Raw genomic sequence first — 57,671 nt, forward strand, 5'->3', positions numbered from 1 at the left:
ACAGGCTAAGTGTGCCTGTTGCTGCCTAAAAGGCGGTCCGGATGCCTGATTAATCAGGTATCCAAGGGGGATTAAGGGGGTATTTGAGTAGAATCAGTGGGTATTTGAAACAAAAACAGCCGAAAACCTGTGTTTGGATTTCGGCTGTTGGAGGAAAGGCTTTTTTGCAAAGGTCTCAGGCTGTTAAAAAGGCCGTCTGAAACCCAAAATCAGGTTTCAGACGGCCTTTATTTATTTTCAGGTTTAGTTTTTCCGTGCGGTAACAAACTCGGCCAGTTGGCGCAGGCGCAGGGCTTTGTCGCCGAATGGCTCGATCAGGGCAACGGCTTCTGCAATCAGCGTTTCTGCGTAAGTACGCGCGGCCTGCAGGCCCATCAGTTTGACGTAGGTCGGTTTGTCGTTGTCCGAGTCTTTGCCGGCGGTTTTGCCCAAGGTGGCGGTATCGGCTTCACAGTCCAATACATCGTCGATCACTTGGAAAGCCAGGCCCAATTTGGCGGCGTAGTGGTCTAAGGTTTGGATTTGCGCCGGTGTTAAGTCCGGGCAGGACAGTGCGCCTAAGGCTACGGCCGCGCGGATGAGTGCGCCGGTCTTGAGGCTGTGCATCTGTTCCAATTCGGCCTGATTCATGGCTTTGCCGACGTTGGCAAGGTCGATGGCTTGTCCGCCCGCCATACCAAGGCTGCCGGATGCTTGGGCCAGCGTGGACAACATGGCAAGCTGGCGCTCGGCAGACAGGCCTGTCGGACGGCTCAGTACATCAAAGGCTTGGGTTTGCAGCGCATCGCCGACCAAAAGGGCGGTTGCTTCATCGTATTGCACATGGCAGGTCGGTTTGCCGCGGCGCAGGCTGTCGTTGTCCATCGCCGGCATATCGTCGTGAACCAACGAATAGACGTGCACCATTTCGATGGCCGCCATCGCCTGTTCGACGGCGTTTTGGTTTGCTTCGCCCAATTCGGACGCGGCAAGCACCAAGAGCGGGCGCAGCCGTTTGCCGCCGCCGAGGGTAACGTAACGCATGGCTTCATGCAGCGTGTGCGGCACTTGGCTTTCAGACGGCAAAAAATGCGCCAGTAGCAATTCGGTTTGCGCTTGGGCTTTTTGCTGCCATGTTTTGAGTTCATTCGCCGGGTTCAAGGTTCAACTCCTTCAGTTCGCCGGCATCCAAGACTTGCAGTTTCTGCTCGACTTCCGCCAATTTGGTTTGGCAGTATCTGACCAATTCGTTGCCTTCCTGATAGGCGGCCAAAGCATCTTCCAGCGGCATTTCGCTGCTTTGCATGGCTTGGGTCAGGGTTTCGAGGCGGGATAAGGCTTCTTCAAAGGATTTTGGGGCGTTTTTTTTCATGGTTTGAAATGATGGGCAGAAAAGGGGAATTGTAGCATTTTTAGATGATTAAGGCCGTCTGAACAGGGATGAAAACGAAATCAAAGATTTCTGTTTCTTCGTTCAGACGGCCTTTTTTTCAAACGAAATAACGTTATCAGCCCGGTAAAACGGCTTTTTGATGGTTGAGCGCGATAAACTGCTTCTCGGCATCCAATTCAGTGATTTTGAACAATGCCTGCGATTTGGGCAGCGCGTCAAACGGAATACCGGTCGCGCGCGTTACCAGCGGCAGGCCTTCAATGCGGACGAGGTCTTCTTTGAGGATGGTGGCCGTCAGCTCGCTGGTGCCTTGCTGTTGCAGATAGACGAGGCTCCAGTAGGCTTCCATCTGACGTTGGAAGTCGGCGTAGGCTGTATAGGCGGCATCAAAGTCGCGCAGCGCGGCGAAAAGCTCGGCATCGCTGTTTTGATACAGCGGCTCGGCAGAATTGTCGATCAGGCTGATCAGCTGCTTTTGGTTGATGTAGTCGGCGGCGCGGCGCAGCGGCGAGGTAAACCAGCCGTAATGCTGCACGCCCATGCCGATGTGCGGCTCGGATTTGGTGCTCATGCGCACTTTGCCTGCCGGTTGGACGCGGAAAAGGCCGGGCAGCTCGTTTTCGTCCAGCATTTGCGCCCAAGTGCTGTTGGCAAGAATCATCATTTCGCTGACCAGCGTATCGATGGGCGAACCGCGTTCGCGGCGGACGACGGATACGTTGCCTTCCTCATCCAATTCGATGCTGTAATCGTATTGCGGCGCACGGTCGGGTTCGTATTTGCCGCGTGCTTTTTGCAGGGCGATGGCAAATTGATAGAACCAAATCAGGTCTTGATGGTGGGCGAACATCATTTCGCCGGCTTCGTCCAAGCCGGTTTCGGCGTTGAAATGCGGCTCGATGGTTTGAATGCGCAGGTTTTCGGCGATGTTGACCGCTTCGATTTTGCAGGTTGGCGCGCCGACGTTGAACTCGTTGTCCACATCGAAATAAATGCTGATGGAAGGGCGGTATGCGCCTGCATCAAGGCTGAAAGCGGCAATCCAGTTTTCGGGCAGCATGGTAATTTTGCCGCCGGGGAAATAAACCGTGCTTAAGCGTTCCATGATGTTTTTTTCCATTTTGTCGCCTGGTTTAATGGCAAGCGACGGCGCGGCGATGTGGATACCGACGCGTTTCATGCCATTGCCCAAGTCGGTCAGGCTCAAGGCATCGTCCACTTCGGTGGTCGATTCGTCGTCAATGGAAAAGGCGGTAACGTCGGCCTTGGGCAAGTCGGGCATTTCAGGAAGCGGAAGGTCGGGGAAGCCTGTTCCTTTGGGGAAATATTTGATTTCAAACCCGTCTTGCAGGTATTGGGGAATGGACGTAATGCCGCCCGTTTTTTTCGCCAGTTCGTAGGCGGAGATTTTCAGCTCGTCGGCGGCTTTGGTAAAGGCTTTGTAGGTCAGCGACTGCTTGTCGGGCGCGTGTAAAATGGTTTTCAAATCCGCCGCGATTTCAGACGGCATCTCGCCGCGTTTCAAGGCTTCCGCCCAAGCGTCGATTTGCGCGTCTTGCTGTTTTTTGCGTTCGATGGCGGCAAGCGCTTGTTTTAAGGTTTCTTCGGGCGCGGCTTTGAACACGCCTTTGGATTTTTTGTAGAAATACATCGGCGCGGCGTAAAGCGCAATTAAAGTCGCCGCCAGCTCGGTTTTGGTCGGCGCATGACCGTAATATTCTTCGGCGATGGCCTCGGCGGAAAATTCTTCTTCGCCGCATACTTCCCACAATAAATCGGTGTCGATGTCCGCCGCCTGTGCCTGCGCGTTCTCCAAAAATACCGCCATATCGCCGTCAAACTCGGCAAAGACATTGTTTGCCTTCACTTTGGTGCGCTTGCCGTGTTGGGTATCGACTTGATAGGTGGCGTCGTTTTTTTGGACGATGGAGGCAACTTTGAATTGGCCGGACTCTTCGTAAAAGATATTCATTTTTTTAGGATTTTATGATTTGTAGGAAACGCGTGATTTTAGCAGATTTGCACAAGAAAGGCCGTCTGAAAAACATACTTTCAGACGGCCTGTTCAAACGGCGGATGATTAATACTGATATGCCGCCAGTTTGCGTTTGATTTCAGGCAGGGCGGCGCGTGCGGCCTGTTCGCCCAGTTGGATGGCGCGTTGTTTTTGGTCGAAACCGCCAACCGAACCCAGCTCCAAAACCTGTGGTTTGATGACCACATTGGCCTGTCCCAATTCTTGGCGCAACGCAGTTTGACTCATTACGTTGAAGGTTTGGTCAAGATAGGAGAACATGCCTTGGTTGACGTTTTTGGCTGGACGGGCGGAAATATCGACGGCAATGATGAAGTTTGCGCCCAGTTTTTTCGCCGCGCTGACCGGTACGGGTTGCGACAGGCCGCCATCTACATATTTGCGGTTGCCGATGACGACAGGTTGGAACACGTTCGGAATCGAAGCGGAAGCGCGGACGGCCTGTCCGGCATTGCCGACGTTGAACACCACCGGTTTGCCGCTTTCAAAATCGGTCGCAACGGCGGCAAATTTGATGGGGAACTGCTGCATCGGGCGGTTGCCGACTTTGCGGTTGATGTAGTTTTGCAGTTTTTCGCCTTTGATGAAGCCGCTGGTGGACAAGGTCAAATCCACCAAATCGGTTTTACCCAAAATTTCCGCTTCCAATTCGAGGCGGTCGGGCGACATTCCCGAAGCGTACATACTGCCGACAATCGAGCCGGCGGATGTACCGGTAACGATTTTGATCGGAATATTGTTTTCTTTCAAAACCTTAATAATTCCGATATGGGCAAAGCCTTTGGACGCGCCGCCACCCAAAGCCAGCGCAACTGTGGCTTTCGGTTTGGGTGCAGGACGCGAAACCGTATTTTGACCCTGCGCAGAAGGTTTGGATTGCGGCGCGTTGCCACTCGGACAGGCAGCCAATACCAAGACGGATGAAGTGGCTAAAAACGTTTTGAATGTGGAAAAAAGTTTATTCATGTTTAGACAGCCTTTAATATGTCGAAAGGGTTATTCTACTCTGAAATTAAGTCGAAAGGCCGTCTGAAATCAGGTTTCAGACGGCCTTTTAAATCAAGCTTAAGCCAATTCGAGCTGTTTTTCCAAGCTTTCGACCAGCTGGTCGTCCAAATTCAAAGCTTGGGACAAACGGCTCAGGAACACGATTTCCTTGCGCGACAAGTCCGCGCAGACCAATCTGGCCGCCAGATAAGTTTCGGCTGCCAAAGCCTCGTCGCTGCCGACCGCAGCCGCAATTTGCTCGATAGAGGCCGGTTGCGCATATTCAGCCTGCAGCCATGCCGCCGTTTCCGCATCGTTGCCGCTTTCACGCTCAATGGCCGCGCGTTCCGCATCGTCAATCAGGCCGTCTGAAGCCGCCGCCGCAATCATCGTTTGCAAAATCACACGGCTGTGGTTTTCGCCAATCAGACCGGCAGGTTGGAACGCACTTTGCGGCAATTCTTCCTGTTGGCGGTTTTGTTTCCAGTTTTGATAGCCTTTATAAGCCAGAAAACCCAAAGCAGCGACCGAGCCGGCCTTGACCAGCTTCTTCGTATTTTTCTTTTTCAACAGCATTGATGCCAAAGCACCCGTCAGTGCGCCGCCGCCGAAAGAATTGAGCGGGCTGTCCGCCACCGCTTTGCCGCCTTTTTGAGCCGCACCCAAAACCTGATTGAGCAACTGACTGAAATCCATAAAAAAATCTCCTGAAAACAAATACATTGCAAATATAGGGCAGAAACACCAAAAAACCAAGCCAAAGAAAGTTAAAAGGTGCAAACAAGTTTTCAGACGGCCATAGCCGACTTTCGGTACAATCACACCATTCCAAACAATAAACCCCATCATGACCGATACCGCCCAAATCATTACCAGCTATGGCCGCCGCTATATCGTCCGCACCCCCGACGGCCAAACATATGACGCCACCACCCGCAAAAAACGCGTCGATTTCGCCTGCGGCGACCAAGTCCGCATCAGCCCCATCAACGGCGAACAAGTCGTGATTGAAGACTACCTCCCGCGCGAAAGCCTGCTCTACCGCCAAGATGCGTGGAAAACCAAACTGATTGCCGCCAACGTTACCCAACTGCTCATCGTAACCGCCACCAGCCCCTCACCCAGCGAAGCCCTGTTGCAACGCGCCCTCCTCGCGGCAGAAGCGGCCGGCATCGACGCCGTCATTGTCCTCAACAAAGCCGACCTCCCCGAAACCGCCCAATGGCGCGAGAAACTCAAATTCTACGAAACCCTCGGCTACTCCGTGGTCGAAACCAACGCATTGGAAAACGCCGACATCCTGCGTCCCATTTTAGAAGGGCAAACCAACATCCTGCTCGGACAAAGCGGCATGGGCAAGTCCACCCTGACCAACGCCCTACTCGGCAACCAAGCCGCCCGAACCGGCGACATTTCCACTGCGCTCGACTCCGGCAAACACACCACCACCCACGCCCAACTGTACGATTTAAACGCAGAAACCCGACTCATCGACTCCCCCGGCCTGCAAGAATTCGGCCTGCACCATCTCCAAGCCGCCGATCTACTGCAATACTTCCCCGACCTGCGCCACCTTATCGGTCAATGCCGTTTCCACAACTGCACCCACCGTGCCGAACCCGGCTGCGCCGTCAAAGCCGCAGCCGAATCAGGCGAAGCCAAACCCGAGCGCATCGAATTTCTGCAACGCGTTACCGATGAATTGTTGAGATAAAGTTTTAACGGAAATAAGTGTTTGGATAAATAAAAAGGCCGTCTGAAAGTTTCAGACGGCCTTTTGTTGAAGCATAACCAAATTTACCTTTCAACCGGTATCGCTGCCTTAGCGGGAAAGAGAAGGTGCTTTTCGCGGCGGATTGATCATGAGAAGAACGGCTTCTTCAATTTTTTTGTCCTCCCGATCATGGAGCTCTACCGGAAACTTCAGACGCAACACTGCAACAATAGCGCCAACCGATAAGCCTGCATCATGAAGCAACTCAATTTCTTTAAGTACCGGTGCGGAAAGGTTTAACATGGTTTCTCCTTAAGATTTGATACTTAGCCCACTTTATCCCCGGGCTGTGCGCCTGCGTCAACGTCGAGGAGCTTCAGTTTGCCCTCTGCGGTGGCGGCGGAGAGGATCATGCCTTCGGATACGCCGAATTTTGCCATTTTGCGTGGGGCGAAGTTGGCGACGGCGATGACCATGCGGCCGTTCAATTCGGCAGGATTTGGGTAAGACGCGGCGATGCCGGAGAAGATGATGCGTTTTTCAAAACCGAAATCGAGGTCGAATTTCAAAAGTTTGGTGCTGCCTTCGACGGCTTCGCAGTTTAATACTTTGGCGACGCGCATATCGATTTTCATAAAATCGTCAAAGCTGGCCTGTTCGGCGACTTTTTCGTATTTGCTCTCTTCGGCGGCAGGCGCGGGGGTCGTCTGAATGCTTTGTTTGTTGGCTTCGATTAAATCGTCCACTTGTTTTTGCTCCACTCGTTGCATTAAATGTTCGTATTTGTTGATGGTGTGGCCTTCGGGCAGCACGGTTGCGGCATCGGCCCAGCGCAGGCCGTCGAGATTGAGGAAGGCGGCGGCGCGCTCGGCGACTTTGGGCAGCACGGGCGCGAGGTAGATGGTGAGGATTTTGAAGGCGTTGATCAGCTCGCTGCATACTTCGTGCAATGTACTATTCAATGACTTAGTGTTAATGAATAAGCTCACAATTAAATCTATTGTCTTATCAGACTTGATTTCTTCCTTTGAATATAATTTCAAATTATATTCTGAATTATCTACTGATGATTTTTTATGCTCATCAAAAATATGATCTATATTTTCTTCTATATATTTTTGAACATATAATCTGATATTTTCCTTATTTTTAGAATAATTTTCCTTCATTTTCTCAAAAATTATTTTTTGATTACTAGAAAGTGAATTCTTAGCTTTTTCAAAATCATTCTCTAAATAATTTTGTATTAATATAGATTTCAAAAAGATATCATCTTTAAGTTTTGGCAAATCATCATGAATATTTTCAAATCTCCATTCCAAATTTGGAGATTTAATAATTTTCTCTAATTCCCATGGTTTGTTGGCATCGACGTATTCGTTTACCGCATCCGCCAATGCCATGATGTCGCGCAGGGCGCGGGCGTATTCGCGGTTTTCGTATTGCTCGGCGATGGTGTCGCTTTCGGCGGCGAGTTTTGCCAGCAATGCGCTGCCTGAAACGTCTTTCAGACGACCTTCAAAGCGTTTGGCGATGAAACCTGACGCGCGGGCGGCGATGTTGACGTATTTGCCGACGAGGTCGCTGTTTACGCGGCTGATAAAGTCTTGCAGGTTCAAATCGATGTCTTCGATTTTGCTGTTGAGTTTGGCGGCGATGTAGTAGCGCATCCACTCAGGGTTCAGGCCTTGTTCCAGATAGGATTTGGCGGTAATGAAGGTGCCGCGCGATTTGGACATTTTTTGTCCGTCGACGGTCAGGAAACCGTGTGCGTACACGCCGGTCGGGGCGCGGAGGCCGGAAAAATGCAGCATGGCGGGCCAGAACAGGGCGTGGAAATAGAGGATGTCTTTGCCGATGAAGTGGTACATCTCGGTTTGGCTGTCGGCTTTGAAGTATTCGTCGAAATCGATGCCGATGCGGTCGCACAGGTTTTTAAACGACGCCATGTAGCCGACGGGTGCGTCCAGCCAGACGTAGAAGTATTTGCCCGGCGCGTCGGGGATTTCGAAACCGAAATACGGCGCGTCGCGGGAGATGTCCCAGTCGGACAGGGTGGTTTCTTCGCCTTCGCCCAGCCATTCTTTCATTTTGTTGAGGGCTTCTGGTTGCAGATGGGGCTTGCCGTCGTGCGGGTTGTTGCCGGAAGTCCATTCTTTCAGGTAGCCCGCGCATTCGCCCAGTTTGAAGAAGAAGTGTTCGGATTCGCGCAATTCGGGTTTGGCACCGGAAACGGCGGAATACGGGTTAATCAGTTCGGTCGGGGAATAGGTCGTGCCGCAGACTTCGCAGTTGTCGCCGTATTGGTCTTGGGCGTGGCATTTGGGGCATTCGCCTTTGACGAAGCGGTCGGGCAGGAACATTTGTTTTTCAGGGTCGAAAAGCTGCTCGATGACGCGGCTTTCGATTTTGCCGTTAGCTTTCAGCGCGCGGTAAATGTCTTGGGAAAATTGTTTGTTTTCAGGAGAATGGGTGCTGTAATAATTACTGTAGCCGATGTGGAAGCCGGTAAAGTCGGCGAGGTGCTCTTCGCGCACTTTGGCAATCATGTCTTCGGGCGCGATGCCTTGTTTTTGCGCGGCAAGCATCACGGGCGTGCCGTGGGTGTCGTCGGCGCAGCAGTAGTAGCACTCGTGGCCGCGCAGTTTTTGGAAGCGCACCCAAACGTCGGTTTGGATGTGTTCGACCATGTGGCCGAGGTGGATGCTGCCGTTGGCATAGGGCAGGGCGGAAGTGACAAGGATTTTGCGTGTCATGGTTTATGCTTTGGAAAACAATGGATAAAGATGTCGGGAATTATACCGCAAAACAATACGCAAAGGCCGTCTGAAAACTGATTGCCGGTGTTTCAGACGGCCTTTTATTTATCGGCTGCGTATGGAATCAACCGCGTACGCGTTCGATTTTTGCGCCTACGCCGCCGAGTTTTTTCTCGATGTATTCATAGCCGCGGTCGAGGTGGTAGATACGTTCGACGATGGTTTCACCATCTGCGACCAAGCCTGCCATAACGAGGCTGGCGGAGGCACGCAGGTCGGTTGCCATCACGACGGCGCCGGAGAGTTTTTCCACGCCTTTGATGTAGGCGGTGTTGCCTTCGGTGGTGATGTCCGCGCCCATGCGGTTGAGTTCGGGAACGTGCATGAAGCGGTTTTCAAAAATGGTTTCCACCACGCGGCTGCTGCCTTCGGCAATGGCGTTCATGGCCATAAACTGCGCCTGCATGTCGGTTGGGAAGCCTGGATGGACGACGGTGCGGATGTCCACGGCTTTGGGGCGTTGTTGCATGTCGATGGAAATCCAGTTGTCTCCGGCTTCGATGATGGCGCCGGCTTCGGTCAGTTTGTCCAATACGACTTCCATGGTTTTCGGTGCGGCATTGCGCAGGACGACTTTGCCGCCGGTCATGGCGACGGCGCAGAGGAAGGTACCGGCTTCGATACGGTCGGGAACGACGCTGTGTTCGCAGCCGTGCAGCTCTTTTACGCCTTCGATGGTCATGGTTGCTGTACCGATGCCGCTGATTTTCGCGCCCATTTTGACGAGGCATTCGGCCAAATCGACGACTTCGGGCTCGATGGCGCAGTTTTCGAGGATGGTGGTGCCTTCGGCGAGCGTGGCCGCCATCAGCAGGTTTTCAGTCCCGCCGACGGTCACGACATCCATGGTGACGCGCGTGCCTTTCAGACGGCCTTTGGCTTTGACGTAACCGTGTTCGATGGTGATCTCCGCACCCATGGTTTCGAGGCCTTTGAGGTGTTGGTCAACCGGGCGCGAACCGATGGCGCAACCGCCGGGCAGGCTGACTTGGGCTTCGCCGAAGCGGGCGAGGGTCGGGCCTAAAACCAAGATGGATGCGCGCATGGTTTTTACCAGCTCGTAAGGTGCGCAGGTGTTGTTGACGGTGCCGCCGTTGATTTCAAATTCGGAGATATTGTCGGTCAAAACGCGTGCGCCCATGCCTTGCAGCAGTTTTTGGGTGGTTTTGACGTCGGCGAGCATGGGTACGTTTTTCAAGCGTAAAGTGCCGGAAGTCAGCAGACCGGCACACATCAGCGGCAGGGCGGCGTTTTTTGCGCCGGATACGATGATTTCTCCGTTGAGGGGGCCGTTGGCAGAGATTTTGAGTTTGTCCACAGGATGTCTTTCGTTATTTGTCTGCACGGTTTATGCCGCACAAATGAAATGAGATGGATAATAAGCCATCAATTATAAGGGATTATGCCCTTGCTGTTAGATTTGGCAGTATTAAATTTTCACAAGGTTTGTTTAAGTTGCGAAAGGATAAGATTTCAGGCCGTCTGAATGGTTCAGACGGCCTGTTTGCCAAGGCTTATTTTTTGGCTTTGAAGCCTAAGAGGTGTTGCGTGGTGGCCAGCCATGCGCCGAATACGCCCAGTGCGATGACGAAGCCGAATACCAGCGACACTTCGCTAAATGTGAAGAAACGCCAGCCGATGTTCAGACCGTAGGGTTTGAAAATCGCGTCCACCAGCGGCCGTACTTCGGCCAGCAGCCAAGCCGACAAACCCAAGCTGACGGCGGCGGAGAAAATACTCTGCCACATTGCCTGATAAAGGAAAGGGCGGCGGATGAAGGAAGCGGGCGCACCCAACAGCTTGGTGATTTCCAACTCTTCCTTGCGGCTGAGGATTTGCAGGCGGATGGTGTTGTGTGCCACCAAGACAAAGGCCATGCCCAAAGTCAGCGAGAGGAACCACAAAATCTTGCGGATAAATTCGTTAATACGATAAAGGGTCTGTACCCATTCGGTATCCATGGTTGCTGATTCGACGCGCGGCAGTTTGGTAATGTCTTTATAGATGGCCTGCATCTGATCCGGAGAAGTGGCAGGGTCGGGTGTAACGATAAAGACGTCGGGCAATGGGTTGCCATCGAGCATGGAAACGAGGTTTTGGTCGAGATTGGTTTGCAATTCTTCCAAACCTTCCTGCTTGCTGATAAAGCGGACTTTATCGATACGGCTGTCGCGCTGGAGCAGGTTTTTCACCGTATCGGCATCAGAACTTGCTGCATCAGTGTCCATATAAACCGTAATCTGTGGCGATTCGTTGAGTTTACCCAATACGCTTTGCCCGCTTTGGATACCCAAATACATAAACAGCGGCAAGGTCATGGCAACGGCAAGCATGAGCAGGGTCAGCAGCGTGCCGATGGGTTGGCGCAGAAGCTCTTTGAGCGCGGCGCGCGCCGATTCGACGTGTAACGAGATGTAATGAATCATACTCATGCGAGGCGTCCTTTCTGCAGGCGCAAGACGCGGTGGCCGTAATCCGCCATCAGCGTTTCATCGTGCGCCGCAACAATCACAGTCGTGCCTGCTTCATGGAAGGTTTTGAACAATTCCATAATATCCAGCGCATAGGCGCGGTCGAGGCTGGCGGACGGCTCGTCGGCGATCAGCAGGCTGGGTTGGTGAACCACTGCGCGCGCGATGCACAAACGTTGTTGTTCGCCGCCGGACAAAGTGATGGGCATATCGTTTTCGCGGCCTTTCAAGCCGACTTTCTCAATCGCAATACGCGCGCGCTCTTCAGCTTTGCGCGGCTGGTAGCCGCTGATCCGCAAAGGCAGGATAACGTTTTGCAAGACATTGCGGTCGTAGAGGATTTTGTGGTCTTGGAAGACAATGCCGATATGTTGGCGCATAAAGCCGATCTGATTGTCGCTCAAGGTGCCGAGGTCTTGATTGTTGAACCAAACCTTGCCTTTGGTAGGCTTGGTAATGCCTGAAATCAGCTTCAAAATGGTGGATTTGCCCGAACCCGAATGGCCGGCGATAAAAATCATCTCACCTTTGTTAATCTGGAAACTGACATTTTTCAGGGCTTCGAAACCGCCGGGATAGGTTTTGGAAACTTGTTCGAAACGGATCATGGGTTTTCCTGAAAATAGGGAGTCAGACGGCCGGCGTCATCGATAGGGCAACATGCCGTCTGAAAAAATGGGGATATTCACAGATTATAAATATTTCGGCTGCTTTTTGATAGTGAAACCTCGGTTCTGCCTGTGGAGACACTGCCGGTTTGCAACACAAAGCAATATGGTTTGAAAAAGGGCCGTCTGAACGATTGGGTTTCAGACGGCCTCGGTATCAGCGTAGGTTAAGCACCTTATCCGCTGTTTTATTTACATTTGGTTTTGGCCAAATTCACGGCGGCGGTCAGGCTTTTTTCGTTGACTTCGCCGGTGATGGTTTGTTTGTAGCCGCATTTCGGCGCTTCGACGACAGTGAAGGGCAATACGCCGACGTTGTTGCCGTGGGCTTTCATGAAGTTGCGGCTGTTGGCGCCGGTGTAACGCCAAATCGGATAGCTGACCGGCGTTTGTTTCAGGAACTTGCCGATGTTGTCGGTCGTATCCAGCGCGATGCCGACCATATCGACGCTGCCTTTTTTCTGAGCTTTGTACCATGCCGACATGGCGGGCATTTCTTTACGGCAGGGGCCGCACCAGGTTGCCCAAAGGTTGACCACGCGCACGGGGGCTTTGAGTGACTCCAGGCTTTGCGGTTTGTTGTCCTGCCAACCTGCCGTTTCTTCGGCGGCAAAGGTCGGCGCAGCGGTAAAAACGGTGGCGGACAAGAGAAGGGCGGTTAAGGCTTTCATGGTTGTATCCTTGAGGTTGCCAATCGAAATTGGGTTTATTGTAAAACGGTTTGGTGGGTATGCCTACCGATTCGTATCAAGATATCAGGTAAAAAGTTTGAGTAAAAATCAGTTGCAGACGATAATAACCGCCATCATTGAATGATTTTGCAATAATACGGAGACTTTCATGCCGTCTGAATTCACACTTTATCACAACCCGCGTTGCAGCAAATCGCGTGCCGCGCTGGCTTTGCTCGAAGAAAAAGGCGTTGCCGCCGATGTAGTCAAATATCTGGATACCGCGCCTGATTTGGCGACTTTGCAGGATATGTTTGCCAAACTCAGCATCGAATCGGTGCGCGGCATGATGCGCACGAAAGACGATTTGTACAAAGAATTGGGTTTGGACAATCCCGATTTGGACAATGCCGCCCTGCTTCAGGCAATCGTCGAACACCCTGCCCTGCTCGAGCGTCCCGTTTTGGTAACGCCTACGCGCGCAGCCATCGGCCGTCCGTTGGAAAACATTGCCGCCCTACTCGGCTGACGGGGTTGGATAAGGCTGTCTGAAGATGATTTCCCTGCTTAAAAGCCGCAATGGCCTGCGATATTACCTGTTTCGCGGCCTTGCTTTGAGCGTTTTGCTGGTGTGCGGTATTTTTTTGACCGGCACATGGCAGATTTACCGGACAGGTTTGCAAACCTTGCCGAAGGACGCTCATGCCGATGCGGCGGTGGTGTTGGGTGCGGCGGCGTGGGACAAACGCCCGTCGCCGGTATTCCGTGAGCGCATCAACCACGCCATTACGCTCTACCAAAGCCATCGGGTCGGTAAAATCATTTTCACCGGCGGGACACCCAAAAAAGGATTTATGACCGAAGCCGAAGTGGGGCGCCGATACGCGCTCAAGCAGGGCATACCGGCGCACAATATCCTGTTTGAAAACACGTCGCGCAACACTTACGAAAACCTGCGCAATATCGTCCCCATCATGCACGCCAACGGAGTCGGCAGCATTATCGTTGTCAGCGACCCGTATCATTTGGCGCGTGCCGAAGAAATGGCCGCCGATTTGGGCTTGTCAGATGCGCAGTTCTCCGCCACCCCGACCACGCGCTTTGATGAGCGCAGCAAGAAAGCCAAGTTTCTGATGCAGGAGAGCTATTCTTTGTTTCTCTACCGTATCGGCAAATGGAGCGATGCCGTTTGGAATTGGATAGGTGGTTGAGCCTTCGGTAATCCATGTAAAAGGCCGTCTGAATCCTTTTAGGTTTCAGACGGCCTAAATGTATGCTTACTTATTGATATTGATTTGCAGCTATACTGCCAAAAATGACTACAGCCAGCACCAGATAAATTGCCATTACGATGGCAAACAGAATCAAGGCAGCCTTGAAATAATTGGCTTTATTCGGATTGGTGTTTGAGCTGAATGCCCACACAAGCATCATGATCAGATTGACCAGCGGAATCATCATAATCAAGTTTGTTAGCAACCATTCTTTGACGCTTACAACAGGAGCCTGCTGATGGCCGATTTGGTTTTGTCCGTTCATACGTACCCAGTAATTTTGTTGAAAGAACAGTAATTATACTCATTAAATCTTTATCGGCATAGCATGCTCAGGCCGTCTGAATCTTCAGACGGCCTGAGCCTATGATTTTTGCAGCCGCTATTTCAATTGGATGTAAAACGTACCGTCCGGCACGACGGGCAGGTATTTGCGGTAGAAGTCCAGATAGGTCTTGTTTGGGTCTATGTCGGCAAACTGCTGCGGATACAGGGTTTTGGCGATAAATTGCGCGCTGGCCAAATCGGCGAGCGAGCGGGAGGCGGTGTGGTAGATGCCGTAAACGCGTTTGTTTTTGACGGCAGGAATGTCTGCCCAGCCTTTGCGTTTGACAAATCCGGCCAGGCGGCGTTGCGCATCGGCCTGGCTGATGCCTATGCCCATCGCCATAATGTCAGGCTTGTCTTTATGGCCGTTTTCCGTCCCCGAAATGACGATGACGTCGGGTTTGGCCGTCAGGAATTTTTCAGGGTTTATCGGTCCCCAGTTTTTAATGTAAGGCGCGGCGATATTGTTGCCGCCTGCTGTGTCGGCAATCGCGCCCCACATATCTTTGCCGAAGGTGTAGCTGTATTCGGACGGGCCTTTATCGCCGAACTCGATATAGATTTTCGGTTTGGACTGCTTGGCGCGTGCGACGCGTTTTTGGATGTCGGCAATGCCTCGGGCGTATTCGGCGGCAATTTTTTGGGCGCGCGCCTGCGTACCGTTGAGTTCGCCGAAAATTTCCGCACTGCGCGTGTGCCGCGCGACGGTTTCGGCGTTGAAATCGACCACGACGACGGGTATGCCTGCCGCTTTAATGCGCGGCAGATGGGTGGCGATGGCCTTATACTGCCAGTCGGCCAGAATCAATACGTCCGGCTTGAGCGCGAGCGTTTTCTCCAGTGAAAACGTGCCGGTGTTGATGTTGCCGATGTCCGCAATGTTTTGCAGCGTAGGCAGCTTCTGTTTGAACATCGCCCAGCTGCCGGGATTGAATTTCTCCCAAAACTCACGCGAAATGCCGATGACGTTTTTAAATTTGTCCGCGCCCGTTACCGCGATATAGTCGGGATAGTAAAACGCCAAAACCGCGCGTTTGACAGGGACATCGACTTTGACTTCGCGTCCCAATACATCTTTGATAGTTTTGATTTCGGCTTGGGCAAAAAGGGGCAGGAGGGCGAGGGCGGCAAATAAAGCGCGTTTGTTCATGAGCGGATCCTTTAAAAGAAATAATTATCATTATATTTGATTTGTTTTCAGGAGAAAAGTCCCAGACGGTCCTTCTGCGCCAACATTATTTTCAGACGGCCTTACATTGTTTAAACCACGCCGAAAAAGTAAAATACCTGTTTTCAAAGACTTTGGAGCCATCATGACCGTCAAAACCCGTTTCGCCCCCAGCCCCACCGGCTACCTGCACATCGGCGGTGTGCGCACCGCCTTGTTTTCATGGGCGTTTGCCCGTCATCACAAAGGCGAATTCCTATTGCGTATCGAAGACACTGACTTGGCGCGTTCCACCGCCGAATCCGTCAACATCATCCTCGACGGCATGAAATGGGTCGGCCTGAACTACGACAACGCCGACAACGTCGTTTACCAAACCCGCCGTTTCGACCGCTACAAAGAGGTCATTGCCGAACTTTTAGAAAAAGGCCATGCCTACTACTGCTATTGCAGCAAAGAAGAGTTGGAAGGCATGCGCGAGAAAGCCGAAAAAGAAGGCACGGCGACTTACGACCGCCGCTGGCGCCCCGAAGCAGGCAAAACCCTGCCCGAAATCCCTGCCGACGTGCAACCTGTCGTCCGCTTCAAAACGCCTTTGGACGGCGTTACCCAGTGGACGGACTTGGTCAAAGGCGAAATCTCCATTCCCAACGAAGCGCTCGACGACCTGATTATCGCCCGCGCCGACGGCACGCCGACTTACAACTTCTGCGTTGTCGTGGACGACTACGACATGGGCGTTACCCACGTTATCCGCGGCGACGACCATGTGAACAACACCCCGAAACAAATCAACATCTTAAAAGCCATCGGCGCAAACCTGCCCGAATACGGCCATCTGCCGATGATTCTTAACGAACAAGGCAAAAAAATCTCCAAACGCAGCGGTGATACCGTTGCTATTACCGATTTCGGCGCAATGGGCATCCTGCCCGAAGCCATGCTCAACTATCTGGCACGCTTGGGTTGGGCGCACGGCGACGACGAATTCTTCACAATGGAACAATTCATCGAATGGTTTGATTTGAAAGACGTCTCCCCATCTCCAAGCCGCATGGACTTGAAGAAACTCTACTGGATCAACGGCGAACACATCAAAATCACGTCCAACGAAAAACTCGCCGAACTCATCAAACCCTGCCTTGCTCTGCGCGATATTTACGACACGGCAAAACCTGCTTTGGAAGACGTGTTGGCACTGGTCAAAGACCGCGCCCAAGACCTGAACACCCTCGCCGACGAGTGCCTCTACTTCTACGTCAAACAAACGCCTGCCGAAGCGGACATGCAGAAACACTGGGACGACGAAGCCGCCACCCGTATGCTGCGCTTTGCCGAACGCCTCGAAGGTTTGGAAGACTGGAACGCCGAAGCCATCCACGACCTCTTCAAACCTTTCTGCGACGAAGAAGGCGTTAAAATGGGCAAACTCGGCATGCCTTTGCGCCTCGCTGTCTGCGGTACAGCAAAAACCCCAAGCGTCGATGCAGTATTGGCTTTAATCGGCAAAGAAGAAGTGTTGAAACGGATTCGTTCGTAAGGCATGAATGATAAAAGGCCGTCTGAAAACTAGGGATACCAAGTTTTCAGACGGCCTTTTTTATTTTGAACAGGATTTATTTATTCTTCTTCGTTCGGTTTGTTTTTATCTTTTTTGCGCCATAGGCCTTTAAACAATGCGCCTACTGCAAGAGCACCAAAAATAATCAGTTTGCCGAATTTAGCCAGTAATGCGCCGGCTAAGGCCAATAATCCCAGTTTTTTTGCAGCGATACCGCCAACCAAGGCAGCCAGTCCGTATTCGGCCACTTTGTCGGTTGCCGCATTGAAATCGCTATAACGCTTGCCCTCGTTGAATTCGATATTGCCCAACAATTCTTGCACAATAGGTTTGTATTGATCTATGCTTTTCAAGTCGGTGATCATAGTTAATTCAATATAGCCTTCGCGTCCAAGCTGGAAAGTATTGTAGTTGATAGCAGGATTGGGGTCGGGTTCGTTTTTATTCAAAACGTCAATCGACCAAATCAGACGATGGGTCTTTGCATCATATTGCGGTTTTTCCACCCAGCCGCGAGTTTCTATTTCCGGTAGGTTGCGGGAGGCTCGCTCTTTGTTTTGTTCCTCGGTGCCTTCTTTCAGCTGCTCGAGCATGGCTTCAACATCCCATTCTTTGGCATCATCGTCTTTGATGTAGCCAGAATCGGTAAAGGTCAGGTCTACTATCCAATTGGTGTCACTGTCCTCGTTTTCCGACTCGGGGAGAATCAGGCCGTAGCGGTTGGGATCTGTGGCGTTGCCTGCTTCCCTCATCATGGCGTTGGCGCGATTTTTTTTCACAAAGACCATTTTTGCAGGCAGTTTCAGTTTGGCCTGATTGCCCAAATCAACGGTTGCCGGGCCTTGGACGATTTGGTCGTCAACGTAGTTTGCGATAGAGTCTGAGGCTTGTTGCGTCTCTTGTTCGGATGCCTCGACGGCAGAAGCGGCATCAGCTTTGGCTGCAGAAGCCGGTAGGGTTTGGATAGATAGTAGGGCTGCCAAAACGGCATAGGCGAGACGGTTGCTTTTCATCATAGGGTTCTCATGGAAGAAGAATTAAAAAAGATGCAGACAGCCGCAACACCATATGCTCCGGCATGACCAAAGGGTAAATTTTACAATAAATAAATCATATTTACATATTTAAATATGACTGTAATTTAAAAAATACAGGAAAGCTTTTTGACGAGAGGCTGAGCGATCGTTGTGAAATTCAAAAAGGCCGTCTGAAATGTTTCAGACGGCCTTTTCTAATAAAACCAGAAAAAAATGGAATAAGGCGGAGAATATGAGAAAATAATAGCGACCTGCCTGCCACAACAGTTGATTGAATTAACTTTTATCGGCAGCCTGAATGTCCGGATTGGATAAAATAAACCATCAAGAACAAAGACCAACAAGCATATTATGTAAATTTGGCGGCTGAAAAATCAGCTCTGCGCTTTACTTTGCAAATCAAACAACTTTAAAGGAAAACCCATGAAAAAAACCTTACTTGCCCTGATGATGTTATCCGCCGCCGCCGCGTATGCCGGTGAGGCGGAAGACCGTTTGTTGTCCGTCCAATCGGTTTACCGTGCCGCTTTGCATGAGCAAAACAGCAACGACAGCAAAATCATTTCCCTGCAAAGCGATTTGGAAAGTGCGCAGCGCCGTTTGCAGGCAGCGCAATCTGATATTGACCGTTTGAAAGGTGAAATTCAAACGGCCTTGGCTCAGAAAGAGCAGCAAAATGCCAAGTTGCAACAGGCCGGCCAGATGTTGGACGCGGCTTGGAATGCCGTTTACGGTGCAGGCGGCAGCAAGGCGAAGCAATAATTTAGACATTGTATTATTTGCGTTTTACGCTTCTTTTATCATATTTATAAGGAAACCTCATGTCCCTATCTCCCTGCCCGAAATGCCACTCCGAATATACTTACGAAGACGGCGCTCAATACGTTTGCCCTGAGTGCGCCCATGAGTGGAACGAGGCCGATGCTGCGGCTGCAAGCGATGATGCCTTGGAAGTCAAAGATGCCAACGGCACGGTCTTGCAAGATGGCGATACGGTTGTCTTGATTAAAGATCTGAAAGTCAAAGGCAGCTCTATGGTCATCAAGCAAGGCACCAAAGTCAAAGGCATCCGCTTGCAAGAGGGCGACCACAATATCGGTTGTAAAATCGATGGCAGCGCGATGAATTTGAAGTCTGAGTTCGTCAAAAAAGCCTAAAGATTTTATTTTTGAAAAGGCCGTCTGAAATCCGAAGATTAGGATTCAGACGGCCTTTATACATTCCATTCAAAATAAAACAAATCTTTATTTAAAATTAAATAAATTTGATAGATTTGAATTTGAGGTCGTCTGAAAAAGCGGCGGAAAAATGTTCCGCACATACGCGGGTGTAAAACCGTTAAAATAACGCTTTCCCCTATTCTACGGAACCATTATGCCTCAGCCGACCGCCAAACAGATTTTGCACGAAGTATTCGGTTATCCCGAATTTCGTGGCAAGCAGGAGGCTATTGTCAATGCTTTGGCCGGCGGCGAGAGTTTGATGGTGCTAATGCCGACGGGCGGGGGCAAGTCTTTGTGTTACCAGATTCCGGCGCTGATGCGCGAAGGCGTGGCGGTTGTCGTATCGCCGCTGATTGCGTTGATGAACGATCAAGTGGCCAGCCTGCATGTGGCCGGAATTGAAGCGGCGGCAGTCAACAGTAGCACATCGGCAGATGAGGCGCGCGAGATTGCCGACAAGCTTGCCCAAGGCCGTCTGAAACTGCTTTATGTCGCTCCGGAACGCTTGGTTACCGACCGCTTTTTGCGTTTTCTCGACCAACAAACCATCAGCCTGTTTGCCATTGATGAGGCGCATTGCGTCAGCCAATGGGGACACGATTTCCGCCCTGAATATCAACAACTCGGCATGCTTGCCGAACGCTATCCGAACATCCCGCGCATCGCCTTGACCGCTACCGCCGATGCGGCTACGCGTGCCGACATCAAGCATTATCTGCACTTGGACAGTGCGCCCGAATTTATCTCCAGCTTTGACCGTCCGAATATTTATTATCAGGTTATCGAAAAAAATAATGGCAAAAAACAATTGCTGGATTTTATTCGCAAGCAGATGCATGGGCAAAGCGGCATTGTGTATTGCTTAAGCCGCAAAAAAGTTGAGGATGTGGCGCAGTTTTTGTGTGAAAACGGCTTGGAGGCGATTCCGTATCATGCCGGTTTGAGCATGGACGTGCGCGAGGAAAACCAACGCCGCTTTACGCATGAAGACAATATTATCGTGGTGGCGACCGTGGCGTTCGGCATGGGCATAGACAAACCCGACGTGCGCTTTGTCGCCCATCTCGATATGCCCCAGAGTGTCGAACATTTCTATCAAGAATCGGGGCGCGCCGGCCGAGACGGGCTGCCTGCCGTGAGCTGGCTGTGTTACGGCTTGAACGATTGGGTGTTGCTGCGCGAACGGATTGCCGAAGGCAACAGCGACGAGGTGCAAAAGCAAATCGAAATGCAAAAACTCGATGCCATGCTTTCCGTCTGCGAAACCGCCGCCTGCCGCCGCGTACTGCTGCTCAAACATTTCGGCGAAGAATCCGAACCCTGCGGTCATTGCGACAACTGCCTGCATCCGCCCGTGCGGTTTGACGGTACGGTGTTGGTGCAAAAATTACTCAGCTGCGTGTACCGCGCCGGACAACGCTTTGCCACCGGTTACATCACCAACCTTTTGCGCGGTAAAAGCGACGATTGGATACAGCGCAACGGCCATGACAAGTTATCCACATTCGGCATCGGCAGCGAACAGACCGACAAGGAATGGCGCAGCGTCATCCGCCAGTGCATCAGCCTGGGCTATCTCACTGTCAATGTCGAGCAGCATCAAGCCCTGCAGCTGACTGAAGCGGCAAAAAAAGTCCTCAAGGGCGAAACCGAAGTCATGCTGCGCCCCCTGCGTCGCGAAAAAACGGCCACTCAAAAGCCGAAAGACGATTGGTTGCGTACCGAGCGCGAAGAGCGTTTGTGGCAGGCATTGCGCCAGTGGCGGCAACAACGCGCCCGAGCAGAGGAAGTGCCGGCCTATGTGGTTTGCGGCGACAAAACCCTGCGCGATATTGTCGAAAAAATGCCCCGAAATTTGGAAGATTTACATCAAATCTACGGCTTGGGCGAGGCGAAAATCAATAAATTCGGTTTGGAGATACTCGACGTTTGCGAAACGGCTGAAGCCGGTACTGTTTCCACAGACAGTGCACAATTTATCCACAGCTTGGGCGAGCGCGAACAGGCCTTAAAACAGGCTTTGGAAACTTGGCGCGAGCAGCAGGCAAGTGCCGATCAAGTGACGCTGGGTACGGTATTTTCCAACGAAAGCATGGACGACTTGCTGACCAATACGCCTGCCGAACCCATCGACCTTTTAGGCGTGTATAAACTCGGCGAAAAACGTATCGAACAATACGGCGAGGGCATTTTAAACATCTGCCGCCCGTTTTCAGACGGCCTGAGCGAAGAGGATAAACGCAAACGCCGATTGATGCGCCGTCTGCTTCAGTGGAACATTGATACTGCACGACATGAAGGCCTCGAAGCTTATCAGATATGCAGTAAAGTCACCTTGCGCGCGATTGCCGCCCGACGGCCGCAAGATTTGGCGGAGCTGGCAGAAATCCACGGCATGAGTGTGGAAAAAACCGATAAATATGGCGCGGAAATTGTCGAATTGTGCAAACAAGCGGATTAATTGATCGCGTTTATTGTCAAAGGCCGTCTGAAGCCCAATCAAGCATGGTGTTTCAGACGGCCTTTTTGAATTTTTAATTTTTATAAAACAATAAATAAGAAAATATTTGTATTGAATGTGTCAGTTTTTTGAGGCCGTCACGTCTAAACAGGCATGAAATATGGGATGGTGCCGATTGATTTTTCGTCCCATCCTATTCAACACACATCAATAAGGAAAATAAATGAACACCTCATCCAACCCCTCTTGGCAGGCTGCTTTCGGCTTGTTGACGCTCAGGCTTTTTGCCGCGTATGAATTTCTTGAGTCTGGCCTGGAAAAATGGAACGGGGAAAACTGGTTTGCAGATATCAACAGTCAATTTCCCTTTCCGTTCAATTTGTTGCCGGATACGGTCAACTGGAATTTGGCCATGTGGGCGGAACTGGTTTTGCCTGCGTTACTCATCGTCGGCTTGGCAACGCGGCTGTCCGCGCTGGGATTGATGGTTGTAACGGCTGTCGCATGGTCTGCGGTACATGCCGGCTTGGGGTACAATGTGTGCGACAACGGTTATAAAATGGCACTGATTTATTTGGTGGTTTTATTTCCTGTCCTATTGCAGGGCGCAGGCGGTCTGTCTTTGGATGCCCTGCTGAAGAAACGCTGTTGTCGCATCAAGCATTTTCTTTAAGGATTCACGGTCGTGGGCCGACTTTAAATGCCCGATATTATCCCTTGATTTATTTAAACCCATATTTTTAAAAGGAAGTTAAAATGAAAAAAAATGTAGCTGCTGCTCTGGCCGGTGCATTGTCCCTGTCTCTGGCTGCCGGTGTTGTTGCCGCTGATAAACCGTTAAGCAGCAAAGCAGGTGTTCAAAAATCTGCTCAAGGCTCTTGCGGTGCGGTTAAAGCCGGTGAAGGTTCATGCGGTGCAAGCGCTGTTTCTAAAGCAAGCGAAGGCAAATGTGGCGAAGGCAAATGCGGTTCAACCGTGGAAAAAACTCACGCTAAAAAAGGCAAAGCATCTAAAGCCAAAGCTGCCAAAGTAGTAGAAGGCAAATGCGGCGAAGGTAAATGCGGTTCTAAATAATCCTGCAACATACCTTTAACAAAGTCGCATTTTATAAACGAAAATGCGACTTTGTCGTTCATACGGCACCATAACAGGACATCACCATGATTCAAAACGCAGGCTTGGGCTACCGCCGCGACTTGGCGGAAGACTTCCTCTCGCTTTCAGACGACAGCCCGATACGCTTTATCGAAGCCGCCCCCGAAAATTGGCTGAAAATGGGCGGCAGGGCGCGCAAACAGTTTGACCGCGTGGCAGAGCGGCTGCCGCTGGCATTGCACGGATTATCCATGTCATTGGGCGGACAAGCCCCGCTGGATACCGACTTGATAGACGGCATCAAAGAAATGATGCGCCGTTATGACTGCACGTTTTTCTCCGATCATTTGAGCTATTGCCACGACGGCGGTCATCTTTACGATTTGTTACCGCTGCCTTTCACCGAAGAAATGGTGCAACATACCGCGCGCCGTATCCGCGAAGTGCAAGACCGGTTGGGCTGCCGCATTGCCGTAGAAAACACTTCCTACTACCTGCATTCCCCGCTTGCCAAAATGAACGAAGTCGAGTTTCTCAACGCCGTTGCCCGCGAAGCCGACTGCGGCATTCATCTCGATGTGAATAATATCTACGTCAACGCCGTTAACCACGGACTGTTGTCGCCCGAAGCCTTTTTGGAAAACGTTGACGCAGAGCGCGTGTGCTACATCCACATCGCCGGACACGATGTCGAAACGCCCGAATTATTGATTGATACCCATGGCGCGGCAGTTTTGCCGACCGTTTGGGACTTGCTCGAACTGGCCTATGCCAAGTTGCCGACGATTCCGCCCACCCTGTTAGAACGCGATTTCAATTTTCCGCCTTTTGCCGAACTCGAAGCCGAAGTCGCCAAAATCGCCGACTATCAAATGCGTGCCGGAAAGGAATACCGCCGTGCAGCCTGAAACCTCCGCCCAATACCAACACCGCTTTGCCCAAGCCATACGCGAAGGCAAAGCCGCAGACGGACTGCCGCAAGAGCGCTTGAACGTCTATATCCGCCTGATACGCAACAATATTCACAGCTTTATCGACCGTTGTTATACCGAAACGCTGCAATACTTTGACAGCGAAGAATGGGGTCGTCTGAAAGAAGGTTTCGTCCGCGACGTGCGCGCCCAAACGCCCTATTTTCAAGAAATCCCCGGCGAGTTCCTCCAATATTGCCAAAGCCTGCCGCTTTCAGACGACCTCTTGGCATTGATGGACTTTGAACACACCCAGCTGCTCGCCGAAACCGCACAAACCGATAGCCAAACAACCCACGCCGATTCAGACGATTTAGCTTACACCCTTTCTCCCGCCGCCTTTGTGCGCCGTTATCAGTATGATGTAACGGACGAATTGCAGGAGGCGGAAACTGCTGTTTTGGTGTGGCGCGATAAGGAAGACGACGTGATGTATCAAACGCTTGACGATTTCGACGCCTTATTGCTGGAAACGCTGGCAGAAACGCCCACTTCCCTAAACGGCCTGCAAACCATGCTGGCAGAGTTCATGCCGTCTGAAAACGTTTGGCAGGACGCATTAAGGCAGAAATGGACGGAATGGCTGGAACAGGGCATTTTGGTTGCGGCATAAACCAAGGCCGTCTGAAACGGGTACAGTCGGTTTTGGCGAAACAAAAAAACTACTGAAATCGTTTATAGATTCAATCGCATGCTCTTTCCGTATCAGCGTAAAATCAGAAGCATATTGATCATTCATTTCATACTGATACATTATGGCCCTACCCGAACTGACCGATGCCGAGCTTGCCAAATCTCGTAAACTGCTGTTGCGCTTTGCCCATATCCAGTTGCCCGACCGCCCCGATTTGGCGGAAGACCTTGTACAGGAAACCATGCTTTCCGCCTACCGTGCGGCCGAGGGTTTCAAAGGCGGCGCCCAAGTGAGCAGCTGGCTGTTTGCAATCTTAAAAAACAAAATCACCGACTGCCTGCGCCAAATCGGGCGGCAACGCCAAGTTTTCGTCACGCGCGACGAAGAAGCCTTAGATGAAGCCTTTGAAGGACATTTTGCCGCCGACGGGCATTGGACGGACGAAGGACAGCCTCAGGGCTGGGACTCGCCCGAAGCCAGTTTGAACAATAAAGAGTTCTACCAAGTTTTACAGACCTGCCTCTACCATCTGCCGGAAAACACCGCCCGCGTGTTTACCATGAAAGAGATTCTCGGCTTTTCAAGCGATGAAATCCGCGAACAATGCGGCATCAGCCATGCCAACTACCACACCATCATGCACCGCGCGCGCGAAACCTTGCGTCAGTGCCTGCAAATCAAATGGTTCTCCCATGCCTGACAGGAAAACGCCATGAAAAAATGCCGCAAAATAACCGATCTGATTTCCAAACAGCAAGACCAAGTGCGTCTCAGTCTTTTTAACCGCATTGCCCTTGCCGTGCACCTGTCTCTTTGCCCCCGTTGCCGCGAATATAAGAAACAGCTCGAATTAATCAGCAACGCCATGCACAAGATGTTTCGATGATTCAAAAAAAGGCCGTCTGAAACCCACCCCTGTCAGTTTCAGACGGCCTTTTTGTATCTGCTTTATTTATCGCTAATCTTGAATAAGACATGTTTTGCCGCTCACTTTATTAGCAGCATTTGTTTGCAAACTTGCGCCGTTGGCCTTTGTCTTTTGAGGCATAGCGGAAGATTTTGATGCGGTAGAACAAGATAAAGGCCGCCTGAAAGATAAATTTCAGACGGCCTTTTTCACGGCTCTTATTGTTGCTCTTCCGGCTCCGGTTTGTCTTTGCCGAACCAGTTGTCAAAGCGGATGGTGTATTTCAACTCGCCGCCGGAGGAGCGCGTGCCGATGCGGGCAACGGCTTGGATGGCGCGGGTCAGTTGGTACACGAGTTTGACGGATTGTTCGGCGCTGGAGATGCCGTATTCGTAACCTACGTAGAGGTTGTTGGTGAGCTGTTTGCCAACGGTCAGGACTTGTTCGGCAGGGTTGAGCTCGCCGGTTTGGGCGTTGCGGCTGCGTTTGCTGGTAAAGCCCAAATCATCGACAAGGCCGATGCGGTCGTTGATTTGGCCGGCAAGCAGCGCGCTGGCGGCCGCAGAGAGCGTGGCGTTGTCGCCGTCGCTGCCGCTGCTGGCACGGTTGAGGATGAGCCAGGAGAGTTTGTCTTTTTCACTCATGGCTTCTTTGGCAACCAAAGTCACGCGCGGATTGTTGAGGCTGCCGAGAACTTCGACGCCTGCACCGACCGGGGAGAGACGGCGTTCGGCACGGATGTTGAGGTTCGGATCGGTCAGCGGGCCGACGAAGGAAACCGCGCCTTTGGTGATTTCGAGGTCTTGGCCGTAGGCTTTGTAGCGGCCTTTGACAACGCGCACGGTACCGACACCTTGGACGGTTTCGCCCGGGCGGGAAGTGAGGGTCAGTTTGCCGCCGATGGTAACGTCTGCGCCGTAGCCGACAAAACGGACATTGTCGTTGATGTTCAAGACAAGGTTCATATTAATCGGCGTGGTGGCCGTTGCTTCTTTTGGAGTTTCGCCCAGTACGACCACGTCGTCATCGAGGGTCGGCATGGAGGATTTTTGCGAACCAAACCTACCGTAGTCGGTGTTGAGCGTGCCGTTGAGCGATACGCCTTTTTCCGGATTGTAGAGGACTTTGGCCGTGCCGGAGAGCTGCAGTCGGCGGTTTGGACGCGAGAGGGTGCGGTATTTGTCGAAGACGATGTCCACGTCAACATCGGGGTTGGCATTGGTAAGATTGACCGCGCCTTTGAGCTCAATCGTGCCGCCACGGTGGAATTTGAGGCTGTCGATCACCCATTTTTGACCCTGCAGGCGTGAACGCAATACGCCGTTGTCGAGAATCAGGCCTTGGGTTTGATGGCGGTAATAGAGGTTGTCGCCGTTAATCAGGCCGCTCAGTTGTGGATCGTTCAGACGGCCTGCCAAGTTGACGGCGGCGTTCAGACGGCCTTTGAGGGTTTGTCCGACGGGCAGGAAGTTGCGGAAGACTTCAAGGTTGGCGACGTTCAGGTTGAGTTTGCCGCTCAGAGGGGCGGTATCGAAGCTGGTGCCCTGACCGATGTTGACGGTACCGTTGGCACGGCCGTAATTGGTTTGGAGGTCGAGGTTGCTGTTGACGGTGGGCGAACCGAGTCGGCCGCCGATGGTGGCGGTCGCGTTCAGACGGCCTGCAATGCCTTGGGCTGTCGCCGGCATAAAGGATTTGAGCGAACCCAAATCGGGAACGCTGATATTGACCTTGCCGCTGACAGGGGCGTTGTTGATGTTGTTGCCGAACTGTTGCGCGATGCCGAGTGTGCCGTCAACTTTGCCGAAGCGGGTGTTGCCTTCCAGCGTGCTGTCGATGCGGCCGTTTTGGAAACGGGTACGCAGGGCGAGTGCGGAAAGTCCCAAAGGCTGTTTGTTTTTCGGGTCTTTGCCCGGCAGGATGATGTCGCCGCTTTGACGGTTGATGTTGAGGAAGCCGCGCGCGTTTTGACTGTACGCCAAATCCCAGTCGCCGCCCAAGACGAGGTTGTGTTCGATGGGCGGAGTGTAGAAGTTGTGCAATTCGGTAATGTGCAGATTTTGTGCGCTGCCTTTACTGGTAATGCCGGCTTTCTTGTCCCAAACGAAATTTTGTAGGTTGAGGTTGCCGCCCATGGCCGCCCAGCGTGCGCTGCTGAGGGAAACGCGTTCGCTGCCGGCTTCGAGGTTGAGGCGGTTTTGCAGTTTGAGGTTGAACGCGCCGTTGATGTCGAGCGTGTCAACCGTGCCTTTCCATTGGGTTTGGTCTTTGTTGAGGCCGCCGGTGGCGTCGAGGTCGAGCTTGTAGCGTTTGTTGTCCACCGCTATGCTGCTGTTGCCGCGGATGTGGTGGCGCGAGCCTGTGCCGCTGATGAGCAGGTTGACGTTGTCGATCATGGCCGTGCCGCCGGAGACGGCGATGTGTTCGCCTTTAATATCGGCACTCAACGGACGGTTAGTGTCGGGCGAACCCTTAAGCTTGAAGTCGAGGGTGCGGATGTTGACGGCATCGGCGACTTTGAAGTTGCGTGCTTCGCCGTTCAAATCGGCTTCAAGGGTTTTGAGGCCGTCTGAAAAACTGCCGGAGATGTAGCCGCGCGCGTTGAGCAGGCCGCCCAAGCCGAAGCCGAAACGCGACAAATCGGGGGCGGTAATGTTGAGGTTGAGGCGGTCGCCTTTTTTGCCGAAGCTGCCGTTGGTTTTGACGATGTTGTTGCCGAGGGTCAGGTCGGTCAGGGCGCGCGCGAGGTGTTTGTTTTCATAGGCGATGTCGGCTTTGCCGCTGAGCGGAACGCCGTTGAGCGTACTCGGTGCAAACTGCATTTTACCGGCGAATTTTTCTTGTGCCAGTATGCCGGTCAAGTTGATGTTGCCGTTGACGCTGCCTTGCGGAAGCTGCGGATCGATGCGTGCAGGGTTGAAGGCTTTACTGACGATGTCCAGTTGCAGTTTGCGGTCTTTGAAGAGTTCGAGCGAACCGTTGGCGTTGAGTTCGCCGCCGTTTTGCGGAACCAGGCGGACTTTGTCGAGCTTGAGCGTGCGCTGGCCGAGCTGTTTGTCGGTTTGGAAAAACAGCATGCCGTCTGTACGTGCAAATCCGCTGTCGAGATTCCAGTTGACGACAGGGGAGGAGGTTTCGCCTTTGATGTCGATACTGCCGTTCAGACGGCCTGCGATGTTTGGACGGACAAAGTCGTCCGCGCCGGTATTGTTGATGCCCAGTGCGAGTTTGAGCTGGTCTTGGGCGGTATCGATAGAGCCGGATACATCGATGCTGCCGTCTTTGAGCAGGTCGACGCCGATGTCTTCAATCATGACCGTGCCTTTGTCGTCGACGATGAATTCGCCGAGGATGCGTTTGACGGGGATATGATTTTCATCGGCAAAACCGGCTTGGTCGTTTTCCAAGTCAATCGAGCCTTCCAACGCGACACCGTTGGTAAACGACGGAATGGTGGTGGCGTCGAAATTCAGGCGCGCTTTGGGCAGGCTGGGCAGGAAGGCCTGCGGATTGATGTTGGAACCTTTAATCAGGATTTCGCCGACGGTTTCATTGAGGCTGTCGGCGAATGGATGAATAGTGGATTTGGCCGACAAATGAACGTTGTCGCTATCGAGCAGCAAGTCGGTGGATACGTCTTGCAGGCTGCCCCACAGGCGCACCGTGCCATGTAGGGTTTCGCCCTCAAGCTGGCCTTTGGTGTAGATGGCGGTATTGAGGACGTAGGGTTTGTTCAAGCCGATCACCACCGCGCCTGTCGAGCTGCTCCATGGCGTATCGGCGGTTTTGATGTGGAGGCGGTGTTCTTTTTTGTCGTAATGATAGGCTGCGTGCAGATGGTCGAGATAGACGGTCTGCTTGTCAAAACGCTTGCCCACGCTGATTTTGCCGGTTTCCAAACGGTCGAGATAGGCGGTAACAGGCAGGTCTATGCTGTCGGGCAGGCCTTTTGATGGCTCTTCTTCTTTGGGCGGCGTGCGTTTGGTCACGATGGCGATGTCGCCGGCCACGACTTCGGTGATGTGCAAGGACGGACGGATCAGTTCGGACGGTTTCCAATCAAAGCGGAAGCTGCTGATTTTGATGTCTGCACCTTCTGTTTCAATCAACCATTTGTCGCCTTCAAAACCTTCAATCAGCGTGCCTTTCAGCGTGTCCGAGGAGATCTTGACGCCGAACCATGACGGGATTTTGTACAAACCGAAACGCAAACCCGATTCCGTACCGACCAGCCAGCCGATTGCGCCGGCGGAAACGGTCAATACGCCCAAGGCAGACAGGACAAAGCCGCGCAACAGGCGTTTTTTGCGCTTTGGCGGGGCGGGCTGTTGTTCAGACGGCGTGGAAGTGTTTGCAGTATCGGTCATGATATTTTTCTGTTTGTCTGTTGTTCAGACGGCCTGAAATGGCTGAGGCCGTCTGAAAGAATGGATGGTGAGTATGTTTTTTAAAACCTTGTGCCCAAGCTGATGTGCCAGCGGATTTTCTTGTCGTGGTGGCCGTAGGCAATGTCGAAGGAGAACGGCGCAACCGGGCTGAACCAGCGCACGCCCAAGCCGGTACCGTGTTTTAAGGTCATGTGTTTGAAGTTGCTCGCCGCATCGCCGACATCGTGGAAGATGGCGCCGGAGAAGCTTTTGGTAACCGGGAATTGATATTCGAGGCTACCGACCACCAAGGCGCGTTGCGGCAGGACGGAGCCGTTGGGGCCTGCCAAGCCGATGCTGTCGAGTTCGTAACCGCGTACGGAAGTTGCGCCGCCGGTGCGGAACATCAGGCTGGACGGTACTTCTTCACCTTCGCGGGCATAAACGTAGCCTGCCTGTCCGCGTACGATGAATGTACCGAGTTTTTTGTTTTCAGGCGTGAAGAAATAGCCTGCCCGTGCTGTGGCGCGTGCCATTTGGGTGGAGGAGAGGAATTTGCCCAAAGTTGCCCCTATTTTGCCGTCGAGGTAGTAGCCGTTTTGAGGATGAAGCTCGGTTTCGATGCTTTGCCGTTTCCATGAGGCGGTCAGCATGGTGGCATGGCTTCTACCCAAATCGTAGTTGGTGTCGGGGACTTTGCGGTCTTCGGTAATGAATTCGAGGCCGAAGCGGGCATCGATATTGTTGCGGTCACGGACATACCAAATACCGCTGGTCAGGGCGCGTTTTTCAAGGTTTTGCGTGGTCGAGCGGTTGTAGGAAACGTTGCTGGTCCAGTAGTTGCCGCGGTTGTTGCGCGGTTGGCTGATACCGGCGGCCAGCGTGGTTTCGTATTTGTCCATGTCCCAAACGATGGAACCGATGTAACCCTTGTTAAAGAGGTTGTAATAGTCGTAGGCGATGCGGCCGCCGATTCCGTATTCGGAGTCGTAGCGGATACCGGTTTCCAGTTTGTGGCGCTTGACTTCGGTCACGTTGATTTTGACGGGAACGCGGTCGCCTTGCAGTTGATCGAAGTCGGCCTGTACGGACGCGCCGGAATAGTGGCCGTTTTGCTCGAGCGCCTGTTGCAGGTCGAGGATTTTGTCCAAGTCGTAAGGCGAACCGGGGTGGAAACGTGCCATGCCGGAAACCACGCTCTCAGGGTAGCGGCGTGTGCCGGTGATTTGGAAATCGCCAAAGTAAATGGGGCGGTTGCTCTCCACGATGACGTTCAAGTCGGCTTTTTGGGTATTGGGATTGATGGTGGCTTGGGTGGTGGTGAGTTTCGCCAACGGATATTTTTTACGTGTGACCGCGCTGAGGACGGAGGTTTTACTCGCACTCCAGCCATCTTGGTCGAAGTTTTCGCCAACGGGCTGTTGCCAGTTTTCCATCGCATTTTGGTAGTACTCGGCCAAGTTGTCGTCATTCAATACGTCGCCGAGGATGGCCACGCTGACGTTGTCGACTTTGGTGCGCGGGCCGGGGGTGACGTTGACGGTGTAGCTCTCGCCGTGGTCTTGAATATTGACGTTACTGTTGAAGTAGCCTTTGGTCCGGAGCATGGTTTTGACGTTGTCGGGTGCCTCTTCGGCGAGGAAGCCGACCTGCTCTTTGTCCAGTTCTTCTTCCTGCTGCTGGGTAATCAGCGGCAGGTATTCTTCAAGCATTTCTTTGACTTCGCTGTCTTGGGTGTCGATTTTGACGGGGAATTTGGGCTTGAGTTTGCCTGTTTGGTCGTCTTTGGGCTGCTTGGGCATTTCGGATTCGGGAACAGCTTCGTAGTCTTCCGCTTTGGGAACGGAAGTATCTACTGCCAACGCGTGTCCGTAGGCGAGCGCCAATGATGCAAATAAAACAGGGTAGGTCAGTTTGGTCATGATGTGTGTTCGACAGCGACAATTCTTCAGTTTGGGGATTTTAACATTATTTCTGCAAGCTTTCAGGCTGGTTATAAACGGAAATTTAGCGCGATAACGTTGCAAAATGCGACTTAAGGGCGGATTTTGGTTTGTTTCTATCTGATTGTAATAGTTATGTTTTGTGTTTTGACTGATAAAGTTGCCTTTGTATTCGGCCTTGATAACGCAGATTTCAGGCCGTCTGAAAGCAAGATACAGAGGGATAAGGCAACGGTATGGGCATACTTTAAAGTAGGGTTTGAGCAGATTTGCTCATATTTTTGGAATAAAGTGCCAACTTTATCATAAATGCTAAACTTTAATGCTGTTTTTGTGAGGTGTGCATGAAAATCTCGCCGACAAATGATTTTTTATTTTAGAATGTAAGACTTTTTTAACATATCTTTAAATTGTGAAGGAACGGATATGGCAAGTGGCAATCCGATTTTGAACGCGCTCAATCGCGTCAGCCTGGTGGTGCAAATCGCCATTGGCTTGGTTTTAGGTATTATTGTGGGTGCAGTTTCGCCGCAAGCCGGTATCAGTGCAGGACTGCTGGGCAGCCTGTTTGTCGGTGCGCTTAAGGCTATCGCGCCGATTTTGGTATTTGTTTTGGTGACTGCCGCCATTGCGCAACACCAAAAAGGCAATCAGGCCTACATCAAACCGATTTTGATTTTGTATATTTTCGGTACGTTTGCTGCGGCTGTGGTGGCAGTCATTGCCAGTATGGCATTCCCGACCACGCTGATTCTGCGTACGGCAGGCGATGTGTCCGTTGCACCGCCTTCCGGCATTGTCGAAGTGCTGAAAACGCTGCTGATGAATTTAGTGGCCAACCCGATTAACGCGCTGGCCAATGCTAACTATATCGGTATTTTGGCTTGGGCTTTGGTATTGGGCGCGGCTTTGCGCCATCACGGTTCGGATACGACCCGCCAAGTAGCGGCTGATTTGGCCGATACCGTTTCGACTGTTGTGAAATGGATTATCCGTTTTGCGCCGCTGGGTATTTTCGGCTTGGTGTCTTCTACCATTGCGGAAACCGGTTTTGAAGCGCTTGCCGGTTATATGCAGCTGTTGGCCGTATTGCTTGGCTGTATGCTGTTTATCGCTTTGGTGGTCAACCCGATTATTGTGTGGTCGCAAATCCGCCGCAACCCTTTCCCGCTGGTGTTTACCTGCCTGCGCGAAAGTGGCGTTTATGCCTTCTTTACCCGTTCTTCCGCCGCCAATATCCCTGTGAACATGGCATTGGCGAAAAAACTGGGTTTGCACGAAGACACTTACTCCATCTCCATTCCATTGGGTGCAACCATCAATATGGCCGGTGCGGCAATCACCATTACCGTTTTGGCAATGGCTGCGGCGCACACGCAAGGCATTACGGTTGACTTCGCCACTGCCCTGCTGCTGAGCTTGGTGGCTACCGTCAGCGCGTGCGGTGCATCCGGTGTGGCCGGTGGCTCGTTACTGCTGATTCCTTTGGCGTGCAGCCTGTTCGGTATCGATAACGATGTGGCCATGCAGGTGGTTGCCGTCGGCTTCATCATCGGCGTGATTCAAGACTCTGCAGAAACTGCGTTAAACTCTTCCACCGACGTTTTGTTTACTGCTGCTGCGGATTTGGGCCGTCAACGTAAAGAGTAATTTTTAAGGGCAACCTAAATCCAGCAAAGGCCGTCTGAAAAGTTTCAGACGGCCTTTGTTTTATGTAAAGCAAAGGGATTTTTAGATGGTCAAGCCGATAGATTGGTTTGATCGGACTGACGGTATCCGCTGTCATCAGTTGGATTTTTCCCGTAAAATACAGTCTTGAATGTATTTGAACACTTCTTTTCAGACGGCCTGACCGTCTTATCACATTTGCAAAAACAATGATTAAAAAAATATTCTCATGGTTCGAATCCCGAATCGACCCCTATCCCGAAGCCGCCCCGAAAACGCCTGAAAAAGGGCTGTGGCGGTTTGTCTGGAGCAATATCGAAGGCTTGCGCAAATGGATTGCCGTATTGGCGGTGTTTACCGCCGGTATCGGCATCATGGAAGCCCTGCTGTTTCAATTTATGGGCAAAGTCGTGGACTGGCTCGGCAAATACACGCCCGCGACCCTGTTTGCTGAAAAAGGCTGGGCGTTGACGGCGATGGCGGGGATGATGGTGTTTTTCGCCCTCTGGACCTTCCTCGCGTCCAATGTGCGTCTGCAAACCCTGCAAGGCGTGTTCCCGATGCGCCTGCGCTGGAATTTCCACCGTCTGATGTTGGGGCAAAGCCTCGGTTTTTATCAGGACGAATTTGCCGGCCGCGTGTCCGCCAAAGTCATGCAGACCGCGCTGGCGATGCGCGACGTGGTGATGACGGTTGCTGACATGGTTGTGTATGTGCTGGTGTATTTCATTACTTCCGGCGTGATTTTGATTTCGTTCGACAGCTGGTTGCTGTTGCCCTTTATCGGCTGGATTATCGGCTTCGCCTTAGTGATGCGCTTCCTGATTCCCAAGCTCGGCAAAACCGCCGCGCGTCAGGCGGATGCGCGCTCGCTGATGACCGGCCGCATTACCGATGCCTATTCCAACATCACCACCGTCAAACTCTTCTCCCACGGCGCGCGCGAGGCGGCCTATGCCAAGCAGTCGATGGAAGAATTTATGGTGACGGTACACGCCCAAATGCGTTTGGCGACGCTTCTGCACACCTGCAGCTTCATCGTCAACAGCTCGCTGACCGCCGGCACGACCGCGCTGGGCATCTGGCTTTGGTATCACGGGCAAGTCGGCGTCGGCGCAGTGGCTACCGCCACCGCCATGGCGTTGCGCGTCAACGGTTTGTCGCAATACATCATGTGGGAATCCGCCCGATTGTTTGAAAACATCGGCACTGTCGGCGACGGCATGGCAACCCTGTCCAAGCCGCACACCATCCTCGACAAGCCGAACGCCCTGCCGCTTAAAGTCACCCGAGGCGAAATCAAGTTTGAACACGTCGATTTCTCCTACGAAGCCGGCAAACCGCTCCTCAACGGCTTTAATCTGAACATCAAACCTGGCGAAAAAGTCGGCTTGATCGGCCGCAGCGGCGCGGGCAAATCCACCATCGTCAACCTGCTCCTGCGCTTTTACGAACCGCAAAGCGGCACGATTTCGATCGACGGCCAAAACGTGGACAGCGTTACCCAAGAAAGCCTACGCGCTCAAATCGGTTTGGTGACGCAAGATACCTCCCTGTTGCACCGCTCCGTCCGCGACAACATTATCTACGGCCGTCCCGATGCGACCGAAGCCGAAATGATTTCCGCCGCGGAACGCGCCGAGGCCGCCGGTTTTATTCCTAACTTAAGCGACGCCAAAGGCCGGCGCGGCTATGATGCACACGTTGGCGAACGCGGCGTGAAACTTTCCGGCGGCCAGCGCCAACGCATCGCCATCGCCCGCGTTATGCTTAAAGATGCGCCGATTCTATTGCTTGACGAAGCCACCAGCGCGCTCGACTCCGAAGTCGAAGCCGCCATCCAAGAAAGCCTCGACAAAATGATGGAAGGCAAAACCGTGATTGCCATTGCCCACCGCCTCTCCACCATCGCCGCGATGGACCGCCTCATCGTCTTGGACAAAGGCCGTATCATCGAAGAAGGCAGCCACACCGAATTGCTCGAGAAACAAGGCCTGTACGCCAAACTTTGGGCACACCAAAGTGGCGGCTTCTTGAGTGAGCATGTCGAGTGGGAAAACAATTAAACGCTTTGAAAGAAGATAAAAGGCCGTCTGAAAATATTTTCAGACGGCCTTTATTAATGAAGCAAAGGGCAGGTAGGATAACCGCCCTTTTTTAGTTGAAACCTTAGTTTTTTACAGCCCCAGCGACCAAGCATTTTGGTGTTCGGACAAGTCTTCCAAGCGGTTTTCGTAATGGGCGAAGATTTCTTCGATGATTTCGTCTTCATCGTCAATGACGCGGATCAGGTTCAAATCCTCTTCCAAAATCAGGTTTCTGCCCAGCAATTGCTCGCGTATCCAGTCCAACAAACCTGCCCAAAATGCTTTGCCCACTAAGATAATCGGGCGGTCGGGCGTTTTGCCGGTTTGTACCAAGGTCAGGCTTTCAAACAATTCGTCCAATGTGCCGAAACCGCCGGGCATGACGACATACGCCACGGCGTGTTTGACGAACATGACTTTGCGCGGGAAAAAGTGTTGGAATTTAATCGACAAATCCTGATACGGATTGGCTTTTTGCTCGTGCGGCAACACGATATTCAGCCCCACTGCCGGACTTGCGCCTGCAAACGCGCCTTTGTTAGCCGCTTCCATAATGCCCGGCCCGCCGCCGGAAATGACGGAAAATCCGGCATCCGACAGTTTGCGTGCCAAGCGTAATGTGAACTCGTAGTCAGGATGGTTTTCGGGGGTGCGCGCGCTGCCGTAAATGCTGACGGCTGGCTGAATGGCGCGCAATTCTTCGCCGGCTTCGACAAATTCGGAAATAATCTTCAATACATGATACGACTCGCGCGCCTGAATATCGCGGCGGGTTTCGTCGGGCAACATGGGTTTGGGCAATTTTTTGAGCAGGCTCACGGCTTTTCCTTCGTGTTTTTATGTGCAGTATTGTAACCCGAAAGGGGCGGGCCGTCTGAAAGTTGGGTTTCGGCGGCAAGTGTGCCTGCCACATTTTCAAAAGCCCGTTACAATATCTGCTTTTATTCAACTGCTCTGCCATGCTCGATATTATCCACCGCGACAGCCGCACCATCGCCGTCAACAAACCTGCCGGAATGCTGGTGCACCGAAGCTGGTTAGACAAACACGAAACCCGTTTTGCCGTGCAGACCCTGCGCGACCAAATCGGGCAGCACGTCTATCCCGTCCACCGCCTTGACCGCCCGACTTCCGGCGTCTTGCTGTTTGCCCTCGATACGGAAGCCGCACGGTTATTGACGCAGCAGTTTGAAAACAAAACCATCGAAAAAACCTATTGGGCAATTGTTCGCGGTCATCTGCCTTCAGACGGCCTGATTGATTACGCCCTCAAATATATGCCCGACAAAATCGCCGAAGCGCAGACTGAAGCCACATTGCAGGAAGCGCAAACCGCCTACCGCTGTCTGGCACAAACCGAGTTGCCGTTCCAATCGGCCCTGCGTTATCCGACCTCGCGTTATTCGTGGGCCGAACTCACGCCGCACACCGGCCGCAAACACCAACTCCGCCGCCATATGAAACACATTTTCCACCCCATCGTCGGCGACACCAACTACGGCGATTTGCGCCAAAACCATGCCGTTGCCGAACATATCGGCACGCAACGCCTGATGTTGCACGCGCGAAGCCTCAGTTTTCAAAGCATAGAAGACGGCAGCCGGATGACTGTAAACGCGCCGATAGACAACGACTGGCGGCTTTGGATGGAAAAATTTAAAACCGAGGCCGTCTGAAAATCCAAACCGCACATTTTCAGACGGCCCGGTCATGGAAAAAAACAGGCAAATCCCTTACAATACGCCCCTAAAATTTTGAAAGAACACAAGAATCATGGAAGCCGAAGTAATCAACCAGCTTAACAACACCCTAAACGACTTGGAGAAGCGCAGCGAAGACATCCGCGTCTATATGGACTACCAAGGCAAAAAAGACCGCCTTGAAGAAGTCGTCGGCCTCTCCGAAGACCCGGAACTCTGGAACGACCCCAAACGCGCCCAAGAAATCGGCAAAGAGCGAAAAATCCTCGAAGGCATCGTGGTGACCCTCGACAACATCGCCACAGGCATCGAAGACAACCGCATGCTGATTGAAATGGCCGTCGAAGAAAATGACGAAGAAGGTTTCGCCGCCGTGCAGGAAGATGTGGCCGGTTTGGAAAAACAAATGGCCGACCTCGAATTCAAACGAATGTTCAACCAGCCTGCCGACCCGAACAACTGCTTTATCGACATCACCGCAGGCGCGGGCGGTACCGAAGCCGAAGACTGGGCAGGCATGTTGTTCCGCATGTACAGCCGTTACGCCGAGCGCAAAGGCTTCAAAATCGAAATCCTTGAAGAAGACGACGGCGAAATCGCAGGCATTAACCGCGCTACCATCCGCGTGGAAGGCGAATACGCCTACGGCCTGCTGCGTACCGAAACCGGCGTTCACCGCCTGGTGCGCTACTCGCCGTTTGACTCCAACAACAAACGCCACACGTCTTTCTCATCCGTGTTCGTTTACCCCGAAATCGACGACTCCATCGAAATCGAAATCAACCCGGCCGATTTGCGTATCGACACTTACCGTGCATCCGGTGCCGGTGGTCAGCACATTAACAAAACCGACTCCGCCGTGCGTATTACCCACGAGCCGACCGGTATTGTGGTGCAGTGTCAAAACGACCGTTCGCAACACGCCAACAAAGCTGCCGCGATGGAAATGTTGAAATCCAAACTGTACGAATTGGAAATGCGCAAACGCAACGAAGAGAAGCAGGCGTTGGAAGAAGGCAAGTCCGATGTGGGTTGGGGCAGCCAAATCCGCTCATACGTTTTGGATTCCTCACGCATCAAAGACTTGCGTACAGGCTACGAAGTCGGCAACACCAAAGCCGTATTGGACGGCGACTTGGACGGCTTCATCGAAGCCAGCCTGAAACAAGGTGTGTAAACCGTAAGAGACAAACAGGCCGTCTGAAAGATTTCAGACGGCCTGTTTGTTAGTAACTATACCTTGTATATCGGAACTTCCGTATCATAGCAACAAACCGCCCGCCGCCGCCCGCATCCGACCAAGGTAAACAACCGTTGAGTAGCTCAGGGAGCGGTCGGGCAACCCATCGACATAACCGGATAGTTGCCGAACAACACAACCGAATGCAAGGCAGGTTTATGATGAGTACCCAATACAATTACGCAGGTATCGACATCGCCAAACGAAACTTCGTCATCGCCGTTTCGTCTTTGTCTAAAACCAAAACCGAAACCAACAACCCAAAAGGTATCGCCCATACTATCGAATACCTTAAAAAACACAACGTCGCCCTCGTCGTGATGGAAAGCACCGGCGGTCTCGAAATCCCCGCCGCCAAAGCCATCCACCGTGCAGGCATAGCCGTGATTATCGCCAACCCGCGTCAGACGCATCAGTTTGCCCAATCGCAGTCGCTGACCAAAACCGATGCCAAAGATGCCCAAATGCTCGCCTTCTTCGCACAGATGATGACGCAGAAAGAAGGTTGGCAAACCATGCTCTACCACCCGCCCACCGAAGCGGAAGAAGTGTTGGAAGCATTGGTTAACCGCCGCAACCAACTGGTGGATATGCGGACTGCCGAGAAAAACCGTCTGCATCAGGTTCACGAAACACAAGTCGAAAGCGTCAAACAACTGATTGCTCATTTTGACAGGTTGATTGACGAATTGGACAAACAAATCGATGACCACACCCACACGCATTTTGACGGCAAAGCCCAAGTGGCGGAGCAAATCAAAGGCATCGGTTCGATAACGACGGCTACATTGATGGCGATGCTGCCCGAATTGGGACGGCTGAACCACAAACGGCTGGCGAGTCTGGTCGGTATTGCCCCACACCCGAGGGAGAGCGGGGAAACCAAATTCAAAAGCCGCTGCTTCGGCGGAAGGTCTGCGGTGCGTAAGGCGCTGTATATGGCTACCGTGGTGGCGACACGTTTTGAACCGCTTATTCGGGATTTCTACCAACGCCTGCTGTCCAAGGGTAAGCCGTATAAGGTTGCTGTTACGGCATGTATGCGCAAACTGCTGACGGTATTGAATGCCCGGATGCGTGATTACTTTGCCGGGAACGGTATCACCGAAAACGGTATCCAAACGGCTTGATTTGAGTTTTGGTATTTTTGCCCGACGGGGTGAAAAATACAGTTGCTACGACTACTGAAAAAATTAAATTGAAAAAAAAATCTAAATCTATAAAATATAGAAACGGAAATAAAAGTCCGTGTATCTGAAAACTTAAGTATAGAATGTAGCAATAATGGCAAATAATCAGACAGGCAACAGTAACCCAAACTGGCCAAGCAAAACAGGTAATCCGTCAGGCGGCAGACGTGGTAACAATCCCCCGTTAGGTAGCGGAAAATCTGGTGGGGGCAAAAAATAAACAATTTCTTTAAGCCCTACTTTTTTAAGTAGGGCTTTATTTTATCTGTTATTTGTATCACATAGTTTTCAGGCAGCCTGAAACTACTCTAAAGTCTTATCAGCCTAAATGGAATACCGAACGCAGTAAATATATCCGTTTTCGGCCACATGAAAAATACAATATAGAAAATCTAAAAATTAATGGGTTTTTGAATATGTAGGGCATGACAGAGATGGCCGCGATATCCTTGTTATGTAGCTATTGAGTTCTTTTTAGATACGAATCTTAATCTTTCTGTAAAAAAATGCTTTTTAATGTTTTGCAAATGCAAAGATTGGCGGTAATATATGGCTTCCATAAAAATGATTGGTAGGTATAACAGGCCGTCTGAAGCCTAAGTCTGTCTAATATATAGGAGAACTCATAATGTCCGGTCAAAAGCCGTCTTCTGCCGAGAAAACCTTCTTCGGCCATCCTTTGCAATTATCCACCCTATTCCATATTGAGCTGTGGGAACGTTTTTCCTTCTACGGTATGCAGGGCATCCTGTTGATTTATCTGTATTACGCCGCGAATCAAGGCGGCTTGGGTATGGATAAGGCTTTGGCCGGCGGTATTGTTGGCGCATACGGCGGCAGCGTTTACCTGTCTACTATTCTCGGCGCATGGTTGGCCGACCGCATTTGGGGCTCGGAACGTACCCTGTTTATCGCCGGTATCGTCGTGATGACCGGTCATATTTTATTGGCGATTGTGCCGGGCTTGATGGGATTGCTGTTGGGCTTGGTGTGTATCGCGCTGGGCAGCGGCGGCGTGAAATCGTCTGCCAGTTCGATGGTCGGTTCTTTGTATGAACGGGACGATCTGCGCGAATTGCGCGATGCCGGTTTCTCCATTTTCTATATTTCCATCAATATCGGTGGTTTCTTAGGCCCTTTGTTGACCGGTATTTTGCAAGACCGCATGGGTTTTCATTATGGCTTTGGCGCGGCGGCCGTCGGTATGGCATTTGGCCTGCTGTGGTATTCACGTGGCCGTAAAGACCTGCCGCATACGCCGGCTCCCAATCCGTTGCGCCCTGAAAAGGTACAGACTGCAATAGCTGTCGGCGTGTTGCTGGTTTTGGTGTTGGGCAGCGTGATTGCTTCCGGCGCGCTCAATCTTGAAAACTTTTCACGCTGGCTTTTGGGCGTGGTCATTATCACCGTTATCGCTTATTTTGCACGCCTGCTGGGCAGCAGCCAGGTTGAGGCAGCCAATAAACGTTACATCATGGCCTATATTCCGTTGTTTTTGACCATTTGTATGTTCTGGGCGGTTTGGTTTCAAGTGTACACCGTTGCAACGGTTTATTTCGACGAAACGGTCGATCGTACTTTCTTCGGCTTTACCGTGCCTGTTTCATGGAAAGACTCGATACAGGCCATGTGGGTGGTTCTCTTCTCCGGCGTGATGGCGGCGGTGTGGACGAAAATGGGCAAACGCCAACCTAAAACGCCGTTGAAGTTTGCGCTGGCCATGTTGGTAACCGGCGTCTCTTATTTGTGTTTCATTCCGTATATTTCATCCGGAACCCCGATGCCGATTATCGTGTTTATGCTGGTGTTGTTGGCGATTACGATAGGCGAGTTGATGCTGTCGCCGATTTCGCTGTCGTTTTCTACCAAAATCGCACCGAGCATGTTTAAAACACAAATGGTTGCGTTGAATTTCTTGGCATTGTCCATCGGCTTTACTTTGGGCGGAGTGTTGTTTAAAGACTACTACAATGCTGAGTCACCATTGGATTTCTACTGGATGCTGGCCACCATCGGCGCAGTAACCTGCGGTATCCTGCTGGTACTTGCCCCGGTATTGAACCGCATGCTCAAAGGTGTCGATTGATTTTTCTATTTAAATGAATGTGATGTACACAGGCCGTCTGAAAAGAATCAGTTTTCAGACGGCCTGATGTTTTTATTGAAGTTTGGAAAAGGGCGATTTTCCAGATTGTTGAAGTAAATCGGACATGAGGAAAACCCGAATTAAATGATACATGATTAAATTGAAATTAAAATTGTGAAATATTAAATAAGAATAAGAATTGTTCTCATAACTTTATTGAATTTATTAGTGTTTTTTTACTGATTTGCTGATATTTACCTTTAAATGGCTTTTGAAATTCGATAAAATGGTAATCTATTTTTAAGATTTGTCTGTCAACCAGTTAGGTACGACCATGTTGGCCAGTTACTTTCCCGTCCTCGTATTCATCCTCGTCGGCCTGGCAGCCGGCGTGCTGTTTATCCTGCTCGGCACAATTTTAGGCCCGAAACGCCACTATGCCGAAAAAGACGCGGCTTACGAATGCGGTTTTGAAGCCTTTGAAAACGCAAGGATGAAGTTCGACGTGCGCTATTACCTCGTCGCCATCCTCTTCATCCTGTTTGATTTGGAGGTCGCGTTCATGTTGCCGTGGGCTGTCGTGTTCAAAGATTTGGGCGCATACGGCTTCTGGTCTATGCTGGTGTTTATCGTCGTTCTGACGGTAGGCTTTATTTACGAATGGAAAAAAGGTGCGCTGGAATGGGAATAGAAGGCGTTTTGAAAAAAGGTTTCATCACCACCAGCGCGGATACGGTGTTGAACTATATGCGTACCGGTTCATTGTGGCCGGTTACTTTCGGCTTGGCCTGCTGCGCCGTGGAAATGATGCATGCGGGTATGGCGCGTTATGACCTTGACCGTTTCGGCATCATTTTCCGTCCGTCCCCACGTCAGGCTGACCTGATGATTGTGGCAGGTACGTTGACCAACAAAATGGCGCCCGCCCTGCGCCGCGTATACGACCAGCTCGCCGAGCCGCGCTGGGTATTGTCTATGGGCTCGTGTGCCAACGGCGGCGGCTATTATCACTATTCTTATTCCGTTGTGCGCGGTGCCGACCGCGTCGTGCCGGTAGACGTTTATGTGCCGGGTTGTCCGCCGACTGCGGAAGCTCTGATTTACGGCCTGATTCAGCTCCAACAAAAAATCAAGCGCACTTCCACCATCGCGCGTGACGAGTAAGGAGAGGACGATATGGCAAGCATTCAAAACTTATACGAGACCGTCGTCAGCGTGCTCGGCGAGCAGGCAAGCAAAGTCATTTCGGCTTTGGGCGAGATTACCGTCGAGTGTCTGCCCGAACACTATATTTCAGTCATGACTGCATTGCGCGACCATGAAGAGTTGCATTTCGAGCTTCTGGTTGACTTGTGCGGTGTCGATTACAGCACTTACAAAAACGAAGTATGGCAGGGCAAGCGCTTTGCCGTCGTCAGTCAGTTGCTTTCCGTTAAAAACAATCAACGCATCCGCGTACGCGTCTGGGTTTCAGACGACGACTTCCCCGTAGTCGAATCCGTAGTCGATATTTACAACAGCGCGGATTGGTACGAACGTGAAGCCTTCGATTTGTACGGCATCATGTTCAACAACCACCCGGACTTGCGCCGCATCCTGACCGATTACGGTTTCGTCGGACATCCGTTCCGCAAAGACTTCCCGATTTCCGGTTATGTCGAAATGCGTTACGACGAAGAGCAAAAACGCGTGATTTACCAACCTGTTACCATTGAGCCGCGCGAGATCACGCCGCGTATCGTCCGTGAGGAGAACTACGGTGGCCAATAAATTAAGAAACTACACCATCAACTTCGGCCCGCAACACCCTGCGGCGCACGGCGTATTGCGTATGATTTTGGAGTTGGACGGCGAACAAATCGTCCGTGCCGACCCGCATATCGGCCTCCTGCACCGTGGTACTGAAAAACTGGCTGAAACCAAAACCTATCTGCAAGCCCTGCCCTATATGGACCGCTTGGACTACGTTTCCATGATGGTCAACGAGCAGGCGTATTGTTTGGCAGTAGAAAAACTTGCCGGTATTGATGTGCCTATCCGCGCCCAATACATCCGCGTGATGTTCGCCGAAGTAACGCGCATCCTCAACCACTTGATGGGTATCGGTTCGCACGCATTCGACATCGGCGCGATGACCGCCATCCTTTACGCCTTCCGCGACCGCGAAGAGCTGATGGACTTGTACGAAGCCGTGTCCGGCGCGCGTATGCACGCAGCCTACTTCCGTCCCGGCGGTGTTTACCGCGACCTGCCCGATTTCATGCCCAAATACGAGAGCAGCAAATTCCGCAACGCCAAAGTATTGAAGCAGCTCAACGAATCCCGCGAAGGCACCATGCTCGACTTTATCGACGCCTTCTGCGAACGTTTCCCGAAAAACATCGACACACTCGAAACCCTCCTGACCGACAACCGTATTTGGAAACAGCGTACCGTCGGCATCGGCGTTGTCACTCCTGAGCGCGCCATGCAAAAAGGCTTTACCGGCGTGATGTTGCGCGGTTCAGGCGTGGAATGGGACGTGCGTAAGACACAGCCTTACGAAGTGTACGACAAAATGGATTTCGACATCCCCGTCGGCGTCAACGGCGACTGCTACGACCGTTACCTCTGCCGTATGGAAGAAATGCGTCAATCCGTACGCATCATCAAACAATGTTCCGAGTGGTTGCGTGTCAATCCGGGTCCGGTCATTACCACAAACCACAAATTCGCTCCGCCCAAACGTACCGAAATGAAAACAGGTATGGAAGACCTGATTCACCATTTCAAACTCTTTACCGAGGGTATGCACGTTCCCGAGGGCGAGACCTACACCGCTGTCGAACATCCGAAAGGCGAGTTCGGCGTTTACATCATTTCAGACGGTGCAAACAAACCCTACCGCCTGAAAATCCGTGCACCCGGCTTCGCCCACCTGCAAGGCATGGACGAAATGGCAAAAGGCCACATGCTGGCTGACGTTGTTGCCATCATCGGTACGCAGGACATCGTATTCGGGGAGGTTGACCGATAATGTTATCCGCAGAATCCTTAAAACAAATTGATATTGAGTTGGCAAAATATCCTGCCGACCAACGCCGTTCCGCGATTATGGGCGCATTGCGTATTGCCCAGACCGAAAAAGGCTGGCTTGCTCCCGAGACCATCGCCTTTGTCGCAGACTATATCGGCATCTCGCCTGCACAAGCCTACGAAGTCGCTACTTTCTACAATATGTACGACCTTGAGCCTGTTGGCAAATACAAACTGACCGTTTGTACCAACCTGCCCTGCGCCCTGCGCGGCGGTATGGCTACCGGCGAATACCTCAAACAAAAACTCGGTATCGGCTACGGCGAAACCACGCCCGACGGAAAATTTACCCTTGTCGAAGGCGAATGCATGGGCGCATGCGGCGACGCTCCGGTCATGCTGGTCAACAACCACAGCATGTGCAGCTTTATGACTGAAGAAGCAATTGACAAGAAACTTGCCGAACTGAAATAAAAGGCCGTCTGAAAACAACGGCTGCAACCGATACGAAAACGAACAGGCACACCAAAAATGGCTATTTACCAATCAGGCGTGATTTTTGACCAAGTGGATACCGCCAATCCCTACTGCTGGACATTGGACGAATACGTCAAACGCGGCGGTTACAGCGCGCTGCGTAGAATCCTGTCCGAAAACATCTCGCAAACCGATGTGATTGACGAAGTCAAAACCTCCGGCTTGCGCGGTCGTGGCGGTGCGGGCTTCCCGACCGGTTTGAAATGGAGCTTTATGCCCCGTTCCTTCCCGGGCGAAAAATATGTGGTTTGTAACACCGACGAAGGCGAGCCGGGTACGTTCAAAGACCGCGACATCATCATGTTCAATCCTCATGCCCTGATTGAAGGCATGATTATTGCCGGTTACGCGATGGGTGCGAAAGCCGGCTACAACTATATCCACGGCGAAATTTTTGAAGGCTACCAACGCTTTGAAGCCGCTTTGGAGCAGGCGCGTGCCGCAGGTTTTTTAGGTAAAAATATTTTGGGTTCGGATTTTGAATTTGAACTCTTCGCCCACCACGGCTACGGCGCATACATTTGCGGTGAAGAAACCGCATTGCTCGAATCGTTGGAAGGCAAAAAAGGGCAACCGCGCTTTAAACCGCCATTCCCTGCTTCGTTCGGCCTGTATGGCAAACCGACCACCATTAACAATACCGAAACCTTCGCCTCCGTCCCATTCATTATCCGTGACGGCGGACAGGCATTTGCCGATAAAGGTATTCCGAATGCAGGCGGTACCAAATTGTTCTGTATTTCCGGCCACGTCGAGCGTCCGGGCAACTATGAAGTGCCATTGGGTACGCCGTTTGCCGAAGTCTTGAAAATGGCGGGTGGTATGCGCGGCGGTAAAAAACTTAAAGCCGTCATTCCCGGCGGTTCGTCCGCGCCAGTTTTGCCTGCCGATATTATGATGCAGACCAATATGGACTATGACTCGATTTCCAAAGCAGGCTCGATGCTGGGTTCCGGCGCGATTATCGTCATGGACGAAGACGTGTGCATGGTGAAAGCCCTTGAGCGTTTGAGCTACTTCTACTACGACGAGTCTTGCGGCCAATGTACGCCTTGCCGAGAAGGCACGGGCTGGCTTTACCGCATCGTCCACCGCATCGTAGAAGGCAAAGGCCGCATGGAAGACTTGGATTTGCTGGATTCCGTCGGTAACCAAATGGCAGGCCGTACCATCTGCGCCCTTGCCGATGCCGCTGTTTTCCCTGTCCGCAGCTTTACCAAGCATTTCCGTGATGAGTTTGTGCATTACATCGAACACGGCGGACCGATGAAACCGAATAAGTGGTGCTAAGTTTTCAGACGGCCTCTAAAAGAATTATTTATTAAATACCCGTAACTAGGAACGAACCATGTTACAAATCGAAATCGACGGCAAACAGGTATCTGTGGAGCAGGGCGCGACGGTGATTGAAGCCGCGCACAAGCTCGGTACTTATATCCCGCATTTCTGTTACCACAAAAAACTTTCCATCGCCGCCAACTGCCGTATGTGTTTGGTGGACGTGGAAAAAGCCCCCAAACCTTTGCCCGCCTGTGCCACGCCGGTTACAGACGGCATGATTGTGCGTACGCATTCGGCAAAAGCCCGAGAGGCGCAAGAAGGCGTGATGGAGTTCCTGCTCATCAACCATCCGCTTGATTGTCCGACCTGCGACCAAGGCGGCGAATGCCAGTTGCAGGATTTGGCGATGGGCTATGGCAAAACCACCAGCCGCTATACCGAAGAAAAACGTTCTGTCGTCGGCAAAGACATGGGCCCTTTGGTTTCCGCCGAGGAAATGAGCCGTTGTATCCACTGTACCCGTTGCGTTCGTTTCACTGAAGAAATCGCCGGCGTGCAAGAAATCGCCATGGCCAACCGCGGCGAACACTCCGAGATCATGCCTTTTATCGGTAAAGCAGTGGAAACCGAATTGTCAGGCAACGTCATCGATTTGTGTCCTGTCGGCGCATTGACCAGCAAACCGTTCCGCTTCAACGCGCGTACTTGGGAATTGAACCGCCGCAAATCCGTCTCCGCTCATGACGCTTTGGGCAGCAATCTGATTGTACAAACCAAAGACCATACCGTCCGCCGAGTGTTGCCGTTGGAAAACGAAGCCATCAACGAATGCTGGCTGTCCGACCGCGACCGTTTTGCCTACGAAGGCCTGTATCACGAAAGCCGTCTGAAAAACCCGAAAATCAAACAGGGCGGCGAGTGGATGGACGTGGATTGGAAAACCGCGCTGGAATATGTCCGCAGCGCGATTGAATGTATCGCCAAAGACGGCAACCAAAACCAAGTCGGCGTTTGGGCCAATCCGATGAATACGATTGAAGAGCTGTATCTGGCCAAAAAACTTGCCGACGGCTTGGGTGTTAAAAACTTTGCAACCCGTTTGCGCCAACAAGACAAACGTCTTTCAGACGGCCTTAAAGGTGCGCAATGGTTGGGACAAAGCATTGAATCTTTGGCTGACAACGATGCCGTATTGGTAGTCGGCGCGAACTTGCGCAAAGAACAGCCGCTCCTGACCGCCCGCCTACGCCGTGCCGCCAAAGACCGTATGGCCTTGAGCGTATTGGCCAGCAGTAAAGAAGAATTGTTTATGCCGCTTCTGTCTCAAGAAGCCGCACATCCCGACAAATGGGCAGGCCGTCTGAAAAAACTGTCTGGCAATGCGGAACACGCAGTTACCGCCAGCCTGAAAAACGCTGAAAAAGCAGCAGTGATTTTGGGTGCGGAAGTGCAAAACCATCCTGATTACGCCGCCATTTATGCCGCCGCACAAGAGCTGGCAGATGCAACCGGCGCAGTGCTGGGCATTTTGCCGCAAGCCGCCAACAGCGTTGGTGCGGATGTCTTGAATGTAAACTCCGGCGAGAGCGTTGCCGAAATGGCAAACGCGCCGAAACAGGCAGTCTTGCTGCTCAACGTCGAGCCTGAAATCGATACGGTTGACGGTGCAAAAGCCGTAGCCGCGTTGAAACAGGCGAAAAGCGTGATGGCGTTTACACCGTTTGTCAGCGAAACGCTGCTGGACGTGTGCGACGTATTGTTGCCGATTGCGCCGTTTACCGAAACTTCGGGCAGCTTCATCAATATGGAAGGCCGTCTGCAATCTTTCCACGGCGTGGTACAAGGCTTCGGCGATTCGCGTCCGCTGTGGAAAGTGTTGCGCGTATTGGGCAACCTGTTTGACTTGAAAGGTTTTGAATACCACGATACCGCTGCGATTCTGAAAGATGCGCTGGATGCAGAAAGCCTGCCGTCCAAACTGGACAACCGCAGCACATGGGCAGGGGAGGGCGTTCAGACGGCCTCAGACCGCCTCGTCCGTGTCGGCGGCATCGGTATTTATCACACTGATTCTATCGTGCGTCGTTCTGCGCCGTTGCAAGAAACCAGCCATGCCGCCGTGCCTGCTGCGCGTGTAAATCCGAACACATTGGCACGCTTGGGCCTGCAAGACGGACAAACCGCTGTCGCCAAACAAAACGGCGCAAGCGTATCGGTTGCCGTCAAAGCCGATGCCGGTTTGCCTGAAAACGTGGTGCATCTGCCGCTGCATACCGAAAATGCCGCGCTGGGTGCGTTGATGGACACTATTGAACTGGCGGGAGCTTGATCATGCAAGAATGGTTCCAAAACCTCTTTGCCGCAACGCTCGGTCTGGGCGATTTGGGCATCACCGTAGGCTTGGTGGTATCCGTCATCGTCAAAATCGTGATTATCCTGATTCCGCTGATTCTGACCGTTGCCTACCTGACGTATTTCGAACGTAAAGTCATCGGCTTTATGCAGCTTCGTGTCGGCCCGAACGTGACCGGCCCGTGGGGTCTGATTCAGCCGTTTGCCGACGTGTTCAAACTCTTGTTTAAAGAGGTAACCCGTCCGAAGCTGTCAAACAAAGCCCTGTTCTATATCGGCCCGATTATGTCGCTCGCCCCGTCTTTTGCGGCATGGGCAGTGATTCCGTTCAACGAAGAATGGGTGCTGACCAACATCAATATTGGCCTTTTGTACATCCTGATGATTACCTCGCTGTCGGTTTACGGCGTGATCATCGCGGGCTGGGCTTCCAACTCCAAATATTCGTTCTTGGGTGCAATGCGTGCTTCCGCACAAAGCATTTCCTACGAGATTGCCATGAGTGCCGCGCTGGTGTGCGTTGTGATGGTATCGGGCAGCATGAACTTCTCCGACATCGTTGCCGCACAAGCCAAAGGTATTGCCGGCGGCTCGGTATTCTCTTGGAACTGGCTGCCGCTCTTCCCTATCTTCATCGTCTATCTGATTTCCGCCGTTGCCGAAACCAACCGCGCGCCGTTTGACGTAGCAGAGGGCGAATCCGAAATCGTTGCCGGCCACCACGTCGAATATTCCGGCTTCGCGTTCGCGCTGTTCTTCCTTGCAGAATACATTTTCATGATTCTGATTGCCGCGCTGACATCACTGATGTTCCTCGGCGGCTGGTTGTCTCCGTTCCCGCAAAGCTGGGGCTTTATCGGTACGCCTTCCGCATTCTGGATGTTCGTGAAAATGGCGGCGGTGCTGTACTGGTATCTGTGGATCCGTGCAACTTTCCCACGTTACCGTTACGACCAAATCATGCGTTTAGGCTGGAAAGTGCTGATTCCGATCGGCTTCGCCTACATCGTGATTTTGGGCGTGTGGATGATTTCACCGCTGAATTTGTGGAAATAGGGCAGGGAGGCCGTCTGAAAGTTTTCAGGTAGCCTATAACCCAAATTTTTAACCGTTTCAAACCGAGAGAACCTAATGAAAGCTCAATGCCTGTGTGGCGCAGTATCACTGGAAACCGCCGAAAACCGCGAACTCCACGCCTGCCATTGCGGAAGATGCCGCGTATGGGGCGGTGGCGCGTCTTTTACTTTGGCCGCCCAGTCGCCTGAAATTACAGGCAGCGAACACATTGCGCATTATCAGTCGTCCGAATGGGCGCAACGCTGTTTTTGCAAACACTGCGGCACACATCTGTTTGTGAAAGTTGGCAACGATTATTACATCAACGCCGGGCTGTTTGCCGACAACGCGGGCTTTGAAACCACTTCGCAAATCTTTATCGATTGCAAAGCTCCGTATTACGACTTGGCCAACGATACCCCGAAGCTGACCGAAGCAGAGTTTTTAGAAATGGTGGGCGCGGCAGGTTAAAAAACCGCTTTCAGACGGCCTGTAAACAGAACAATCCGAAAAGAGCATCCGAAAATGGCTAATTTAGTAAAAACCTTCCTGCTGGGCGAATTGGTGAAAGGCATGGGCGTAACGCTCAAAAATTTCTTCGCCCGCAAAGACACGATTTACTTCCCTGAAGAAAAAACGCCGCAATCCGTGCGTTTCCGCGGTTTGCACGCGCAACGCCGTTATCCGAACGGCGAAGAGCGCTGTATTGCGTGTAAATTGTGCGAGGCAGTTTGTCCGGCAATGGCGATTAACATCGAATCGGAAGAACGCGAAGACGGCACGCGCCGCACCAAGCGTTACGACATCGACCTGACCAAGTGCATCTTCTGTGGTTTCTGCGAAGAGGCCTGCCCGACCGATGCGATTGTGGAAACCCATATTTTTGAATATCACGGCGAGAAAAAAGGCGACTTGCACATGACCAAGCCGATTCTTTTGGCCATTGGCGACAAATACGAAGCCGAAATCGCCAAGCGCAAAGCCGCTGACGCGCCGTATCGTTAAGGAGCAGACGAATGACTTTTTCCGCGATTCTGTTCTATATTCTTGCCGCCATCGTTTTGTACGGTGCGGTTCGTACCGTTACCGCTAAAAACCCCGTACATGCCGCTTTGCATCTGGTGCTGACCTTCTGCGTAAGCGCGATGATTTGGATGCTGATGCAGGCCGAATTCTTGGGCGTGACGCTGGTGGTGGTTTACGTCGGCGCCGTGATGGTGTTGTTCCTGTTCGTCGTGATGATGTTGAACATCGACATTGAAGAAATGCGCGCCGGTTTCTGGCGTCATGCGCCTGTTGCCGGTGTGGTCGGCACATTGTTGGCGGTTGCCCTGATCCTGATTCTGGTCAACCCGAAAACCGACCTGGCCGCATTTGGTCTGATGAAAGACATTCCCGCCGATTACAATAATATCCGCGATTTGGGCAGCCGTATTTATACCGACTACCTGTTGCCGTTTGAATTGGCGGCGGTATTGCTGCTGTTGGGCATGGTGGCCGCGATTGCGCTGGTTCACCGCAAAACCACCAATCCGAAACGTATGGATCCTGCCGACCAAGTTAAAGTACGTGCCGACCAGGGCCGTATGCGTCTGGTGAAAATGGAAGCGGTCAAACCGCAAGTCGAATCTGCCGAAGAGAGCGAAGTTTCAGACGGCCTCAAGCCGGAAGGGGAGGGCAAAGCATGATTACCTTGACGCATTATTTGGTATTGGGTGCGCTCCTGTTCGGTATCAGCGCAATGGGTATCTTTATGAACCGCAAAAACGTGCTGGTATTATTGATGTCCATCGAGCTGATGCTTTTGGCAGTGAACTTCAACTTTATCGCCTTCTCGCAATATTTGGGCGATACTGCCGGACAAATTTTCGTATTCTTCGTATTGACCGTTGCCGCTGCCGAATCTGCCATCGGTTTGGCGATTATGGTATTGGTGTACCGCAACCGACAAACAATCAACGTTGCCGATTTGGATGAGTTGAAAGGGTAATCATGAACGATATGACTTTATATTTGATAATTGCCCTTGTTCCGTTAGCAGGCTCGCTGATTGCGGGTTTGTTCGGCAACAAAATCGGACGTGCCGGCGCGCATACGGTTACGATACTCGGCGTGGCGGTGTCCGCCGTGCTGTCAGCTTATGTGCTGTGGGGCTTTATTGACGGCAGCCGCGCCAAGTTTGACGAGAATGTCTATACCTGGCTGACAATGGGCGGCTTGGATTTCTCCGTCGGCTTCTTGGTCGATACGATGACGGCGATGATGATGGTCGTGGTAACGGGTGTATCGCTGATGGTACATATCTATACCATCGGCTATATGCACGATGAAAAAGTCGGCTACCAACGCTTCTTCAGCTATATTTCTTTGTTTACATTCAGCATGTTGATGCTGATTATGAGCAACAACTTCGTCCAGCTCTTCTTCGGTTGGGAAGCGGTAGGCTTGGTGTCGTATCTCTTGATCGGTTTCTATTTCAAACGTCCGAGCGCGATTTTTGCCAACCTGAAAGCCTTTTTGATCAACCGCGTCGGCGACTTCGGCTTTTTGCTCGGTATCGGCTTGGTGCTTGCCTATTTCGGCGGCAGCTTGCGCTATCAAGATGTATTCGCTTATCTGCCTAATGTTCAGACGGCCACCATTCAATTGTTCCCCGGTGTGGAATGGTCTTTGATTACCGTAACTTGTTTGCTCCTGTTTGTCGGTGCGATGGGTAAATCGGCACAATTCCCGTTGCACGTCTGGCTGCCTGATTCGATGGAAGGTCCGACCCCGATTTCTGCATTGATTCACGCCGCAACCATGGTTACCGCCGGTCTGTTCATGGTATCGCGTATGTCGCCGATTTATGAGATGAGCAGCACTGCGCTGTCTGTCATCATGGTAATCGGTGCGATTACCGCCCTGTTTATGGGCTTCTTGGGCGTGATTCAAAACGACATCAAACGTGTGGTTGCGTATTCCACCCTGTCGCAACTGGGTTATATGACCGTGGCTTTGGGCGCGTCCGCCTATTCCGTGGCGATGTTCCATGTGATGACCCACGCTTTCTTTAAAGCCTTGTTGTTCTTGGCCGCAGGTAGCGCGATTATCGGTATGCACCACGACCAAGATATGCGCCACATGGGCAACCTGAAAAAATACATGCCGATTACTTGGCTGACCATGCTGATCGGTAACTTGTCGCTGATTGGTACGCCGTTCTTCTCCGGCTTCTATTCTAAAGATTCGATTATCGAAGCAGCGAAATACAGCACCTTGCCGGGCAGCGGTTTTGCCTATTTTGCCGTCCTCGCCAGTGTGTTTGTTACTGCGTTCTACGCGTTCCGCCAATACTTTATGGTGTTCCATGGCGAAGAGAAATGGCGCAGCCTGCCTGAGCATCATGACGATCATCATGGTGAAGAGCATCACGGTTTGGGCAAAAACGACAATCCGCACGAAAGCCCGTTGGTTGTTACCCTGCCTTTGATTTTGCTGGCGATTCCGTCCGTCATCATCGGCTACGTTGCCATCGAGCCTATGCTTTACGGCGATTTCTTCAAAGACGTGATTTTCGTCAACGCCGATGCGCATCCGACCATGCACATCATGAAGGAAGAATTCCACGGCGCATTGGCAATGGTGTCACACAGCCTGCATTCGCCTGTACTCTACCTCGCTATCGCAGGCGTGTTGAGCGCATGGCTTCTGTACGTCAAACTGCCGCACCTGCCAGCGAAAATTGCACAGGCGTTCCGTCCGATTTACGTTTTGTTTGAAAACAAATACTACCTTGATGCCCTGTATTTCAACGTTTTTGCCAAAGGCACGCGCACATTGGGTACCTTCTTCTGGAAAGTCGGCGATACTGCCATTATCGACAACGGTATTGTCAACGGCTCCGCCAAACTGGTCGGCGCGATTGCCGCGCAAGTGCGTAAAGCCCAAACCGGCTTTATCTACACCTACGCCGCCGCTATGGTGTTCGGCGTATTGGTACTGCTCGGCATGACTTTCTGGGGATTGTTCCGATAAGAATAAGGTTTCAGACGGCCTTAAACCTTCAGGCCGTCTGAAACGAAGAAATATCCACATAAACACATTTTTATTTTAACCACAGGTTAACCACTATGTTTTCCAACTACCTACTCAGCTTGGCAATATGGATACCCATCGCCGCAGGTGTGCTGGTTTTGGCGACCGGTAAAGACAGCCGTGCGCCGCTGGCGCGTGTGCTTGCCTTCATGGGTGCGCTTGCCGGTTTCTTGGTAACGCTGCCCCTGTTTACCGGGTTCGACCGTTTGAGCGGCGGCTATCAGTTTACCGAGTTCCACGAGTGGATTCCGCTTCTGAAAATCAACTACGCATTGGGCGTGGACGGTATTTCAGTACTCTTTATCATCTTAAATGCGTTTATTACGCTGTTGGTGGTATTGGCCGGTTGGGAAGTTATTCAGAAACGTCCGGCGCAGTATATGGCGGCATTCCTGATGATGTCGGGTTTGATTAACGGCGCGTTTGCCGCGCAGGATGCGATTCTGTTTTATGTGTTCTTTGAGGGTATGCTGATTCCGCTGTACCTGATTATCGGTGTATGGGGCGGCCCGCGCCGCGTCTATGCGTCGGTCAAGCTGTTCCTCTATACGCTGATGGGTTCGCTCTTGATGCTGGTTGCCATGGTTTACCTGTACTATCAAACAGGCAGCTTCTCTATTGTCGATTTCCAAAACATCAAACAGATTCCGTTGGGCGTACAACAGCTTTTGTTTGTGGCGTTCTTCCTGTCATTCGCTGTAAAAGTGCCGATGTTCCCTGTGCATACTTGGTTGCCGGATGCCCACGTTGAAGCGCCGACCGGTGGTTCGATGGTGTTGGCGGCGATTACGCTGAAACTGGGTGCGTATGGTTTCTTGCGCTTTATCCTGCCGATTATGCCGGATGCGGCACGCTATTTTGCCCCTATAATCATCGTATTGAGCCTGATTGCCGTGATTTACATCGGTATGGTGGCTTTGGTGCAAACCGATATGAAAAAATTGGTAGCGTACTCTTCCATCAGTCATATGGGTTTTGTCACTTTAGGTATGTTCCTGTTTGTGAACGGCCAATTGAATGACTGGGCATTGAAAGGTGCAATCATTCAAATGATTTCCCACGGTTTCGTGTCTGCCGCGATGTTTATGTGTATCGGCGTGATGTACGACCGCCTGCATACCCGCAATATTGCCGATTATGGCGGCGTGGTCAATGTGATGCCTAAGTTTGCGGCGTTTATGATGTTGTTCGGTATGGCCAATGCCGGTCTGCCTGCGACTTCAGGCTTCGTGGGCGAGTTTATGGTGATTATGGGTGCGGTTAAAGTGAATTTCTGGGTAGGCGCGTTGGCTGCCATGACCCTGATTTACGGTGCGTCTTATACCCTGTGGATGTACAAACGCGTTATTTTTGGTGCGATCCACAATCCGCACGTTGCCGAAATGCAAGACATCAATTGCCGCGAATTTGCGATTTTGGCAATTTTGGCGGTTGCTGTTTTGGGCATGGGTCTGTATCCGCAAGCGTTTATCGAAGTGGTGCATCAAGCGGCAAACGATTTGATTGCCCATGTGGCACAAAGCAAGATTTGAGGTGTGTAAATGAACTGGTCTGATTTGAATTTAATGCCCGCCATGCCCGAAATCGTGCTGCTTGCGCTATTGGGTGTCGTATTGCTGGCAGACTTGTGGATTTGCGATAAAAACCGCTATTTAACCCATCTGATGAGTTTGGGAACAGTCATTGTCGTAGCCGTCACCCAATTGGCGGTATGGGAGCAGGGCAGTGTCGATGCCTTTCATGGTATGTATATTGCAGACGGCATGTCCCGTTTGGCAAAACTGGTGTTGTATGCGCTGACGTTTGGTCTGTTTATTTACAGTAAACCGTACAACCAAGACCGCCAAATCTTCAAAGGCGAGTTTTATACCCTGTCGCTGTTTGCTCTGTTGGGTATGAGCGTCATGGTCAGCTCTGCACATTTCTTGACTGCGTATATCGGTTTGGAATTGTTGTCTTTGTCGCTGTACGCCATGATTGCCCTGCGCCGTGATTCCGGTCGTTCTGCCGAGGCTGCGCTGAAATACTTCGTATTGGGCGCGTTAGCCTCCGGTTTGCTGCTCTATGGTATTTCCATGGTTTACGGCGCCACCGGTTCCCTTGATTTTGCTTCTGTCTTGGCTTCTGCTTTCAATGAGCAGGCCAATGAGTGGTTGTTGAAGTTGGGTATGGTGTTTATTGTGGTCGCCATTGCATTTAAATTGGGTGCGGTTCCATTCCATATGTGGGTACCCGATGTGTACGATGGCGCGCCGACCTCTGTTACCGCCTTTGTGAGTACGGCTCCGAAAATTGCCGCCGTTGTCTTTGCGTTCCGTATCCTTGTTACCGGTATGGGTACCATACATTCAGACTGGGCGCCGATGTTGGCCATCCTTGCCGTTGCATCTTTGATGGTCGGTAACCTTGCCGCCATCATGCAAACCAATATCAAACGTATGCTTGCCTATTCCACCGTATCGCACATGGGCTTTATCTTGTTGGCGTTTATGGCAGGCGCAGTCGGCTTTACCGCTGGTTTGTATTACGCCATTACCTATGCTGTGATGGCGGCAGTCAGCTTCGGTGTTTTGATGGTATTGTCCACCAAAGACATTGAGTGTGAAGACATCAAAGACCTCGCTGGCCTCAACCACCGCCATGCATGGTTTGCTTTCCTGATGTTGTTGTCCATGTTCTCCATGGCAGGTATTCCGCCGCTGATGGGCTTCTACGCCAAGTTCGGCGTGATTATGGCGCTCTTGAAACAAGGCTATGTTTGGTTGTCAGTGTTTGCCGTCATCATGTCTCTGATTGGCGCGTTCTACTACCTTCGCGTGGTCAAAGTCATCTACTTCGATGCGCCTGATCATGACCAGCCGGTCGGCAGCAACTATGCCGCCAAATTTGTCCTGACGGTCAATGCCTTCCTGCTGCTCCTGTGGGGTATTATGCCGCAAACCGTTATCGACTGGTGTGCCAAAGCATTGGAAAATACCCTGTAAGCTTCAAACAAAAACAACGGCGGCTGTTCCAAAGTCGCCGTTTTTGTTAGGATTCGCATTCGGATGAAGTATCCCCAAAGTTCAGACGGCCTCAAGCCTTTGAACAATCATCAGGCGGGTATCATCAAGAGATTGAATATTCCACGGATAATGATGGGCAAGAATGCCCATTTAACATGTTAAAATCACACACAGGCCGTCTGAAAACAGAAAGACCATCATGACCGCATCCATGTACATTCTTTTGCTGTTGGCACTTATCTTTGCCAACGCGCCATTTATTACCACCAAATTCTTCGGCATCATCGCCCTGAAACGCAAACACATCGGCCATCACTTGATCGAATTGCTGGCAGGCTTCCTTCTTACTGCGATTCTCGCCTATATCCTCGAATCACGCGCCGGAGCCGTACATGCCCAAGATTGGGAGTTTTATGCGACCGTTGTCTGCCTCTACTTGATTTTTGCTTTTCCATGCTTCGTATGGCGTTACTTTTGGAATGAGCGGAATAGAGAGTAGGATTTGAATGAGGAAAAGGCCGTCTGAAAGATGAACTGCACCCCAAAAGTTGGACATCCCCTCCAACTCACAAGGTGCAGTTTTTTTATGAGCAAATATACATTACACTTCAAATACCAAGCCGTACTCCACTACCTGCATATACGCAGCCAACAGCGTACCGCAGACCACTA

The 57,671-nt window shown here is 51.8% G+C and carries 53 protein-coding genes (1 of these 53 running past the window's edge); 36 read left to right on the top strand and 17 right to left on the bottom strand.

What is annotated here, in order from left to right; genetic code table 11:
• Nucleotides 1-243: 243 nt before the first annotated feature.
• From O3660_RS09200 to O3660_RS09220, 5 genes are all read right to left on the bottom strand, one after another.
• Complete coding sequence (locus tag O3660_RS09200; RefSeq protein WP_003686607.1) at nt 244-1,140, bottom strand: polyprenyl synthetase family protein; 897 nt, start codon at nt 1,138-1,140, stop codon at nt 244-246.
• Nucleotides 1,124-1,351 (bottom strand): exodeoxyribonuclease VII small subunit, encoded by a 228-nt coding sequence (locus O3660_RS09205; protein ID WP_049352491.1) that lies wholly within the window; start codon nt 1,349-1,351, stop codon nt 1,124-1,126. Before O3660_RS09205 ends, O3660_RS09200 begins: the two co-directional genes overlap by 17 nt.
• A gap of 136 nt (nt 1,352-1,487) precedes the next feature.
• Nucleotides 1,488-3,344 carry an RNB domain-containing ribonuclease gene (locus tag O3660_RS09210; RefSeq protein ID WP_049352489.1) on the bottom strand — a complete coding sequence of 619 codons (1,857 nt, stop codon included), beginning with the start codon at nt 3,342-3,344 and terminating at the stop codon, nt 1,488-1,490.
• 108 nt (nt 3,345-3,452) lie between these two features.
• Nucleotides 3,453-4,373, bottom strand: a complete 921-nt coding sequence (locus O3660_RS09215; RefSeq protein ID WP_049352487.1) for a patatin-like phospholipase family protein — start codon at nt 4,371-4,373, stop codon at nt 3,453-3,455.
• A gap of 99 nt (nt 4,374-4,472) precedes the next feature.
• On the bottom strand, nt 4,473-5,090 hold the full coding sequence (locus O3660_RS09220) for a DUF533 domain-containing protein (protein WP_049352495.1): 618 nt from the start codon (nt 5,088-5,090) through the stop codon (nt 4,473-4,475).
• Nucleotides 5,091-5,241: 151 nt separating this feature from the next.
• Between O3660_RS09220 and rsgA the strand changes: the two genes are divergently transcribed.
• On the top strand, nt 5,242-6,108 hold the full coding sequence (gene rsgA, locus O3660_RS09225; RefSeq protein ID WP_049352485.1) for a ribosome small subunit-dependent GTPase A: 867 nt from the start codon (nt 5,242-5,244) through the stop codon (nt 6,106-6,108).
• 108 nt (nt 6,109-6,216) lie between these two features.
• Here rsgA and O3660_RS09230 read toward each other — a convergent pair whose 3' ends face one another.
• The 6 genes from O3660_RS09230 to O3660_RS09255 all read right to left on the bottom strand — a co-directional run bounded on the left by O3660_RS09230 (nt 6,217) and on the right by O3660_RS09255 (nt 12,737).
• Nucleotides 6,217-6,411, bottom strand: a complete 195-nt coding sequence (locus O3660_RS09230; protein WP_049328774.1) for a hypothetical protein — start codon at nt 6,409-6,411, stop codon at nt 6,217-6,219.
• Between the two features lie 23 nt (nt 6,412-6,434).
• Nucleotides 6,435-8,864, bottom strand: coding sequence for a methionine--tRNA ligase (gene metG, locus O3660_RS09235; RefSeq protein ID WP_080978489.1), 2,430 nt, complete (start codon nt 8,862-8,864; stop codon nt 6,435-6,437).
• 127 nt (nt 8,865-8,991) lie between these two features.
• Nucleotides 8,992-10,245: a UDP-N-acetylglucosamine 1-carboxyvinyltransferase gene (murA, locus tag O3660_RS09240; protein ID WP_049333045.1), complete on the bottom strand. Its 1,254-nt coding sequence runs from the start codon at nt 10,243-10,245 to the stop codon at nt 8,992-8,994.
• Nucleotides 10,246-10,441: 196 nt separating this feature from the next.
• Entirely contained in the window at nt 10,442-11,359 is a 918-nt protein-coding gene (gene ftsX, locus O3660_RS09245; RefSeq protein ID WP_003747810.1) for a permease-like cell division protein FtsX, read from the bottom strand.
• The gene (gene ftsE / locus O3660_RS09250; RefSeq protein WP_003681151.1) at nt 11,356-12,006 is read right to left on the bottom strand and encodes a cell division ATP-binding protein FtsE; all 651 of its coding nucleotides are present in this window, start codon (nt 12,004-12,006) and stop codon (nt 11,356-11,358) included. Before ftsE ends, ftsX begins: the two co-directional genes overlap by 4 nt.
• A 248-nt stretch (nt 12,007-12,254) precedes the next feature.
• Nucleotides 12,255-12,737: a TlpA disulfide reductase family protein gene (locus O3660_RS09255; RefSeq protein ID WP_049352484.1), complete on the bottom strand. Its 483-nt coding sequence runs from the start codon at nt 12,735-12,737 to the stop codon at nt 12,255-12,257.
• Between the two features lie 169 nt (nt 12,738-12,906).
• Between O3660_RS09255 and arsC the strand changes: the two genes are divergently transcribed.
• Nucleotides 12,907-13,266: an arsenate reductase (glutaredoxin) gene (arsC, locus tag O3660_RS09260; protein ID WP_049352482.1), complete on the top strand. Its 360-nt coding sequence runs from the start codon at nt 12,907-12,909 to the stop codon at nt 13,264-13,266.
• Nucleotides 13,267-13,291: 25 nt separating this feature from the next.
• Nucleotides 13,292-13,948 (top strand): YdcF family protein, encoded by a 657-nt coding sequence (locus O3660_RS09265; protein ID WP_049352480.1) that lies wholly within the window; start codon nt 13,292-13,294, stop codon nt 13,946-13,948.
• A 70-nt stretch (nt 13,949-14,018) separates the two neighbouring features.
• Here the strand turns inward: O3660_RS09265 and O3660_RS09270 are convergent, their stop codons facing one another.
• Entirely contained in the window at nt 14,019-14,276 is a 258-nt protein-coding gene (locus O3660_RS09270) for a hypothetical protein (RefSeq protein ID WP_003686739.1), read from the bottom strand.
• 117 nt (nt 14,277-14,393) lie between these two features.
• A complete protein-coding gene (locus tag O3660_RS09275) occupies nt 14,394-15,488 on the bottom strand; it encodes an ABC transporter substrate-binding protein (RefSeq protein ID WP_049352478.1) in 1,095 nt (364 codons plus the stop codon).
• A 163-nt stretch (nt 15,489-15,651) separates the two neighbouring features.
• Between O3660_RS09275 and gltX the strand changes: the two genes are divergently transcribed.
• Entirely contained in the window at nt 15,652-17,046 is a 1,395-nt protein-coding gene (gene gltX, locus O3660_RS09280) for a glutamate--tRNA ligase (RefSeq protein WP_049352476.1), read from the top strand.
• A gap of 80 nt (nt 17,047-17,126) precedes the next feature.
• Here the strand turns inward: gltX and O3660_RS09285 are convergent, their stop codons facing one another.
• On the bottom strand, nt 17,127-18,083 hold the full coding sequence (locus tag O3660_RS09285) for a DUF2167 domain-containing protein (protein WP_049352474.1): 957 nt from the start codon (nt 18,081-18,083) through the stop codon (nt 17,127-17,129).
• Between the two features lie 444 nt (nt 18,084-18,527).
• Here O3660_RS09285 and O3660_RS09290 point away from each other — a divergent pair, with 444 nt between their 5' ends.
• The 9 genes from O3660_RS09290 to O3660_RS09330 all read left to right on the top strand — a co-directional run bounded on the left by O3660_RS09290 (nt 18,528) and on the right by O3660_RS09330 (nt 25,374).
• A complete protein-coding gene (locus O3660_RS09290) occupies nt 18,528-18,866 on the top strand; it encodes a hypothetical protein (protein WP_003686752.1) in 339 nt (112 codons plus the stop codon).
• A gap of 59 nt (nt 18,867-18,925) precedes the next feature.
• Entirely contained in the window at nt 18,926-19,261 is a 336-nt protein-coding gene (locus tag O3660_RS09295; protein ID WP_049352471.1) for a zinc ribbon domain-containing protein YjdM, read from the top strand.
• A gap of 217 nt (nt 19,262-19,478) precedes the next feature.
• The gene (gene recQ / locus O3660_RS09300) at nt 19,479-21,788 is read left to right on the top strand and encodes a DNA helicase RecQ (RefSeq protein ID WP_371464882.1); all 2,310 of its coding nucleotides are present in this window, start codon (nt 19,479-19,481) and stop codon (nt 21,786-21,788) included.
• Nucleotides 21,789-22,011: 223 nt separating this feature from the next.
• Entirely contained in the window at nt 22,012-22,461 is a 450-nt protein-coding gene (locus tag O3660_RS09305; protein WP_070631969.1) for a DoxX family protein, read from the top strand.
• An 83-nt stretch (nt 22,462-22,544) separates the two neighbouring features.
• Nucleotides 22,545-22,862, top strand: coding sequence for a hypothetical protein (locus O3660_RS09310; RefSeq protein ID WP_003686668.1), 318 nt, complete (start codon nt 22,545-22,547; stop codon nt 22,860-22,862).
• A gap of 86 nt (nt 22,863-22,948) precedes the next feature.
• Nucleotides 22,949-23,791, top strand: coding sequence for a DUF692 domain-containing protein (locus O3660_RS09315; RefSeq protein WP_371464884.1), 843 nt, complete (start codon nt 22,949-22,951; stop codon nt 23,789-23,791).
• The gene (locus O3660_RS09320; RefSeq protein WP_049352463.1) at nt 23,781-24,467 is read left to right on the top strand and encodes a putative DNA-binding domain-containing protein; all 687 of its coding nucleotides are present in this window, start codon (nt 23,781-23,783) and stop codon (nt 24,465-24,467) included. Before O3660_RS09315 ends, O3660_RS09320 begins: the two co-directional genes overlap by 11 nt.
• A 142-nt stretch (nt 24,468-24,609) precedes the next feature.
• Nucleotides 24,610-25,188, top strand: coding sequence for a sigma-70 family RNA polymerase sigma factor (locus tag O3660_RS09325; RefSeq protein ID WP_049352460.1), 579 nt, complete (start codon nt 24,610-24,612; stop codon nt 25,186-25,188).
• A 12-nt stretch (nt 25,189-25,200) separates the two neighbouring features.
• The gene (locus O3660_RS09330) at nt 25,201-25,374 is read left to right on the top strand and encodes a hypothetical protein (RefSeq protein WP_049323681.1); all 174 of its coding nucleotides are present in this window, start codon (nt 25,201-25,203) and stop codon (nt 25,372-25,374) included.
• 239 nt (nt 25,375-25,613) lie between these two features.
• On the opposite strand, the gene O3660_RS09335 is transcribed toward O3660_RS09330, so the two are convergent.
• On the bottom strand, nt 25,614-29,762 hold the full coding sequence (locus O3660_RS09335; RefSeq protein WP_049352459.1) for a translocation/assembly module TamB domain-containing protein: 4,149 nt from the start codon (nt 29,760-29,762) through the stop codon (nt 25,614-25,616).
• A gap of 80 nt (nt 29,763-29,842) precedes the next feature.
• Entirely contained in the window at nt 29,843-31,684 is a 1,842-nt protein-coding gene (locus O3660_RS09340) for an autotransporter assembly complex family protein (protein WP_049352456.1), read from the bottom strand.
• A gap of 447 nt (nt 31,685-32,131) precedes the next feature.
• Here O3660_RS09340 and sstT point away from each other — a divergent pair, with 447 nt between their 5' ends.
• Nucleotides 32,132-33,355, top strand: coding sequence for a serine/threonine transporter SstT (sstT, locus tag O3660_RS09345; RefSeq protein ID WP_049352455.1), 1,224 nt, complete (start codon nt 32,132-32,134; stop codon nt 33,353-33,355).
• 227 nt (nt 33,356-33,582) lie between these two features.
• On the top strand, nt 33,583-35,439 hold the full coding sequence (locus O3660_RS09350; protein WP_049352452.1) for an ABC transporter ATP-binding protein: 1,857 nt from the start codon (nt 33,583-33,585) through the stop codon (nt 35,437-35,439).
• Nucleotides 35,440-35,550: 111 nt separating this feature from the next.
• On the opposite strand, the gene O3660_RS09355 is transcribed toward O3660_RS09350, so the two are convergent.
• Nucleotides 35,551-36,279 (bottom strand): TIGR00730 family Rossman fold protein, encoded by a 729-nt coding sequence (locus tag O3660_RS09355; RefSeq protein ID WP_003686578.1) that lies wholly within the window; start codon nt 36,277-36,279, stop codon nt 35,551-35,553.
• Between the two features lie 140 nt (nt 36,280-36,419).
• On the opposite strand from O3660_RS09355, the gene truC reads away from it, so the two are divergent.
• The 21 genes from truC to O3660_RS09460 form a co-directional block, all read left to right on the top strand.
• Complete coding sequence (gene truC / locus O3660_RS09360; protein ID WP_049352517.1) at nt 36,420-37,136, top strand: tRNA pseudouridine(65) synthase TruC; 717 nt, start codon at nt 36,420-36,422, stop codon at nt 37,134-37,136.
• A 97-nt stretch (nt 37,137-37,233) separates the two neighbouring features.
• Nucleotides 37,234-38,337 carry a peptide chain release factor 2 gene (prfB, locus tag O3660_RS09365; RefSeq protein WP_003681666.1) on the top strand — a complete coding sequence of 368 codons (1,104 nt, stop codon included), beginning with the start codon at nt 37,234-37,236 and terminating at the stop codon, nt 38,335-38,337.
• Nucleotides 38,338-38,561: 224 nt separating this feature from the next.
• Entirely contained in the window at nt 38,562-39,530 is a 969-nt protein-coding gene (locus O3660_RS09370; protein WP_371464888.1) for an IS110 family transposase, read from the top strand.
• Nucleotides 39,531-40,218: 688 nt separating this feature from the next.
• The gene (locus O3660_RS09375) at nt 40,219-41,676 is read left to right on the top strand and encodes an oligopeptide:H+ symporter (protein WP_049350689.1); all 1,458 of its coding nucleotides are present in this window, start codon (nt 40,219-40,221) and stop codon (nt 41,674-41,676) included.
• 334 nt (nt 41,677-42,010) lie between these two features.
• Nucleotides 42,011-42,367 (top strand): NADH-quinone oxidoreductase subunit A, encoded by a 357-nt coding sequence (locus O3660_RS09380; protein ID WP_003686600.1) that lies wholly within the window; start codon nt 42,011-42,013, stop codon nt 42,365-42,367.
• On the top strand, nt 42,358-42,840 hold the full coding sequence (locus O3660_RS09385; protein WP_002215610.1) for an NADH-quinone oxidoreductase subunit B family protein: 483 nt from the start codon (nt 42,358-42,360) through the stop codon (nt 42,838-42,840). The genes O3660_RS09380 and O3660_RS09385 overlap by 10 nt, the downstream gene beginning before the upstream one ends.
• Nucleotides 42,841-42,852: 12 nt before the next feature.
• Nucleotides 42,853-43,446: an NADH-quinone oxidoreductase subunit C gene (locus O3660_RS09390; protein ID WP_049350688.1), complete on the top strand. Its 594-nt coding sequence runs from the start codon at nt 42,853-42,855 to the stop codon at nt 43,444-43,446.
• Nucleotides 43,436-44,692: an NADH dehydrogenase (quinone) subunit D gene (gene nuoD / locus O3660_RS09395; protein WP_003686526.1), complete on the top strand. Its 1,257-nt coding sequence runs from the start codon at nt 43,436-43,438 to the stop codon at nt 44,690-44,692. Before O3660_RS09390 ends, nuoD begins: the two co-directional genes overlap by 11 nt.
• Complete coding sequence (nuoE, locus tag O3660_RS09400) at nt 44,692-45,165, top strand: NADH-quinone oxidoreductase subunit NuoE (RefSeq protein ID WP_049332996.1); 474 nt, start codon at nt 44,692-44,694, stop codon at nt 45,163-45,165. The genes nuoD and nuoE overlap by 1 nt, the downstream gene beginning before the upstream one ends.
• 57 nt (nt 45,166-45,222) lie before the next feature.
• Nucleotides 45,223-46,518, top strand: a complete 1,296-nt coding sequence (gene nuoF, locus O3660_RS09405; RefSeq protein WP_049350687.1) for an NADH-quinone oxidoreductase subunit NuoF — start codon at nt 45,223-45,225, stop codon at nt 46,516-46,518.
• Nucleotides 46,519-46,576: 58 nt separating this feature from the next.
• Nucleotides 46,577-48,838, top strand: a complete 2,262-nt coding sequence (nuoG, locus tag O3660_RS09410) for an NADH-quinone oxidoreductase subunit NuoG (protein WP_049350686.1) — start codon at nt 46,577-46,579, stop codon at nt 48,836-48,838.
• Nucleotides 48,839-48,840: 2 nt separating this feature from the next.
• Complete coding sequence (gene nuoH, locus O3660_RS09415; RefSeq protein WP_002216340.1) at nt 48,841-49,917, top strand: NADH-quinone oxidoreductase subunit NuoH; 1,077 nt, start codon at nt 48,841-48,843, stop codon at nt 49,915-49,917.
• A 75-nt stretch (nt 49,918-49,992) separates the two neighbouring features.
• The gene (locus tag O3660_RS09420; RefSeq protein ID WP_049350685.1) at nt 49,993-50,388 is read left to right on the top strand and encodes a GFA family protein; all 396 of its coding nucleotides are present in this window, start codon (nt 49,993-49,995) and stop codon (nt 50,386-50,388) included.
• Nucleotides 50,389-50,442: 54 nt separating this feature from the next.
• Nucleotides 50,443-50,922, top strand: a complete 480-nt coding sequence (gene nuoI / locus O3660_RS09425; RefSeq protein ID WP_002216341.1) for an NADH-quinone oxidoreductase subunit NuoI — start codon at nt 50,443-50,445, stop codon at nt 50,920-50,922.
• Between the two features lie 11 nt (nt 50,923-50,933).
• Complete coding sequence (locus tag O3660_RS09430; RefSeq protein WP_003676988.1) at nt 50,934-51,605, top strand: NADH-quinone oxidoreductase subunit J; 672 nt, start codon at nt 50,934-50,936, stop codon at nt 51,603-51,605.
• Nucleotides 51,602-51,907: an NADH-quinone oxidoreductase subunit NuoK gene (gene nuoK / locus O3660_RS09435; RefSeq protein ID WP_004519135.1), complete on the top strand. Its 306-nt coding sequence runs from the start codon at nt 51,602-51,604 to the stop codon at nt 51,905-51,907. The genes O3660_RS09430 and nuoK overlap by 4 nt, the downstream gene beginning before the upstream one ends.
• A 2-nt stretch (nt 51,908-51,909) precedes the next feature.
• Entirely contained in the window at nt 51,910-53,934 is a 2,025-nt protein-coding gene (gene nuoL / locus O3660_RS09440; RefSeq protein WP_049350684.1) for an NADH-quinone oxidoreductase subunit L, read from the top strand.
• Nucleotides 53,935-54,029: 95 nt separating this feature from the next.
• On the top strand, nt 54,030-55,526 hold the full coding sequence (locus tag O3660_RS09445; RefSeq protein ID WP_049350683.1) for an NADH-quinone oxidoreductase subunit M: 1,497 nt from the start codon (nt 54,030-54,032) through the stop codon (nt 55,524-55,526).
• A 9-nt stretch (nt 55,527-55,535) separates the two neighbouring features.
• Nucleotides 55,536-56,978 (top strand): NADH-quinone oxidoreductase subunit NuoN, encoded by a 1,443-nt coding sequence (nuoN, locus tag O3660_RS09450; RefSeq protein ID WP_049350682.1) that lies wholly within the window; start codon nt 55,536-55,538, stop codon nt 56,976-56,978.
• A 220-nt stretch (nt 56,979-57,198) separates the two neighbouring features.
• Nucleotides 57,199-57,498: a DUF2818 family protein gene (locus tag O3660_RS09455; RefSeq protein WP_003686671.1), complete on the top strand. Its 300-nt coding sequence runs from the start codon at nt 57,199-57,201 to the stop codon at nt 57,496-57,498.
• Nucleotides 57,499-57,585: 87 nt separating this feature from the next.
• On the top strand, nt 57,586-57,671 hold the 5' end (the start) of the coding sequence (locus tag O3660_RS09460) for a helix-turn-helix domain-containing protein (protein ID WP_262379027.1). Its footprint extends 265 nt past the window's final position; the window shows 86 of its 351 coding nt (coding positions 1-86); its start codon is at nt 57,586-57,588; its stop codon lies off the right edge, out of view.

The organism is Neisseria sp. 27098_8_139 (genome assembly GCF_041433195.1).
GTDB lineage: Bacteria > Pseudomonadota > Gammaproteobacteria > Burkholderiales > Neisseriaceae > Neisseria > Neisseria subflava.

Bases quoted from the DNA above. Each gene is read 5' to 3' on its own strand.
- O3660_RS09205 (WP_049352491.1), bottom strand. From the start codon at position 1,351: ATGAAAAAAAACGCCCCAAAATCCTTTGAAGAAGCCTTATCCCGCCTC.
- O3660_RS09210 (WP_049352489.1), bottom strand. From the start codon at position 3,344: ATGAATATCTTTTACGAAGAGTCCGGCCAATTCAAAGTTGCCTCCATC.
- O3660_RS09215 (WP_049352487.1), bottom strand. From the start codon at position 4,373: ATGAATAAACTTTTTTCCACATTCAAAACGTTTTTAGCCACTTCATCC.
- O3660_RS09220 (WP_049352495.1), bottom strand. From the start codon at position 5,090: ATGGATTTCAGTCAGTTGCTCAATCAGGTTTTGGGTGCGGCTCAAAAA.
- rsgA (WP_049352485.1), top strand. From the start codon at position 5,242: ATGACCGATACCGCCCAAATCATTACCAGCTATGGCCGCCGCTATATC.
- O3660_RS09230 (WP_049328774.1), bottom strand. From the start codon at position 6,411: ATGTTAAACCTTTCCGCACCGGTACTTAAAGAAATTGAGTTGCTTCAT.
- metG (WP_080978489.1), bottom strand. From the start codon at position 8,864: ATGACACGCAAAATCCTTGTCACTTCCGCCCTGCCCTATGCCAACGGC.
- ftsX (WP_003747810.1), bottom strand. From the start codon at position 11,359: ATGAGTATGATTCATTACATCTCGTTACACGTCGAATCGGCGCGCGCC.
- ftsE (WP_003681151.1), bottom strand. From the start codon at position 12,006: ATGATCCGTTTCGAACAAGTTTCCAAAACCTATCCCGGCGGTTTCGAA.
- O3660_RS09255 (WP_049352484.1), bottom strand. From the start codon at position 12,737: ATGAAAGCCTTAACCGCCCTTCTCTTGTCCGCCACCGTTTTTACCGCT.
- arsC (WP_049352482.1), top strand. From the start codon at position 12,907: ATGCCGTCTGAATTCACACTTTATCACAACCCGCGTTGCAGCAAATCG.
- O3660_RS09265 (WP_049352480.1), top strand. From the start codon at position 13,292: ATGATTTCCCTGCTTAAAAGCCGCAATGGCCTGCGATATTACCTGTTT.
- O3660_RS09270 (WP_003686739.1), bottom strand. From the start codon at position 14,276: ATGAACGGACAAAACCAAATCGGCCATCAGCAGGCTCCTGTTGTAAGC.
- O3660_RS09275 (WP_049352478.1), bottom strand. From the start codon at position 15,488: ATGAACAAACGCGCTTTATTTGCCGCCCTCGCCCTCCTGCCCCTTTTT.
- gltX (WP_049352476.1), top strand. From the start codon at position 15,652: ATGACCGTCAAAACCCGTTTCGCCCCCAGCCCCACCGGCTACCTGCAC.
- O3660_RS09285 (WP_049352474.1), bottom strand. From the start codon at position 18,083: ATGATGAAAAGCAACCGTCTCGCCTATGCCGTTTTGGCAGCCCTACTA.
- O3660_RS09290 (WP_003686752.1), top strand. From the start codon at position 18,528: ATGAAAAAAACCTTACTTGCCCTGATGATGTTATCCGCCGCCGCCGCG.
- O3660_RS09295 (WP_049352471.1), top strand. From the start codon at position 18,926: ATGTCCCTATCTCCCTGCCCGAAATGCCACTCCGAATATACTTACGAA.
- recQ (WP_371464882.1), top strand. From the start codon at position 19,479: ATGCCTCAGCCGACCGCCAAACAGATTTTGCACGAAGTATTCGGTTAT.
- O3660_RS09305 (WP_070631969.1), top strand. From the start codon at position 22,012: ATGAACACCTCATCCAACCCCTCTTGGCAGGCTGCTTTCGGCTTGTTG.
- O3660_RS09310 (WP_003686668.1), top strand. From the start codon at position 22,545: ATGAAAAAAAATGTAGCTGCTGCTCTGGCCGGTGCATTGTCCCTGTCT.
- O3660_RS09315 (WP_371464884.1), top strand. From the start codon at position 22,949: ATGATTCAAAACGCAGGCTTGGGCTACCGCCGCGACTTGGCGGAAGAC.
- O3660_RS09325 (WP_049352460.1), top strand. From the start codon at position 24,610: ATGGCCCTACCCGAACTGACCGATGCCGAGCTTGCCAAATCTCGTAAA.
- O3660_RS09330 (WP_049323681.1), top strand. From the start codon at position 25,201: ATGAAAAAATGCCGCAAAATAACCGATCTGATTTCCAAACAGCAAGAC.
- O3660_RS09335 (WP_049352459.1), bottom strand. From the start codon at position 29,762: ATGACCGATACTGCAAACACTTCCACGCCGTCTGAACAACAGCCCGCC.
- O3660_RS09340 (WP_049352456.1), bottom strand. From the start codon at position 31,684: ATGACCAAACTGACCTACCCTGTTTTATTTGCATCATTGGCGCTCGCC.
- sstT (WP_049352455.1), top strand. From the start codon at position 32,132: ATGGCAAGTGGCAATCCGATTTTGAACGCGCTCAATCGCGTCAGCCTG.
- O3660_RS09350 (WP_049352452.1), top strand. From the start codon at position 33,583: ATGATTAAAAAAATATTCTCATGGTTCGAATCCCGAATCGACCCCTAT.
- truC (WP_049352517.1), top strand. From the start codon at position 36,420: ATGCTCGATATTATCCACCGCGACAGCCGCACCATCGCCGTCAACAAA.
- prfB (WP_003681666.1), top strand. From the start codon at position 37,234: ATGGAAGCCGAAGTAATCAACCAGCTTAACAACACCCTAAACGACTTG.
- O3660_RS09370 (WP_371464888.1), top strand. From the start codon at position 38,562: ATGAGTACCCAATACAATTACGCAGGTATCGACATCGCCAAACGAAAC.
- O3660_RS09375 (WP_049350689.1), top strand. From the start codon at position 40,219: ATGTCCGGTCAAAAGCCGTCTTCTGCCGAGAAAACCTTCTTCGGCCAT.
- O3660_RS09380 (WP_003686600.1), top strand. From the start codon at position 42,011: ATGTTGGCCAGTTACTTTCCCGTCCTCGTATTCATCCTCGTCGGCCTG.
- O3660_RS09385 (WP_002215610.1), top strand. From the start codon at position 42,358: ATGGGAATAGAAGGCGTTTTGAAAAAAGGTTTCATCACCACCAGCGCG.
- O3660_RS09390 (WP_049350688.1), top strand. From the start codon at position 42,853: ATGGCAAGCATTCAAAACTTATACGAGACCGTCGTCAGCGTGCTCGGC.
- nuoE (WP_049332996.1), top strand. From the start codon at position 44,692: ATGTTATCCGCAGAATCCTTAAAACAAATTGATATTGAGTTGGCAAAA.
- nuoF (WP_049350687.1), top strand. From the start codon at position 45,223: ATGGCTATTTACCAATCAGGCGTGATTTTTGACCAAGTGGATACCGCC.
- nuoG (WP_049350686.1), top strand. From the start codon at position 46,577: ATGTTACAAATCGAAATCGACGGCAAACAGGTATCTGTGGAGCAGGGC.
- nuoH (WP_002216340.1), top strand. From the start codon at position 48,841: ATGCAAGAATGGTTCCAAAACCTCTTTGCCGCAACGCTCGGTCTGGGC.
- O3660_RS09420 (WP_049350685.1), top strand. From the start codon at position 49,993: ATGAAAGCTCAATGCCTGTGTGGCGCAGTATCACTGGAAACCGCCGAA.
- nuoI (WP_002216341.1), top strand. From the start codon at position 50,443: ATGGCTAATTTAGTAAAAACCTTCCTGCTGGGCGAATTGGTGAAAGGC.
- O3660_RS09430 (WP_003676988.1), top strand. From the start codon at position 50,934: ATGACTTTTTCCGCGATTCTGTTCTATATTCTTGCCGCCATCGTTTTG.
- nuoK (WP_004519135.1), top strand. From the start codon at position 51,602: ATGATTACCTTGACGCATTATTTGGTATTGGGTGCGCTCCTGTTCGGT.
- nuoL (WP_049350684.1), top strand. From the start codon at position 51,910: ATGAACGATATGACTTTATATTTGATAATTGCCCTTGTTCCGTTAGCA.
- O3660_RS09445 (WP_049350683.1), top strand. From the start codon at position 54,030: ATGTTTTCCAACTACCTACTCAGCTTGGCAATATGGATACCCATCGCC.
- nuoN (WP_049350682.1), top strand. From the start codon at position 55,536: ATGAACTGGTCTGATTTGAATTTAATGCCCGCCATGCCCGAAATCGTG.
- O3660_RS09455 (WP_003686671.1), top strand. From the start codon at position 57,199: ATGACCGCATCCATGTACATTCTTTTGCTGTTGGCACTTATCTTTGCC.